General features: G+C 72.1%; 41 protein-coding genes and 1 riboswitch. Of the genes, 12 read left to right on the top strand and 29 right to left on the bottom strand.

The features are described 5' to 3' along the window. Positions 1-316 precede the first annotated feature (316 nt). Positions 317-1,489, bottom strand: a complete 1,173-nt coding sequence (locus tag ACZ49J_RS40825) for an acyl-CoA dehydrogenase family protein (RefSeq protein WP_467456212.1) — start codon at positions 1,487-1,489, stop codon at positions 317-319. 371 nt (positions 1,490-1,860) lie between these two features. Here ACZ49J_RS40825 and ACZ49J_RS40820 point away from each other — a divergent pair, with 371 nt between their 5' ends. After that, the gene (locus ACZ49J_RS40820) at positions 1,861-3,108 is read left to right on the top strand and encodes a glycoside hydrolase family 18 protein (protein WP_467456213.1); all 1,248 of its coding nucleotides are present in this window, start codon (positions 1,861-1,863) and stop codon (positions 3,106-3,108) included. Positions 3,109-3,166: 58 nt separating this feature from the next. Here ACZ49J_RS40820 and ACZ49J_RS40815 read toward each other — a convergent pair whose 3' ends face one another. The 3 genes from ACZ49J_RS40815 to ACZ49J_RS40805 form a co-directional block, all read right to left on the bottom strand. Continuing rightward, positions 3,167-3,826: a TetR/AcrR family transcriptional regulator gene (locus ACZ49J_RS40815; RefSeq protein WP_467456214.1), complete on the bottom strand. Its 660-nt coding sequence runs from the start codon at positions 3,824-3,826 to the stop codon at positions 3,167-3,169. A 110-nt stretch (positions 3,827-3,936) separates the two neighbouring features. Continuing rightward, positions 3,937-4,077, bottom strand: a complete 141-nt coding sequence (locus ACZ49J_RS40810) for an SCO1431 family membrane protein (RefSeq protein WP_467456215.1) — start codon at positions 4,075-4,077, stop codon at positions 3,937-3,939. Positions 4,078-4,230: 153 nt separating this feature from the next. After that, on the bottom strand, positions 4,231-5,625 hold the full coding sequence (locus ACZ49J_RS40805; RefSeq protein ID WP_467456216.1) for a peptidase C39 family protein: 1,395 nt from the start codon (positions 5,623-5,625) through the stop codon (positions 4,231-4,233). 274 nt (positions 5,626-5,899) lie between these two features. Between ACZ49J_RS40805 and ACZ49J_RS40800 the strand changes: the two genes are divergently transcribed. Further along, on the top strand, positions 5,900-6,520 hold the full coding sequence (locus tag ACZ49J_RS40800) for a uridine kinase family protein (protein WP_467456268.1): 621 nt from the start codon (positions 5,900-5,902) through the stop codon (positions 6,518-6,520). 432 nt (positions 6,521-6,952) lie between these two features. Further along, on the top strand, positions 6,953-8,815 hold the full coding sequence (locus ACZ49J_RS40795) for an AAA family ATPase (protein WP_467456217.1): 1,863 nt from the start codon (positions 6,953-6,955) through the stop codon (positions 8,813-8,815). Positions 8,816-9,052: 237 nt separating this feature from the next. Here the strand turns inward: ACZ49J_RS40795 and ACZ49J_RS40790 are convergent, their stop codons facing one another. The 9 genes from ACZ49J_RS40790 to ACZ49J_RS40750 all read right to left on the bottom strand — a co-directional run bounded on the left by ACZ49J_RS40790 (position 9,053) and on the right by ACZ49J_RS40750 (position 16,594). After that, positions 9,053-10,141, bottom strand: a complete 1,089-nt coding sequence (locus tag ACZ49J_RS40790) for a hemolysin family protein (RefSeq protein ID WP_467456218.1) — start codon at positions 10,139-10,141, stop codon at positions 9,053-9,055. Next, positions 10,138-11,601 (bottom strand): hemolysin family protein, encoded by a 1,464-nt coding sequence (locus ACZ49J_RS40785; protein WP_467456219.1) that lies wholly within the window; start codon positions 11,599-11,601, stop codon positions 10,138-10,140. Before ACZ49J_RS40785 ends, ACZ49J_RS40790 begins: the two co-directional genes overlap by 4 nt. Positions 11,602-11,851: 250 nt before the next feature. Beyond that, positions 11,852-12,316 (bottom strand): PH domain-containing protein, encoded by a 465-nt coding sequence (locus ACZ49J_RS40780; protein ID WP_467456221.1) that lies wholly within the window; start codon positions 12,314-12,316, stop codon positions 11,852-11,854. Positions 12,317-12,336: 20 nt separating this feature from the next. Next, positions 12,337-13,185 carry an ATP phosphoribosyltransferase gene (gene hisG, locus ACZ49J_RS40775; protein WP_467456223.1) on the bottom strand — a complete coding sequence of 283 codons (849 nt, stop codon included), beginning with the start codon at positions 13,183-13,185 and terminating at the stop codon, positions 12,337-12,339. 59 nt (positions 13,186-13,244) lie between these two features. Further along, entirely contained in the window at positions 13,245-13,517 is a 273-nt protein-coding gene (locus tag ACZ49J_RS40770; RefSeq protein WP_007491392.1) for a phosphoribosyl-ATP diphosphatase, read from the bottom strand. 33 nt (positions 13,518-13,550) lie between these two features. Beyond that, on the bottom strand, positions 13,551-14,036 hold the full coding sequence (gene ribH / locus ACZ49J_RS40765) for a 6,7-dimethyl-8-ribityllumazine synthase (RefSeq protein ID WP_031116695.1): 486 nt from the start codon (positions 14,034-14,036) through the stop codon (positions 13,551-13,553). Positions 14,037-14,061: 25 nt separating this feature from the next. Then, positions 14,062-15,351: a bifunctional 3,4-dihydroxy-2-butanone-4-phosphate synthase/GTP cyclohydrolase II gene (locus tag ACZ49J_RS40760; RefSeq protein ID WP_467456224.1), complete on the bottom strand. Its 1,290-nt coding sequence runs from the start codon at positions 15,349-15,351 to the stop codon at positions 14,062-14,064. Continuing rightward, a complete protein-coding gene (locus tag ACZ49J_RS40755; RefSeq protein WP_467456225.1) occupies positions 15,348-15,983 on the bottom strand; it encodes a nicotinamide mononucleotide transporter family protein in 636 nt (211 codons plus the stop codon). The genes ACZ49J_RS40760 and ACZ49J_RS40755 overlap by 4 nt, the downstream gene beginning before the upstream one ends. Continuing rightward, positions 15,980-16,594, bottom strand: a complete 615-nt coding sequence (locus tag ACZ49J_RS40750) for a riboflavin synthase (protein WP_467456227.1) — start codon at positions 16,592-16,594, stop codon at positions 15,980-15,982. The genes ACZ49J_RS40755 and ACZ49J_RS40750 overlap by 4 nt, the downstream gene beginning before the upstream one ends. Before the next feature lie 152 nt (positions 16,595-16,746). Continuing rightward, a riboswitch (FMN riboswitch) is annotated at positions 16,747-16,877 on the bottom strand. Between the two features lie 287 nt (positions 16,878-17,164). On the opposite strand from ACZ49J_RS40750, the gene ACZ49J_RS40745 reads away from it, so the two are divergent. Together ACZ49J_RS40745 and ACZ49J_RS40740 are read left to right on the top strand one after the other, a co-directional pair. Then, positions 17,165-18,055, top strand: a complete 891-nt coding sequence (locus ACZ49J_RS40745; RefSeq protein ID WP_467456229.1) for an RNA polymerase sigma-70 factor — start codon at positions 17,165-17,167, stop codon at positions 18,053-18,055. Positions 18,056-18,168: 113 nt separating this feature from the next. Continuing rightward, positions 18,169-18,924: an SDR family oxidoreductase gene (locus ACZ49J_RS40740; RefSeq protein WP_467456230.1), complete on the top strand. Its 756-nt coding sequence runs from the start codon at positions 18,169-18,171 to the stop codon at positions 18,922-18,924. Between the two features lie 216 nt (positions 18,925-19,140). On the opposite strand, the gene ACZ49J_RS40735 is transcribed toward ACZ49J_RS40740, so the two are convergent. Further along, on the bottom strand, positions 19,141-20,328 hold the full coding sequence (locus tag ACZ49J_RS40735; RefSeq protein WP_467456232.1) for an ROK family transcriptional regulator: 1,188 nt from the start codon (positions 20,326-20,328) through the stop codon (positions 19,141-19,143). Positions 20,329-20,500: 172 nt separating this feature from the next. Between ACZ49J_RS40735 and ACZ49J_RS40730 the strand changes: the two genes are divergently transcribed. Then, positions 20,501-21,718 (top strand): MFS transporter, encoded by a 1,218-nt coding sequence (locus ACZ49J_RS40730; protein WP_467456233.1) that lies wholly within the window; start codon positions 20,501-20,503, stop codon positions 21,716-21,718. Here ACZ49J_RS40730 and ACZ49J_RS40725 read toward each other — a convergent pair. Continuing rightward, entirely contained in the window at positions 21,700-22,830 is a 1,131-nt protein-coding gene (locus ACZ49J_RS40725) for a glycoside hydrolase family 6 protein (RefSeq protein ID WP_467456269.1), read from the bottom strand. The genes ACZ49J_RS40730 and ACZ49J_RS40725 overlap by 19 nt on opposite strands. A gap of 171 nt (positions 22,831-23,001) precedes the next feature. On the opposite strand from ACZ49J_RS40725, the gene ACZ49J_RS40720 reads away from it, so the two are divergent. Beyond that, a complete protein-coding gene (locus ACZ49J_RS40720) occupies positions 23,002-23,676 on the top strand; it encodes a DUF5995 family protein (RefSeq protein ID WP_467456235.1) in 675 nt (224 codons plus the stop codon). A gap of 99 nt (positions 23,677-23,775) precedes the next feature. Further along, positions 23,776-24,705: an LLM class F420-dependent oxidoreductase gene (locus ACZ49J_RS40715; protein WP_467456237.1), complete on the top strand. Its 930-nt coding sequence runs from the start codon at positions 23,776-23,778 to the stop codon at positions 24,703-24,705. A 7-nt stretch (positions 24,706-24,712) separates the two neighbouring features. Here the strand turns inward: ACZ49J_RS40715 and ACZ49J_RS40710 are convergent, their stop codons facing one another. From ACZ49J_RS40710 to rpe, 9 genes are all read right to left on the bottom strand, one after another. Further along, positions 24,713-26,440 (bottom strand): flavin monoamine oxidase family protein, encoded by a 1,728-nt coding sequence (locus tag ACZ49J_RS40710; RefSeq protein ID WP_467456238.1) that lies wholly within the window; start codon positions 26,438-26,440, stop codon positions 24,713-24,715. 49 nt (positions 26,441-26,489) lie between these two features. Beyond that, positions 26,490-27,278 carry a carbon-nitrogen hydrolase family protein gene (locus ACZ49J_RS40705; RefSeq protein ID WP_467456239.1) on the bottom strand — a complete coding sequence of 263 codons (789 nt, stop codon included), beginning with the start codon at positions 27,276-27,278 and terminating at the stop codon, positions 26,490-26,492. A 185-nt stretch (positions 27,279-27,463) separates the two neighbouring features. Beyond that, entirely contained in the window at positions 27,464-28,663 is a 1,200-nt protein-coding gene (locus ACZ49J_RS40700) for an MFS transporter (protein ID WP_467456240.1), read from the bottom strand. A gap of 196 nt (positions 28,664-28,859) precedes the next feature. Further along, positions 28,860-29,339 carry an Lrp/AsnC family transcriptional regulator gene (locus ACZ49J_RS40695; protein ID WP_467456242.1) on the bottom strand — a complete coding sequence of 160 codons (480 nt, stop codon included), beginning with the start codon at positions 29,337-29,339 and terminating at the stop codon, positions 28,860-28,862. Positions 29,340-29,349: 10 nt separating this feature from the next. Next, the gene (locus ACZ49J_RS40690; RefSeq protein ID WP_467456243.1) at positions 29,350-30,816 is read right to left on the bottom strand and encodes an amino acid permease; all 1,467 of its coding nucleotides are present in this window, start codon (positions 30,814-30,816) and stop codon (positions 29,350-29,352) included. A 242-nt stretch (positions 30,817-31,058) separates the two neighbouring features. Beyond that, positions 31,059-32,501, bottom strand: a complete 1,443-nt coding sequence (locus ACZ49J_RS40685) for a GuaB1 family IMP dehydrogenase-related protein (protein WP_467456244.1) — start codon at positions 32,499-32,501, stop codon at positions 31,059-31,061. Positions 32,502-32,631: 130 nt separating this feature from the next. Then, on the bottom strand, positions 32,632-32,958 hold the full coding sequence (locus tag ACZ49J_RS40680; RefSeq protein WP_467456245.1) for a barstar family protein: 327 nt from the start codon (positions 32,956-32,958) through the stop codon (positions 32,632-32,634). A 224-nt stretch (positions 32,959-33,182) separates the two neighbouring features. Next, positions 33,183-34,223, bottom strand: a complete 1,041-nt coding sequence (locus ACZ49J_RS40675; protein WP_467456247.1) for a sugar-binding transcriptional regulator — start codon at positions 34,221-34,223, stop codon at positions 33,183-33,185. A gap of 232 nt (positions 34,224-34,455) precedes the next feature. Beyond that, on the bottom strand, positions 34,456-35,142 hold the full coding sequence (rpe, locus tag ACZ49J_RS40670; protein WP_467456249.1) for a ribulose-phosphate 3-epimerase: 687 nt from the start codon (positions 35,140-35,142) through the stop codon (positions 34,456-34,458). 356 nt (positions 35,143-35,498) lie between these two features. Here rpe and ACZ49J_RS40665 point away from each other — a divergent pair, with 356 nt between their 5' ends. Then, complete coding sequence (locus ACZ49J_RS40665; RefSeq protein ID WP_467456250.1) at positions 35,499-37,670, top strand: MMPL family transporter; 2,172 nt, start codon at positions 35,499-35,501, stop codon at positions 37,668-37,670. A 19-nt stretch (positions 37,671-37,689) separates the two neighbouring features. On the opposite strand, the gene ACZ49J_RS40660 is transcribed toward ACZ49J_RS40665, so the two are convergent. Further along, entirely contained in the window at positions 37,690-47,205 is a 9,516-nt protein-coding gene (locus tag ACZ49J_RS40660; protein ID WP_467456251.1) for a hypothetical protein, read from the bottom strand. 133 nt (positions 47,206-47,338) lie between these two features. Beyond that, complete coding sequence (locus tag ACZ49J_RS40655) at positions 47,339-50,056, bottom strand: CHAT domain-containing protein (protein WP_467456252.1); 2,718 nt, start codon at positions 50,054-50,056, stop codon at positions 47,339-47,341. 409 nt (positions 50,057-50,465) lie between these two features. Here ACZ49J_RS40655 and ACZ49J_RS40650 point away from each other — a divergent pair, with 409 nt between their 5' ends. Together ACZ49J_RS40650 and ACZ49J_RS40645 are read left to right on the top strand one after the other, a co-directional pair. Then, on the top strand, positions 50,466-50,858 hold the full coding sequence (locus ACZ49J_RS40650; RefSeq protein WP_467456253.1) for a hypothetical protein: 393 nt from the start codon (positions 50,466-50,468) through the stop codon (positions 50,856-50,858). Continuing rightward, positions 50,855-51,841 carry a hypothetical protein gene (locus tag ACZ49J_RS40645; protein WP_467456254.1) on the top strand — a complete coding sequence of 329 codons (987 nt, stop codon included), beginning with the start codon at positions 50,855-50,857 and terminating at the stop codon, positions 51,839-51,841. The genes ACZ49J_RS40650 and ACZ49J_RS40645 overlap by 4 nt, the downstream gene beginning before the upstream one ends. A gap of 181 nt (positions 51,842-52,022) precedes the next feature. On the opposite strand, the gene ACZ49J_RS40640 is transcribed toward ACZ49J_RS40645, so the two are convergent. Beyond that, on the bottom strand, positions 52,023-53,462 hold the full coding sequence (locus tag ACZ49J_RS40640; protein WP_467456256.1) for an RsmB/NOP family class I SAM-dependent RNA methyltransferase: 1,440 nt from the start codon (positions 53,460-53,462) through the stop codon (positions 52,023-52,025). Between the two features lie 77 nt (positions 53,463-53,539). Then, positions 53,540-54,472 carry a methionyl-tRNA formyltransferase gene (gene fmt / locus ACZ49J_RS40635; protein WP_467456257.1) on the bottom strand — a complete coding sequence of 311 codons (933 nt, stop codon included), beginning with the start codon at positions 54,470-54,472 and terminating at the stop codon, positions 53,540-53,542. Positions 54,473-54,759: 287 nt separating this feature from the next. Here fmt and ACZ49J_RS40630 point away from each other — a divergent pair, with 287 nt between their 5' ends. Further along, complete coding sequence (locus ACZ49J_RS40630) at positions 54,760-55,302, top strand: hypothetical protein (protein WP_467456258.1); 543 nt, start codon at positions 54,760-54,762, stop codon at positions 55,300-55,302. Between the two features lie 97 nt (positions 55,303-55,399). Here ACZ49J_RS40630 and ACZ49J_RS40625 read toward each other — a convergent pair whose 3' ends face one another. After that, complete coding sequence (locus tag ACZ49J_RS40625) at positions 55,400-57,556, bottom strand: primosomal protein N' (RefSeq protein ID WP_467456260.1); 2,157 nt, start codon at positions 57,554-57,556, stop codon at positions 55,400-55,402. Positions 57,557-57,671 lie beyond the last annotated feature (115 nt).

Here is a 57,671-nt window from a genome sequence, read left to right as displayed (position 1 = left end):
CCGGCCCGCCCGCATCCGCGTTGCCCGGGTATGACCCCCTCCTCTTCCACGACCGGGCGTCACCGTCACCTCTTCGTCCCACCGCAGGGAGAATCGGTTCCCCGGCGTCTCCCCCAGCCCCAGGACCCGCCCATCTACAGCGCCCTCCTGCGCATCTGGGCGGAACGGGGCCGCACACTGCCGGGGCGCCGCGACCCGGAGTGGGTCCGGCTGGCGACGCCCTCGGGCGGACTCGGCCAGTTCTCCCGGCTCGCGGACCCGTTCGGCACCCGAGCGCCGGGCGGAGGCGACCCGTTCGGCGCTCCGCGTGATCCGCTCAGCGCGACTCCGGACCCGCGAGGTGACGGGCGATGACGATCCGCTGGATCTGATTGGTGCCCTCGACGATCTGGAGCACCTTGGCCTCGCGCATGTACCGCTCGGCCGGGAAGTCCGCCGTGTAGCCGTACCCGCCGAGGACCTGGACGGCGTCCGTGGTGACCTTCATGGCGGTGTCGGTGCAGTGCAGCTTGGCCATGGCCGCCTGCTTCGAGAACGGCAGGCCGGCGTCGCGCAGCCGGGCCGCCGCCAGATAGAGCGCCCGGCCCGCCTCGATCTGCGTCGCCATGTCCGCCAGCATGAAGCGCAGCCCCTGGAAGTCCGCGATCGGCCGGCCGAACTGCTGCCGCCCGGTGGCGTACACGACCGCCTCGTCGAGCGCCGCCTGGGCGAGGCCGATCGCGCAGGCGGCGATGCCGAGCCGTCCGGAGTCGAGCGCGGACAGGGCGATGGCGAAACCCTGGCCCTCGTCGCCGATGCGGCGGGCGTCGGAGATCCTCACCCCGTCGAAGTGGACCTGCGCGGTGGGTGAGCCCTTCATGCCCATCTTCTTCTCGGGCGCGGCGGCGCTGAGCCCCTCGGCGTCGCCGGGAACCAGGAAGGCCGTGATGCCACGGGCGCCCTCGGCGCCGGTGCGCGCCATGACCGTGTAGAAGTCGGCGATCCCGCCGTGCGTGGTCCAGGCCTTGGTGCCGGTGATCACCCAGTTGTCACCGTCGCGCACGGCCCTCGTCCGCAGGGACGCCGCGTCCGAGCCCGAGGACGGCTCGGAGAGACCGTACGCGCCGAGCAGACCGCCGCCGAGCATCGCGGGCAGGTACTCGACCTGCTGTTCCTTGGTGCCGAAGTGGGCGAGCGCGTGACAGGCCAGAGAGTGGACGCTGACGCCCAGGCCCACCGTGAGCCGGACCGCGGCGAGTTCTTCGAGGACCTGGAGGTACACCTCGTAGGGCTGGTCGCCACCGCCGTGCTCGGAGTCGTACGGCAGGCCGAGCAGACCCGACTCCGAGAGCAGGGTGAAGAGTGCACGCGGGAACCGGCCGGCGTCCTCCTCCTCGGCCGCGTGCGGAGCGATCTCCCGCTGGGCGATCTCGCGGACGAGCGAGATCAGGTCCCGGGCCTCGTCCGTGGGCAGTTGACGGTCCACCGGCTGCGGGGCGCGGTCGGGCATGGCGACGCTCTCCTCCCTGTCGGGCACTGCGGCGGACGCACCGGGGTGGGGTGACGCCACCGGGTCTCACTGGCCACAGCCGAGGGTCCTCTCCCGGGTCACGGAAGCCGCTGACCAGCGGCTGCGGCGCTTGGAGTATGCCCGATCCGGCAGAGCAAGTCACTTGTTAACGGTCGTTCATTACAACACAGTCGAGTGATCGCCTCCCGCACCGCGCGCGATGCTCCCCGCGATCAAAATTGGTCCGAACCATTGACCTCAGTGGTCTAGTCCTCCTACCGTTCCCCCACAACGCGTCTCCGCGTTCATGCCAATCGGCACAGCAGGTCAAGGCACGACCCTTTCTCAGCTCCCGTCTCCACGGAGTAACGATGCACAGACCGCACCGCTCCCGTGTCCGCTTCCGGACGCCGCTCGCCGTCGCTTCCTGCGCCGCCCTCGGCGCCGGACTCCTCGTCGCCGCGGGCACCGCGACCGCCACCCCCGCGAAGCCCTCTCCCACGACCGCCACGGCAGGCGCCGCCGGCTCGAAGGTCGTCGGCTACTTCACCGACTGGGGTATCTACGGCCGCCAGTACTACGTCAAGAACATCGAGACGTCCGGGTCCGCGGACAAGCTCACGCACATCAACTACGCCTTCGGCAACGTCGTGGACGGCAAGTGCGTGCTCGGCGACTCCTGGGCGGACACCGACAAGCCGTTCAGCGCCGACGAGTCCGTGGACGGCGTGGCCGACACCGCCGACCAGTCCCTGAGCGGCAACTTCAACCAGCTGCGCAAGCTCAAGAAGCTCCACCCGGACCTCAAGGTCATCTGGTCGTTCGGCGGCTGGACCTGGTCCGGCGGTTTCGGCGAGGCGGCCAAGGACCCCGGGGCCTTCGCGAAGTCCTGCTACGACCTCGTCGAGAACCCCAAGTGGGCGGACGTCTTCGACGGCATCGACATCGACTGGGAGTACCCCAACGCCTGCGGTCTGACCTGTGACACCAGCGGACCGGACACGTTCAGGGACCTGATGGCGGCGCTGCGCGGCCGGTTCGGCCAGAACAACCTGGTCACCGCGGCGATCACGGCCGACGCCTCCAGCGGCGGAAAGATCGACGCCGCGGACTACGCGGGCGCCGCGAAGTTCGTCGACTGGTACAACCCGATGACGTACGACTACTTCGGCGCCTGGGACGCGACCACGGCCCCGCACTCGCCGCTGACCGCATACCCCGGCATCCCCAACAAGAAGTTCAACGCCGCGGCGACCATAGCGAAACTGAAGAGCCTCGGCATACCGTCGTCCAAGCTGCTGCTCGGCATCGGCTTCTACGGGCGCGGCTGGACCGGTGTCACCCAGTCGGAGCCCGGCGGCACCGCGACCGGCCCGGCGCCAGCCACGTGGGAGGCCGGCAACGAGGACTACAAGGTGCTCAAGAACAGGTGCCCGGCGACGGGCACGGTGGGCGGCACCGCCTACGCCAAGTGCGGGGACGAGTGGTGGAGCTACGACACCCCCGAGACGATCAAGGGGAAGATGAAGTTCAAGGACGCCCAGGGCCTGGGCGGCACCTTCTTCTGGGAGCTCAGCGGTGACACCTCGGACGGTGAGCTGATCAACGCGATCGACTGACCGCAGGGGTACGGCACTCGGGGTGGGACCACTCGGCGGGTCCCGCCCCGGGGCCGCTTCAGAGGGCGTGGCGGGCCGGCTCGGGGGCCAGGTACGCGGGGTCCAGCTCCTCGATGGCGCGCAGGGTGCCGCCCAGCGTCTTCACCAGCAGTTCGCGCATGGCGTCCCTGGGCAGGCCCGGGCGGTCGATCCAGTCGAGGGTGGCGCCCTCCACGCCGCACACCCAGCCGAGCAGGCCCATCCGGGCCAGCGGCGCGATCTCGCGCCTGCCGTACGCCCCCTCGGCGATGGTGGCGACGATCGCCTCGCGGACGCCGTCCCTGATGGCGTGCACCTGCGCGTCGAAGCCGACGCCGCCGCTGACGATCGTGCGGTACGCGGCCTGGTTGTCCTCGGCGTAGCGGAGATAACCGTCAAGGGTGCGGTGCACCCTCTCCTCCGGCGGGAGTTCGAGACCGCTCGCCGCGAAGGCCACCAGATCGGTCACCGAGTCCTCGACGATCGCGAGGTAGTAGCCGCGCTTGGACTTGAAGTAGTAGTAGATCAGCCCCTTGGCGACATGCGCCTGGCGCGCTATGTCGTCCATCGACAGCGCGTCGTAGGAGATGTCGGCGAACAACTTCCGTCCGATGGCTATGAGTTCGGCGCGGCGGGCGAGGGAGCGTTCGGTGCCGCGCGTCCTCGTGCGCCCGACCGCGCTTGTGTGGCTGCTACTCAATTTCTGCCCAAGTCTCCAGCTGCCAGCGGGACATGGGGCAGTATTGCAGACTGACGCCACCTGCCTGTTCGACAACGATTCGACAGGGGCGGGGGCCGGAACGGACCGGTTCAGAGCAGGCCGAGCCTGGTGACCAGCATCGCCAGGACGATGACGAGGACCCATCCCGCGATGTGCTCGACGATCTTCGGGCCGTCGTCCCCGGGGCCGCCGGTACGCGCGCCGGTCGTGGTCGCTGATGTGGCTGTCATGGCTTCTCGCTGGTGTCGGCGTGATCGGTGGACTTCCCCCGCCCTGGTGTCCACCACCTTGCCAGCGGACGCGACGCCCGCCGCCGAGACGTTGCTCACACACCTCGGCCCCCGGCGGACCGGAGGCCGAGGCTACCCGCTGCGGCGATTGCCTCAGCGCACCCCCACCGCGGCCAGCGCCTTGCGCTGCCGGGCGGTCGGGTGGGCGGGGAAGTACAGGTAGCAGACGCCGCCGGTGCCGGAGACGACCTTGCCGGAGGCGTTGTACCGCTTGGTCCGGAGCCAGATGTTCTCCCACTCGCGCCGCTTGTAGACCCGCCGTACCGCGTCGTTGGTCGGGGAGTTCGGGTCGTTGGCGATCACGTCGCCCTCGGCCGTGAAGCCGATCACGGTCATCAGATGGCCGGCCGTGCCGTAACCCGCCCCGGTCAGCTCGGTCTCGAGGAACGACTGTGAGGTTATGGCCGGGATGCCCGCCGCGATCAGCGTCTCCAGGTCGGTGAGCGATCCGAGCCGGGTCACCACGCCCTGGAGGTCCTTGTAGGTGGCGGCGTACGCGGCGTTGAACGGCCAGTTGCCGCAGCCCTCGTACTGGTAGTCGTACGTGAACCGGGCCGCGTGGCACACCTGCGGGTCGGCGTAGTCGGGGTTGACCCAGGAGAGGTCCTCGGCGGTGGGCTTCCGGCCCCAGTACTCGATGATCATCTGCGAGGAGGTGGGGCTGCACCAGGCCTCGCCGCCGTTGTCGTACTCGGGGTACTGGCCCTTGTGGGTCTCCTGCGAGTAGCGCGGGACGACCAGTTCCTTCACGAGTCCGGGGGTGGACTCGGGGACGGTGAAGCGGTCCGGGACGTCGGAGCCCATGGCACCGAGCCGCCACACGGTGGGGGTGAGCTTGGTGCCGGGCTTGCGGTAGAGGGTGAGCCGCAGGCGGTAGGAGGCCAGGCGCAGGCCCGAGGCGGGATCGTCCACGGCGAAAGTGTCCGTCCAGACGCTGCTCCTGCCGTCGCTCTGGTCGTCGACGGAGGTGCGCCGGATGTCCTGGTCGCCGGCCGCCCACCGCCCCATCACGTACCAGGGTGAGTCCGTGCCGTCGGAGTAGGTGCCCTTCAGCTCGACCTGGAGCCAGGTGCCGGCCGGGGTGCGGGCGTTCCAGGAGGCGATGGCCTCGGTCGACGGGACCGCGAGCCTGTGGACGGGGGACGTCCAGGTCGCGTACTCCCAGGTGGAGGTCTTCCCGGTGTGCGGGTCGGCGTAGTCGGTCGTGCCGGCCGGCGCGGCGATCACCAGGCCGGGCCGCTTCCCCGCCACCGCGCGCGTGCCCTTCGCGCTGCCGCCGCGCCAGTCGTGGTACGAGGTCCAGGCGCGGTTGTCCACGAGGGATGCCGGTGCTTTCGCGGGGAGGTCGGAGGGCTTCGCGGGGTGGGCGCTGCCCTGCTCGGGCCGGGCCGCGGCGGCCGCGGCCGGGCCGGCGGCTCCCACCGCGGCCGCGGCGACGGCGGCGGCGGCCAGGACGGTTCGGCGGGACGGCTGTGAGGCTCTGGTCATGAGCGGGTGACCCCCAGTGGTCCGAAGCACGGTTGAGACGACGGCTGTGGGCCAACTATGGACGCGGGAAGCCGACTTCTGCCAGCACCACGCGCCCCGCCGTACCCGTCAATATTGGTCAGGACCACTGACATCACCCGCGCGGCGGCAGACATCCTGGAGCGGCCTCGCCACCCGTCCGCAGCGGAGCAGTAGAGTCGGCGACCGCGGCGGGCGCGCCACGCCGCCCTCGCACCCACGTCACGCCGTCCGCGCACCACACCAGGGACTCGCCATTCACGCCCTCGCCGAACGCCTGCGCGCACTGCCTCCCTCCTGCGGGCCGGTCCGCCTGATCGGGATCGACGGGCACGCGGGCTCCGGGAAGACGACCTTCGCCGGGCGGCTGGCCGCCGCACTCGGTGACGCTCCCGTGCTGCATCTGGACGACATCGCCACGCACGAGGAACTGTTCGCCTGGACCGGGCGGCTGCTGAGCCAGGTGATCGAACCGCTCGGCCGCGGCGAGACGGCGCACTATCTCCCCTACGACTGGCGCGCGCGGAGCTTCGGCGCGCCCCGCCCGCTGCCGCCCGCACCGGTCGTCCTGGTGGAAGGGGTGGGCGCGGGCCGCCGCGCACTCCGGCCCCACCTGGCGCGGCTGCTGTGGCTGGAGATGTCGAACGAGGAGGCATGGGCGAGAGGGCGCGTCCGGGACGGGGAGGAGCAGCGGGAGTTCTGGGCCGGGTGGGTCGCCGCGGAGCACCGCCATTTCGCCACGGATCCGTCCCGGCCCCATGCCGATCTTCTGGTGCGGCAGTGGCCAGAGGGGTATGCGGTACTGCCGGGACCTGCCGGGACTGCAGAATCGACCCTGTTCCTCACGGACGGTAACGGCCCCTCCGCTGTGTGCTGAACTCGTGAAGAGCCCCACGGAGGAACTTCTCCGAGTGCCTCAACTCCGCTTGACCCGGGGCCCGTACAGGACTTACGTTCTCAATGTGCGGTCATGCGCGACCGCCTCATACGCGAAGCCCCCGGTTGTTCCCCCGTGATCGGGGGCTTCGTTCTGCCCGCACTCCCTCCCTTCGGGGGTCGCGGAACACAATTCGTTCACCCTCGGTCACCGAGCGCAGTGGGCCCCGTCCGCCCCCACCTCGTAAGACGGGCCGTGCGGCACCCTTCGATGGGCGACCGACCCGCAGGTACGATGCCATCGGTGCGACCTTCGGACGGCTGCAGAAACGCACCGATGCAACTCCCGTCCGCGGCACAGCGGTTCGACGAAGGCTGCCACGGGCACCGGTCCGGCGGCATACCGACGGGGGCACGGTTTGTGGGGGACGTGATGGATTTCGGCACGCGGGGCCCCGAGGCCCCGGCCGACCTCGCCTGGCTGCGAGGCGTGGACGCCTACACGATGGGCGCCTATCCGCAGGCCGAGGAGGAGTTCCGCGCCGCGGTGCGGATGGATCCCGGAATGGCCGACGGCTGGCTGGGGCTCCACGCACTGCGGGTCGACACGACGACCGCGCTGCTCAGGATGTTCCGGCACCGGGAGCGCTTCGGCGAACAGCGCGCCCGCCACCGGCGCACTCTCAACTCCTGGTACTGGCTGGGCTGGTGGGTACAGCCGGTCCTGGAGAGCCCGCGTGACCTGCTGCTGGCCCACGCCTCGCACTGGCTGGACGGCCGCCACGTCCCGGAGCTCGACCGGGCACTGGCCGGGCTGCCGCCCGTGGACACCGACCCCCAGGTCCGCTTCCTGCACGCGTGCCGCGCCTATCTCGTCAAGGACTGGGAGCAGTTGGTCCGGCACACGGACCCCTTGATCAACGACGCCATGCTGGGCATCGAGGCGGGCCTCTTCGGTGGCATGGCCCGGGTCCGTCTGGAGATGTACGGCCAGGCGGAGCCGCTGTTGTCCACGGCTCTCATGCGCTGCCGCAGTGAACAGCCGCAGCGCAAGGAACTGCGGTACTGGCTGGCACGGGCGCACGAGGGGACGGGCCGGTCCGCCGCCGCGCTCCCCCTGTACCGGGCCGTGCACCGGGTGGACCCCGCTTTCATGGACACCTCCGCGCGGCTCGCGGCGATCGCGGAGGGGGACGGGTACGACGACGCGGCGGACTTCGCGGCGATGGCGCTGACCGGGGTCTCGGACGTGCTGGACGGCCCGGACGGGGTGGATCCGCTGTTCGGTGCCGAGGGCCGGGACGTGAAACTCTCGGAGCCTGATCCGCCGCCGGGTGGGCTGCCGCCCGAGACGGCCGACACGGTGGTGCGGGAGAAGACCGTGGTGCCCGTGCAGCCGCTGCCGGCCGGGCCGACCGATCCCGCGCTGCTGGAGGAGGCGCTCGCCGAGCTGGAGCGCATGGTGGGACTGGAGCCGGTGAAGCGCCAGGTCAAGGCTCTCTCGGCGCAGCTGAACATGGCGCGGCTACGGGCGGGGCAGGGCTTACCCGTCCAGCCTCCCAAGCGCCACTTCGTCTTCTCCGGCCCTTCTGGCACGGGCAAGACGACGGTCGCGCGCATCCTGGGCCGGGTCTTCTACGCCCTCGGTCTGCTCGGCGGCGACCACCTGGTGGAGGCCCAGCGCGCCGATCTGGTGGGCGAGTACCTGGGTCAGACCGCGGTGAAGGCCAACGAGCTGATCGACTCGGCGATCGGTGGCGTGCTGTTCGTGGACGAGGCGTACTCGCTGTCCAACTCCGGGTACGGCAAGGGTGACGCGTACGGGGACGAGGCGTTGCAGGTGCTGCTGAAGCGCGCCGAGGACAACCGCGACCACCTCGTCGTGATCCTCGCGGGGTATCCGGAGGGCATGGACCGGCTGCTCGCCGCCAACCCCGGTCTGTCGTCCCGCTTCACGACCCGGGTCGACTTCCCGTCGTACCGGCCTCTGGAACTCACGTCGATCGGTGAGGTACTGGCCGCGGAGAACGGTGACGTGTGGGACGAGGAGGCACTCGAGGAGCTGCGTTCCATCAGCGGGCACGTCGTGGAGCAGGGGTGGATCGACGAGCTCGGCAACGGGCGGTTCCTGCGCACGCTGTACGAGAAGAGCTGTGCGTACAGGGATCTGCGTCTGTCCGGGTATCCGAGCACGCCGACCCGTGACGACTTGTCGACACTTCGGCTGCCGGATCTGATGCAGGCGTACGGGGAGGTTCTTTCGGGGCGGGGGCCTCAGGATCCGTCGGCGATGTGAGTGCGGCGGGGTGGGGGCGCCGGGTTTCCCGCCCCCGCCGCCCCTACCCGTCCCATCCCCGGGGGCTCCGCCCCGGACCGCGCTCCTCAAATCGCCGGAGGGGCTGAATATCAGCCCCTCCGGCGATTTGAGGACGAGGCCGAAGGCCGACAGCGGGGGTCTGGGGGCGCAGCCCCCAGGGGACGGGAATGGGTAGGGGCGGCGGGGACGAGGAAAACCCCCGGCCACCCGCGCCCATTACGCCGTCAGGGCCCCCTCCGGAGCATCGCTGGGGAGGGGTTCCGTCACGCGGGGCGGGTTCGGGTTCCGGTGGGCCGGATCGCGGACCTCGCCCACCAGCAGCTCCAGCACGTCCTCCAGAGCGACCAGCCCCATGATCCTCCCCGACGGATCGGCCACCTGAGCCAGATGAGTGGCGGCACGGCGCATGACCGTGAGGGCGTCGTCCAGGCGGAGCTCGGAGCCGAGCGTGGTCATGGGGCGCCACATCTGCTGCGGAACCGCCCGGTCGGAGTCCTCCAGGTCGAGGACGTCCTTGACGTGCAGGTAGCGGCCCATGAAGGCACCGTTCTCCGCCACCACCGGGAAACGCGAGTAACCCGTACGAGCCGTCAGCGCCACGATCTGGGCGGCTGTCACCGACGGCCCCACCGTCACCAGGGCCTCGCGGTTCAGCAGGACGTCCGTGACCGGACGGGAGCCCAGTTCAAGGGCGTCCTCCAGGCGCTCCTGCTCCTCGGGGTCCAGCAGCCCCGCCTGCCCGGAGTCCTCCACCAGGCGGTTGAGCTGCTCGCTGGTGAAGACCGCCTCCACCTCGTCCTTGGGCTCGACCCGGAAGAGCCTCAGGACGACCCGCGCACAGGCACCGAGCGCCACCGTCACCGGCCTGCACAGACGCGCGAAGGCGACGAGTCCCGGGCTCAGCCACAGCGCCGTCTTCTCGGGCGCCGCCATCGCCAGGTTCTTCGGCACCATCTCACCGATGACGAGGTGCAGGAAGACGACCACGGCGAGCGCGATCACATAGCCCAGCGGGTGGATCATGCCGTGGGGGAGGTGGACCGCCTCGAAGACCGGTTCCAGCAGCCGCGCCACCGTCGGCTCGGCCACCGCGCCCAGCGTCAGCGAGCACACGGTGATGCCGAACTGCGCGGCGGCCATCATCTGCGGCAGCCGCTCCAGGCCGTACAGCACCTGCCGCGCCCGCGCGGTACCCAGCGGTTCGATCTGGCTGCGGCGGACGGAGACCAGGGCGAACTCCGCGCCGACGAAGAATCCGTTGGCGAGCACGAGCAGCAGGGCGAAGAGAAGTTGGAGCACGCTCATCGGGCCGCCTCCGCGACAGGAGCGGGGGCGGGAGCGATGCCCGATACGGGTTCTGTGGTCGTGACCGGAGTCGTGTCCTGCGCTGACGTCGTCCTCGGGGCGGAGGCCTTCTCCGTCAGAGGCGCACCCTTCACGGCCCTGCCCTCCTCCGTGGCCGAAACCGTACGCACGAGCCGTACGCGCTCCGCCCGGTAGTGATCGACCTGCCGGACCGACAACCGCCAGCCGGGAAGTTCGGCCCTGTCACCGGGGGCCGGGATGCGGCCGAGCAGATCGGCCACGAGGCCCGCAACCGTCTCGTAGGGGCCCTCGGGGACATCGAGGCCTATGCGCTGGAGCACGTCGACACGGCAGCTGCCGTCGGCGTCCCACGCGGGGCGCCCGTCCTCGGGCGGGGCCGCGGCGAGCTCGGGCAGGTCGTGGCCGTCGTGCTCGTCGCGCACCTCGCCCACCAGTTCCTCGACGATGTCCTCCAGCGTCACGACGCCGGCCGTGCCGCCGTACTCGTCGACGACGACGGCGATGGGCTGTTCGCTGCGGAGCCGGGCCAGGAGCGGCTGCACGGGCAGCGTCTCGGGGACCAGCAGGGGCGCTTGCGCGATGCGCCCGACCGGGGTGCGCAAACGGTCCTGCGCGGGGATCGCGAGCGCGTCCTTCAGGTGCGCCATGCCGACGATCTCGTCGATGCGGTCCCGGTAGACCGGGAAGCGGGACAGGCCCGTGGCCCGGGTGAGGTTGACGACGTCCTCAGCGGTGGCGGAGGACTGGAGCGCGCTCACCTTCACGCGCGGCGTCATCACGTTCTCCGCGGTCAGCCCGGCCAGGGACAGCGTCCGTACGAAGAGATCCGCCGTGTCCTGTTCCAGCGCGCCGGCCTGGGCCGAGTGCCGGGCCAGCGAGACGAGCTCGCCCGGTGTGCGGGCGGAGGCCAGCTCCTCGGCGGGCTCGACGCCGAGGGCGCGCACGAGCCGGTTGGCGACCGCGTTGAGGCCGGCGATCACCGGGCGGAAGAGGCGGGCGAAGGCGTTCTGGGGTCCCGCGACGAAGCGCGCGACCTGCATCGGCCGGGACACCGCCCAGTTCTTGGGCACGAGCTCGCCGATCACCATCTGCACGGCCGAGGCCAGCAGCATGCCGACCACCACGGTGACACCGGAGACGGCGCCCTCGGGTATGCCGACCGCGGTGAACGGGCCGTGGAGCACCGCCGCGAGCGCCGGTTCGGCGAGCATGCCGACGACGAGCGAGGTGATGGTGATGCCGAGCTGGGTGCCGGAGAGCTGGAAGGACAGCTCCTTGAGCGCGCCCACGACCTTGTGGGCCCGCCGGTCGCCCTCGGCCGCCGCCTGCTCCGCGTCCGGCCGCTCGACCGTCACGAGGCCGAACTCGGCCGCCACGAAGAAGCCGTTGGCGAGAATCAGCAGGAACGCCGCTCCGAGGAGCAGCAGGGGGATGGTCATGATGCCGCCGCCTCCGCACAGCCGGAACGGACGCGGTCCGTGCTATGTCGGGAAGGGGCGGCGCAGGTACTGCAGGACGATCCGTCCATCGCCGGAGGGAGTCACTCCTCGGGTAGCAGGAACCCCTGCGCACCGGGCGGTGCTACAGGGGCGGTGGCGCAAAGGACACGCCTCCGCCACCAGATTAATCAAGACATGGGGTTGTACGGCAGGGGCGAATCCCCCCAGGCGGCTCTGAACGTGCTGTGAATTACCCCTGACGTGTCTCGCGGTCCCCCATCGAGCGGGTCTCCGCGAGCGTCCGCAGCGTCCGGGCGTCCTCGATCGCGCGCTTCTTGGCGATGCCCGGCTGGATGCCGAGCGCGGGCAGGCTGGTGCCGTCGCTGAGGTCGAGGAACACCCAGGGGTCTCCGGGGCGCAGGTTCACCTGGAGGATCTCCGCCCACGCCAGGCGCCGCCTGCTCGCGATGTTCACCACGGTGACCCCGGAGTCGTCGGCGACGACCTTGGGCCGGGACAGCAGGACCAGCACGCCGCAGAGCAGTGCGCCCGTGAAGACGAAACTCACCCGCTCCCCCGGGCTCAGCTTCTCGAGGAGCATCGCGATCACCGTGATGACGACGAAGATCGCGACGCCCGCGGTGAGCAGGACGGCGCGGGTGCGGCCCGGCCGGAAGGTGACGGGGAGGGAGGGAAGATCTGGCTGATCCGGCATCGTGGAACGGTCCTCGGGGGTCACAGACGGCAGGCGTGGATGGCCGTGGTCAGGATGGCCCGTGCGCCGAGGTCGTACAGGTCGTCCATGATCCGCTGGGCCTCCTTGGCGGGGACCATCGCGCGGACGGCGACCCAGCCCTCGTTGTGCAGCGGCGAGACGGTCGGCGACTCCAGGCCGGGGGTGAGCGCGACGGCCTTCTCCAGCTGCTCGACGCGGCAGTCGTAGTCCATCATCACGTACGTCCGGGCCACCAGGACGCCCTGGAGGCGGCGCAGGAACTGCTGCACCTTGGGCTCCTCGGCGTCCGCCCCGGTACGGCGGATCACGACGGCCTCGGACTTCATGATCGGCTCGCCGAAGACCTCCAGGCCGGCGTTACGCAGTGAGGTGCCGGTCTCGACGACGTCAGCGATGACCTCGGCGACACCGAGCTCGATGGCGGTCTCGACGGCGCCGTCGAGGTGGACCACAGAAGCGTCGATGCCGTTGTCGGCGAGGTACTTGGCGACGATGCCCTCGTACGAGGTGGCGACCGTCTTGCCCGTCAGTTCCTCGAGGTCACCGACCGCGCCGGGCTTGGAGGCGAAGCGGAACGTGGAGCGGGCGAAACCGAGCGGGAGGATCTCCTCCGCGTTGGCGCCGGAGTCGATCAGCAGGTCTCGGCCTGTGATGCCGATGTCGAGCTGGCCGGAGGAGACGTAGATCGCGATGTCGCGGGGCCGGAGGTAGAAGAACTCCACCTCGTTCTCCGGGTCGACGATGCGCAGTTCCTTGGACTCGCGGCGCTGCTGGTAGCCCGCCTCATGCAGCATCTCCGCCGCAGGGCCTGACAGGGAACCCTTGTTGGGGACGGCGATGCGCAGCATGAGCTTCCTTTGCTTGTTCGTACGGCGGGCGGGTGCGGGTCGGTCTCAGAGTGGGTGTATCAGAGGTGGGCGTAGACGTCGTCGAGGGAGATCCCGCGCGCGACCATCATCACCTGGACGTGGTACAGCAGCTGCGAGATCTCCTCGGCGGCGGCTTCCTTGCCCTCGTACTCGGCGGCCATCCAGACCTCGGCGGCCTCTTCGACGACCTTCTTGCCGATGGCGTGAACGCCCTTGCCGACCAGTTCGGCGGTGCGCGAGGTGGCGGGATCGCCGTGGGCGGCCTTGTGCTGGAGCTCGGTGAAGAGCTCCTCGAACGTCTTCTTGGACATGGTGGCGCCCACTTTACGCGTGTGCCGCCGGACCTAACGCCAGGGTTCGGATACTGAGCGGAGCGTGGCGGCGGTCGCCACGGCCGCCGTCACCGCCTCGTGCCCCTTGTCCTCGCTGGAGCCCTCGATACCGGCGCGGTCCAGGGCCTGCTCCTCGGTGTCGCAGGTCAGCACGCCGAAGCCGACGGGGACGCCGGTGTCGACGGAGACCTGGGTGAGGCCCTGGGTGACGCCCTGGCACACGTAGTCGAAGTGGGGGGTGCCGCCCCGGATGACGACGCCGAGGGCGACGATCGCGTCGTAGCCGCGGCCCGCGAGCACCTTGGCGACGACCGGGAGCTCCCAGCTGCCGGGGACCCGGAGCAGGGTCGGCTCGTCGATCCCCAGGTCGTGCAGCGCGCGCAGGGCGCCGTCCACCAGACCGTCCATCACCTTCTCGTGCCACTGCGCCGCGATGACGGCGACCCGCAGGTCACCCACATTGCGTACGGACAGTTCGGGTGCGCCCTTGCCGCTCACGTTCTCTTGTCTCCTCGGTGTGCTCTTACTGGTTGCCGCAGGTGGACACGGCGGGCGTGTCCAGCCAGGGCAGGTCGTGGCCCATCCGGTCCCGCTTGGTGCGCAGGTAGCGGAGGTTGTGCTCGCCCGCCTTCACGGGCATCGGCTCGCGGCCGGTGATCTTGAGTCCGTGGCGGGTGAGCGCGTCGGTCTTCTCGGGGTTGTTGGTCATCAGCCGCACGCCGCGGACGCCGAGGTCCTGAAGGATCTGGGCGCCCGCGCCGTAGTCCCGCGCGTCGGCCGGCAGGCCGAGTTCCAGGTTGGCGTCGAGGGTGTCGTGGCCGCGCTCCTGGAGTTCGTACGCGCGCAGCTTGGACATCAGGCCGATGCCGCGGCCCTCGTGGCCGCGCAGGTAGACGACCACGCCGCGGCCCTCGGCCGCGATGCGCTCCAGCGACGTCTGCAGCTGGGGGCCGCAGTCGCAGCGGAGGGAGTGCAGGACGTCACCGGTGAGGCATTCGGAGTGGACGCGGACGAGGACGTCCTCCCCGTCGCCGATGTCGCCGTGGACGAGGGCGACGTGCTCGACGCCGTCGACGGTGGAGCGGTAGCCGTAGGCCGTGAACTCGCCGAACGCGGTGGGCAGGTGGGTCCTCGCCTCGCGGCGGACGGTGGGCTCGGAGGAGCGGCGGTAGGCGATCAGGTCCTCGATGGAGATGATCGACAGGCCGTGCTTGCGGGCGAACGGGATGAGTTCGGGCAGGCGCAGCATGCGGCCGTCCTCGCCGGCGATCTCGACGATGGCACCCGCGGGGCGCAGTCCGGCGAGCCGGGCCAGGTCGACGGCGGCCTCGGTGTGGCCGTCGCGCTCGAGGACGCCGCCGGGCCGGGCGCGCAGCGGGAAGATGTGGCCGGGGCGGACGAAGTCACCCACTTGCGCCGTGCCACTCGCGAGCAGTTGGAGGGTCGTGGCGCGGTCTGCGGCGGAGATGCCCGTGGTGACGCCGTGCTCGGGTGTGGCGTCGACGGTGACCGTGAAGGCGGTGCGCATCGACTCGGTGTTGTGCTGCACCATCTGGGGCAGTTCGAGCCGGTCGAGTTCGTCGCCCTCCATGGGCGCGCAGATCATGCCCCGGCACTCGCTCATCATGAAGGCGATGATCTCGGGGGTGACCTTCTCGGCGGCGATGACGAGGTCGCCCTCGTTCTCGCGGTCCTCGTCGTCGACGACCACGACCGGGCGGCCCGCCGCGATGTCGGCGATGGCCTGTTCGACCGGGTCGAGCGCGAAGTCCTCGATGCTGTCGGTGCTGTAGAGGATCGGCGCCGTAGTCATGCGGGTGCTCCTTCCAGGGCGGGCTGCCGGGAGCGCAGCCACCAGTCGCGCATGCCCCACAGGACGAGCGCGCCGTAGATGACGTAGACGAAACCGGAGAAGGCGAAGCCGTTGGCGAAGTTCAGCGGCACGCCGACGAGGTCGACGAGCAGCCAGGCGAACCAGAACTCGACCATCCCGCGCGCCTGGGCGTACATGGCGACGATCGTGCCGACGAAGATGTACGCGTCCGGCCAGGGGTCCCAGGACAGGGTCGGGTAGGCGGTGAACAGGCCACCGACGGCGAGCGTGCCGAGGGCGGCGGCGGCCACCAGGCAGCCGCGCTCGCGCCAGGTGGCGAACCGTACGGCGATGTGGCCGTCCTGTGCCTGGTCACGGCCGCGGTTCCACTGCCAGAAGCCGTAGACCGCGACGAGCATGACGACCACCTGCTTGCCGGCGCTGCCGGAGAGGTGAGCGGTGGCGAAGGCCGCGAAGAGGATGACACCGGACAGGAACTGCGCCGGCCAGGTCCACAGGGAGCGGCGCCAGCCGAGCGCGAGGGCGATCAGGCCGATCACGTTGCCGATCATGTCCGACCACTTGATGTGCTGGCCGAACAGCGTGAACGCCTCGGAGTTGAGCCAGTTCACTGCCCGGCCCCCTGACTCGCCCCGCGATCGCCGAGCAGCCGCTCGACGTACTTGGCGATGACGTCGACCTCGAGGTTGACCGGGTCGCCGGCCTGCTTGTGGCCGAGGGTCGTGAGGGCGAGGGTGGTCGGGATGAGGCTGACCGTGAAGTAGTCGGGGCCGGCGTCGACGACGGTGAGGCTGATGCCGTCGACGGTGATGGAGCCCTTCTCCACGACGTACCGGGAGAGGTCGGCGGGGAGTGAGACCTTCACGATCTCCCAGTTCTCGGACGGCTTGCGTTCGAGGACCGTACCGGTGCCGTCGACGTGGCCCTGCACGATGTGGCCGCCGAGGCGGGCGCCCACCGCCATGGGGCGTTCGAGGTTGACGCGGGAGCCGACGGCCAGAGCACCGAGGCTGGAGCGTTCGAGCGTCTCGGCCATGACGTCGGCGGTGAACCAGTCGTCCCCGTACTCGACGACCGTGAGACAGACGCCGTTGACGGCGATGGAGTCGCCGTGCCGCGCGCCCTGCGTGACGACGGGGCCTCGCAGGCGGAAGCGGGAGGAGTCGCCGAGGTTCTCGACGGCGGTGACCTCACCCAGCTCTTCGACGATTCCGGTGAACACTTCCCGGGTCCTCCTGCCTCATGGGGCACGGACTCCGGGGCTGTCGAGGACGACAGACTGAGCGGACTGCGGCACGGAGAGCGACGCCGCGTGGGACCCGTCCGGTGAGGACGGACCACAAACAGACGGCGGCGCGCACGTATGCCCGCCCGCCGCGCACTGCCTCCCATCCGGACTTTAACCGTCGGTCCAGGAATTTCACCTGGTCAACCGATCACTGGAAGCGATCGGGTCGCGGACTGTAACCGCCGGTTCGGACTTTCACCGACCCCGGAGTGCGCTGCTTCTGGTACAGGGCCAGTGTGCCACGCCTGATCGTCACTCATGCGGCCGAATCCTGTGGGGTGCCTCACAGGCGCTCGCACTGGACTTCTCGGACCGCCACGGAGGGCTCAACCGCCGTACTTCAACACTCCGTTGAATGGTACAGACCTATTGACCGTCTGATCCGGTCCTCCTAGGGTCTGCGGTCACGGCGTCCGTCCGAAGAGCCCGGCGTCCGCCCCTCAGTGCCACCCGGCGGCGGTGACGACGGCCCTTGCCCGCCGCCGGGTCTGCCAGGGTGGAGGCGTGACGACCAGCGCGAGCGCCGACGAGTTCGAGAGCCACCGCCCACGCCTGTTCGGCCTGGCCTACCGCATGCTCGGCTCGGCCGCGGACGCCGAGGACACCGTGCAGGACGCCTACCTGCGGTTCAGCGGCGCCGACCGTACGGCCATCGAGCAGCCCGCGGCCTGGCTGGCCAAGGTGGTCACGAACCTCTGCCTCAACCGCCTCACCTCGGCCCCCGCCCGGCGCGAGCGGTACCAGGGCCCCTGGCTGCCGGAGCCGGTCGCCACCGCCGACGGCACGCTCGGCCCCCTGGAGTCGGCGGAGCAGCGCGACGCCGTGTCCCTGGCGCTGCTGGTCCTGCTGGAGCGGCTCACGCCGGCCGAGAGGGCCGTGTACGTGCTGCGGGAGGCGTTCGCGTACGGCCACAGGGAGATCGCCGGCGTGCTGGACCTGAGCGAGGCCAACTGCCGCCAGCTGTACCGGCGGGCGGTACGGCGGGTGGCCGCCCCCGAGACCCGTTTCGAGGCCACGCCCGAACGGCGGGACGAACTGGTGGCGTCGTTCCTCACGGCGGCCCGTGACGGCGACCTGGCCGGCCTGGAGAAGGTGCTCGCGGCCGATGTGACCTGGTGGAGCGACGGTGGCGGCAAGGTCAGCGCGGCCCTGCGGCCGATCGAGGGACGCGAGAAGGTCGTGCGCTTCCTCGTGGGTGTGCTGGAGCGGTTCGCGGCGGGGACGGACTTCACGGTGGCCGAGGTCAACGGCGCGACCGCACTGGCGGTCTGGAGGGGAGACACCCTGGCCGGCGTCGTCGGATTCGAGGTGCGCGGCGGGCTGGTCGTCACCCTGCGAGCCGTGGTGAACCCGGACAAGCTGGAGTTCATCGGCCGCCAGCTCGGCCGCCCGTAGCGCCCGGCAGCACGTCGCTGGTCCCCGCTGTCACATTTCCGGGAGCTGTCCGGTCCCAGCTGACGGAGGGTGTTCCACGAGGGGGCGCCCGCCATCCGAAGGGACCGAACAGCATGACCAGCATCCTGGTGACCGGCGGAACCGGAACGCTCGGCAGGCTCGTCACCGAGCGGCTGCGCGGGGACGGACACGAGGCGCGCGTGCTCAGCCGGCACACCCAGCCCTACGCCGTCGACCTGCGCGAGGGCGGCCTGGGACTCGACGCGGCCGTGTCGGGTGTGGAGACGGTTGTGCACTGCGCGAGCTCACCGCGCGGGGGCGACGAGAAGGCGGCGGCGAACCTGATCCGGGCCGCGCGCGAGGCGGGCGTGCCCCATCTGGTCTACATCTCGATCGCCGGCATCGACCGGGTGCCGTTCGGCTACTACACGACCAAGCTGGCCGTGGAGCGGCAGGTCGAGCGGTCGGGGCTCGGCTGGACGATCCTGCGCGCCACCCAGTTCCACGACCTGCTCGTGACGCTCTTCCAGGCAATGTCCAGGCCGCCGGTCATGCTCCTGCCGGCCGGAGTGAGCGACCAGCCGGTCGCCGTGGCCGAGGTCGCCGACCGCCTGACCGAGCTGGCCGGGGGCGCCCCCGCCGGGCGGGTCGAGGACATGGGCGGGCCCGAGGTCCGTACCTTGCCGGAGCTGGCCCGCGCCTACATGGCCGCCACCGGTCGCCGCCGGCCGGTCCTGGAAGTGCCCCTCGCCGGCAAGGCGTACCGCGCCTTCCGGGCAGGCGGCCACCTCGCGCCGGAACAGGCCGTGGGAAAGGGCACGTTCGAGGAGTACCTGGCCGAACGGTTCGGCACGGGACGGGCGCGCTGAGGGGTCCTTTCACTATGAGCGTCCGATCAGGTCGCGTGGTCTGGTGCCGTGCATCGCAAGGCGCCGGAAGGTCCTCGATGGGGGTCCCCCCGCTTGAGCGAAGCCGAGAGCGGGGGGGAGGAGCTACTAGGGCCTTTCGGCAACGCGGCGAGGTGCGGTGCCAGGCCGCGCGACCCGGACGGGCATAGTGAAAGGACCCCTGAGCCCGTGGCCGGCCTACCGCGAGGACAGCGGCCCGAACAGTTCGTCCTGAGCGGCCTCCCGCGCCATCAGCAGCGCCCCGCGCACCACGGCAGCACCGCCGAGCACGCTCGCCCGCGCCTCGGTCGGCAGCGGCGACATCCGCCCGAGCCGCTCGCCGACCCGGGCCGCGAGCACGGCCCCGCCGGCCTGACCGATCTCGCCACCGAGCACCACACACCCGGGGTCGAGGACGGCGACGACGGAGGCCACGCCTATGGTGAGCCGGTCGGCCAGGGCGTCGAGGAAACGGGAGGCCGCGCCGGTCTCCTCCTCCACGGCGCGCCGTACGAGGGTCGCCGCGCGCACACCGCCGTCCGGCCCCTCCGCCGCCAGGCCGTGCTCATGGGCCAGCGCCACCACGGCAGCGTCGCCGACGAGCGAGTGGAAGCCTCCCGCGCAGTCCGTGGCCGAGGGGAGCGCGGCCGGGCCGGGCACCGGGAGGAAGCCGATCTCGCCCGTGCCGCCGGAGGCGCCGCGGCGCAGGCGGCCGTCGAGGACGACGGCGGCACCGGTGCCGAGGCCGAGCCACAGCAGGACGAAGGTGTCGCGGTCACGGGCGGCGCCGTCGCGCTGTTCGGCGAGCGCGGCGAGGTTCGTCTCGTTCTCGACGATCACCCGGGCCGGGAGGCGTTCGCCGAGGGCCCCGACCAGTCGGCGGTGCCACTCGGGCAGTCCGGACGAGTCGCGCAGCTCGCCCGTGGCGGGGTCGATGAGGCCCGGTGCCCCGATGGCCACGGTGTGCAGCGGGTCCACCCCCGCCTCCTTGGCCGCGCGCTCCACCAGCGCGACCGCCTGCTCCACCGCGGGCCCGGTTCCGGTGTCGTCCGCGATCGGCACGGACGCCCGGCTGAGTTCTGTACCGACCAGGTCGGCGACGACGACGGTCACTCCCTCGGTGCGCACATCGAGGGCGGCCAGGTGGGCGCGGTCGGCGACGATTCCGTACAGGCGCGCGTTCGGCCCGCGGCGCTGCTCCCCCGACTCGCCCACGACGTCGATGAGGCCGGCCGCGGTGAGGCGCTCCACGAGGTCGGCGACCGTGGGCCGGGACAGTCCGGTGAGCTGCTTGAGCCGCCCTGCCGTCAGCGGGCCCTCCTGCTGCAGCAGCCGCAGGGCGAGCCGGTCGTTGATGGCCCGGGCGGTGCTCGGTGATGCGGGCATGCCGGGATCCTCCCAGATCACTGGCGGCGCGCGGCGGTGGCCTCCGAGCGTCCTGTGAACGCCTATCTATCAGGCAGGGTTCCTGATAGTTTACGGCGGCGCGCTACGTGGTTCGGTGGGAGAAGGCCGGTGAGGGCGGGTCGGTGCACGCCGGTCCGGGAAGGGGACGAGGATGGGCGAGGTGGTCTACGACCAGCGCGAGGTGCGGCGGGCGCGGTACGCCGTGGCCGCCGTGTTCGCGGTGCACGGCGCGGTCACCGGGTCCTTCGCGACCCGTGTGCCGTGGATCCAGGACCACGCCGGCCTCAGCACGGGGCAGCTCGGGCTCGCCCTCGCCTTCACGGCGTTCGGAGCGTCGTGTTCCATGCCGCTGGCCGGCCGGATCAGTCACCGCTTCGGCAGCCGTGCGGCCCTGCGCGGCCTGATGGTGCTGTGGACCCTGTCGCTGGTCCTGCCCTCACTCGCGCCGAACCTGTACACGCTGTGCCTGGCGATGTTCGCGTACGGCGCCACCGCGGGCATGGCCGACGTCGCCATGAACGCCCTCGGCGTGGAGGTCGAGCACCGGCTCGGAAAGTCGATCATGTCGGGGCTGCACGGCATGTGGAGCGCCGGCGCCCTGGTCGGCTCGGGGGCGGGCACGCTCGCCGCGCACCTCGGCTCGGACGCGCGCCTGCACTTCGCGCTGGCGGCAGCGTGCCTCACCGTCATCGCGGTCCTGGTCTGCCACTGGGTGCTGGACGTCCAGCCCGCCGAGGACGAGGAGCCGCCGCCGAGGTTCGCGCTGCCGCCCAGGTCGGCGCTGCTCATCGGGGCGGTCGGGTTCTGCGCGGTGTTCGCGGAGGGGGCGAGCCTCGACTGGTCGGCGGTCTATCTGCGCGACCAGCTGGGCACGTCGGACGGGCTCGCGGCGGCGTCGACGACCGGGTTCATGCTGACCATGGCGATCGCCCGGATCGCGGGCGACGCGGTGGTGAACCGCTTCGGCGCGGTGCGCACCGTCCGCACCGGGGGCGTGTTCGCCGCCCTCGGCGGCCTGCTGGTCGTCCTCTCCGGCCCTCCGGCCGTGGCCATGACGGGGTTCGCGCTGCTCGGCCTCGGCATCGCGGTCGTCGTGCCGCTGTGCTTCGCGGCGGCGGGCCACAGCGGCCCGAACCCGAGCCAGGCCATCGCGGGCGTCGCCACCATCACGTACACCTCGGGGCTGATCGCACCGAGCGTGCTCGGCGGAATCGCGCAGGCCACCAGTCTGGTGGTGTCGTTCGGACTGGTGACGGTGCTGGCGTGCGGACTCGTGGCCTTCGCGAACGTCCTGCGCGCCGGCGACCGCGACCGGCCGAAGGTCACCGCACCGACCGGTGACCCGGCGGCTCAGCGTGCCAGGTCGTAGGCGTACCCGGGGGAGAACGTCCCCGCCGGGCCCTTGCAGCCGTCCGACTCGCCGGGCAGCTTGACCCACAGGTAGGCGTCGATCCGTGCCTGACCGGTGCTGAGAGTCGGCGTCCGCCCGAGCTTGCGGCCGGCCGGGTCGCACCACTCGCCGTCGGCCGGGGCGCCGTTGCCGTTGCGGCTGGTGTCGATGACGGAGCCCAGGCTGCCGGGGCCGCCGAGGGCGTCCAGGACGGCCCGGGTGTAGGCGACCTCGGCGCTCGTGCGGTTGAAGTTGGACACGTTGCTGAAGATCCCGTCGGAGGACGCGGCCGAGGCGGCGCCCGCCTTGCCGAGCAGCGCGGCCTGTTCGGCCGGCGCGTGCCACTGGGAGTGGCCGGCGTCGTAGTACACCCGGGCCTTCGGGTTCGCCGCCTTCAGGACGCGGCCCGCACGGGCCAGCGAGGCGAACCGGTCGGCTCGCTGTCCGGACGAGAGGCAGTCGGACTGGGCGATCGAGTCGGGCTCCAGGATCACGACGACCTCGCCGGAGCCGAGGCCGGCGGCGAACCTGTCGATCCACGCGTCGTAGGCGTCGAGGTCGGGTGCCCCGCCCTGCGAGGCCCCGCCGCAGTCCCGGTCCGGGATGGCGTACGGCACGACGACCGGCACCCGCCCCCGCGCCGCCCCGCCCGAGGTGACCGCCCTGACCCGGGCGGTGATGTTGGACGGCGTGTGGTCGGCGAACCAGACGGCGGCCGGATGGTCGGCGATCCGGGACTTGATGACGGCGAGGCGGGGGTCCGTCGGATGGGCGGCGACCCAGTCGAGGATCTGGGAGTCGGGGTACCGGTAGAGACGGGTCGGCGCGGCCAGGGCTTGTGGCGTCACCTTCTCGCTGGGCTTCGGGCTCGGCGCCGCGGACGCCCGCGGCGCGGACGGCGAGGCCGACGAGGGCGACGAGGGCGACGGGGAGGTCGCCGGCGCACTGGGCACGGCGGGGTGCGGCCGGAGGCTGGGCGAGCGGGTCACCAGGGGGCGCGCCTCGTCCGGCCCGCGGTCGTCGTCGTTCAGCGCCGAGACCATCCCGGTGACGGTTCCGACGGCGGCCACGACCGAGGCCGCGGCGGCCATGGCGCCGCGCCGGGCGGCGCGCTCGCGCTCGGCCCTGCGTGCGGCCAGGCGCTGGGCGCGTATGCCTGACACGTGGTGCTCCCCCCTCTTCCGCCGTGGGCGTTCCCCCGTTCCGGGGACACGCCCGGCCCGGCGGTCCTGGCGTCAGCGTAGGGCTGGGACCCTGCCGCTATGGCGCAGTTGGAACATTTCACCACTCCCGTCGACGGTGTCGTCGCCCGTATGCGCGCCCTGGACATGACCTTGCCGCGGCACGACGGGGTCGCCGTCTTCAACCGCGTCTACCTCGCCGTCACGGAGGCGATCGACCGGTGTGTCGACTCCGGCGGGTTCCCGGACGTCCGGGCCGCGATCACGCTGGACGTGCGGTTCGCCGAGCGGTATCTGGGGGTGGCCGAGGGAGGAGACCGGCCCGCCTGCTGGCGGCCGCTGCTGCTGTTCCGGCGTCATCCCGGCGTACGTCCGCTGCAGTTCGCGCTGGCGGGCATCAACGCGCACATCGGGCACGATCTCGCGCTCGCCGTCGTCGACACCTGTCGTACGCTCGGCTGCGCACCGGCCGAGCTGGAGGACGAGTTCGAGCGCGTGGGTGCTCTCCTCGTCTCGCTGGAGGAACGCATCCGCGAAGAGCTGATGCCGGGCCCCGACCTCCTTCAGCTCGCCGATCCGCTCACCCATCTGTTCGGTTCGTGGAGCCTGGAGCGGGCCCGTGACGCCGCCTGGTCGGCGGCCCGCGCGCTGTGGGCGCTGCGCGGAGTGCCGGATGTCGCCGAGGAGTTCACCGAGCGGCTCGACGCCGCGGTGGGGTTCGCGGGACGCATGCTGCTAACGCCGCTGCCCGACTGATCCGGCCAACCCGGCCCCGGGTCCACCGAACTCCCCTTGCGACGCGTTAGGTTGACGGTTGAACCTTTTGAGGCGAACCGAACGCGAAGGAGCGTACGCATGGTCACTCGGCTTGGTCTGGCTCTTCCCCAATCACGGCAGTACGACCTCGGACGCGACGTACCGGACGTGGCCCGCGCGGCCGAGCGGATCGGTTACGAGGGCCTGTGGGTGTACGAGCGGGCGCTGTTCCCGGAACCCACGACCCAGGGCCTGTACGGCATACCGGGGCTGGCCTGGCCCGACCACTACCGCGGCGTCGCGGAACCCCTGGTGACGCTCACCCTGGCCGCCGGGGCGACCGAGCGGGCCCGGCTCGGCACGGGTGTGCTGGTGGCCCCGCTGCACGGCCCGCTCCAGCTGGCCAAGGCCCTTGCCACACTGGACGCGGCGAGCGGCGGCCGGGTCGTCGCGGGCCTCGGTACGGGCTGGTCGCTGGACGAGTACGCCGCCGCGGGCATCGCGCCGTTCGAGGAGCGAGGGCGGGTCCTGGACGAGGTCCTGGACGTGTGCCACGCGGTCTGGGGACCGGACCCGGTGACGTACGAGGGCCGCCTGACCAGCATCGCGTCGGCTGTCATCGGGCCCAAGCCCGCCCGGCCGATACCCGTCCTGCTGCCCGCCAACAGCAAGAAGGCGGCGACCCGGCTCGTCGAGCGCGCCGACGGCTGGCTGCCCGTGGCCATGGGCGTCGAGCAGCTCGCCGCGCAGTGGCAGCAGGTGCGGGACATCGCGGCCGAACGCGGCCGTACCGCGCCGATCCAGTCGGTGGCGCGGGTGAACGTGCGGCACACGCCCAAGGCGTACGACGGCGCGGACCGCGCCCCGTTCCAGGGCAGCGTCGACCAGATCGTCGAGGATCTGGCAGCCCACGCCGAGGTCGGCCTCGACGAGTTCTTCCTGGACCTGGAGAGCGGCGCGCGGAACGCCGAGGAACTCAAGGACGTGGCCGCCGAGGTGTACGAGAAAGCGCGGGCCGCCGGGGTGTGAGAGCCCGTCAGTCCTCGGGGAGTTCGACGGGGGCGATCTCGTCGAACACGTCGCCGGGCCCGGGGTTCGCCGGGTCCGTCGCCCCGCCGAAGTGGTGCATGACGCCCCAGACCGCGTTGAGCGCGGTCTGGACGGCGCCCTCGGCCCAGCCCGCCGTCCAGGAGATGTCGTCGCCCGCGAGGAAGACACCCCGCTTGTCCTCGGGCAGCCGGTCCTGCACGAAGTGGGTGAACAGACGCCGCTGGTAGCGGTAGTGGCCGGGCAGGTTCGCCTTGAAGGCGCCCATGAAGTACGGCTCGTTCTCCCAGGACACGGTCACCGGGCTGCCGATGATGTGCTTCCTGATGTCGACCTTCGGGTAGATCTCGCCGAGTGACTTCAGCATGACCTCCATCCGCTCGCCCGCCGACAGCGGCAGCCACTTCAGGCTGTCGTCGCACCAGGTGTAGGAGAGGCAGATCACGGCGGGCCGGTCCGGGCCGTCGTCGAGGAGGTAGGTACCGCGTGTCATGCGGTCGGTGAGGGTCATCGACATGACGTCACGGCCCGTCGGGTTCCCCCTGTCGTCGACGGCCTTGTCCAGCCAGAAGGGCCGGTCGACGGGCACGAAGAGCTTGCTGGACTCCATGTAGTGGGTGCGCTCGATGGCGGTCCAGTGGTCGATCGGGAAGAGCGAGTCGTCGCAGTCGATCTTCGACAGCAGCATCCAGGACTGGGCGGTGAAGATCGCCGCCTTGTAGGTGCGGATGTCGCCGGTCGCGTCGGTCACGGTGATCCGGTCGCCCGCGGTGCGCCGCAGCCGGGTCACGGCCGGGCGCGGCTCGCCGTGCACGTGCAGGGACTTCAGGGACGTCCCGTACGGCCAGTGCACGATCTTCTCCGGCTCCCGCTCCCACAGCCTGAGCGGCAGTTGCTGGGAGCCGCCGACGATGCCCCGGTGGTGGTCGTCGGCCTCGGTGTAGACGACACGCAGGATCTCCAGGATGGAGTTCGGGAAGTCGGTGTCCCAGCCGCCCGTCCCGAAGCCGACCTGGCCGAAGATCTCCCGGTGCCGGAAGGACCTGAAGGCCTCGGAGTCGCAGAGGAAGCCGTAGAAGGTCTGGTTGTCGAGCTTCTCGACGAGCCTCGCCCAGATCTCGCGGATGCGCGGGACGTCCCGCTCCCGGATGGCCCGGTTCATGTCGGAGAACTCGGCGCCCTCTTCGAGGCACTTGTTCCACGCCGCGGCGACGTCACGGTAGACCTGCGGAAGGTCGTCGATCGTCTCGGCGTAGTGGGACTCGCCCTTGAGGTCGACGACGGTGGAAGGGGTGGCGTCCGCGAGGGGGTTGGGGAAGGGGCGGGTCTCCAGGCCGACGAGGTCGATGTAGTGCTGGAGGGCCGTGGAGGACGGCGGGAACCGCATCGCGCCCATCTCGGCGGTGAGGCCCTGCGTGTCAGGCCCCTCGAAGCCGACCGTCCGCAGCCGCCCGCCGATCCGGTCGGCCTCGTACACGACGGGCTTGAGGCCCATCTTCATCAGCTCGTACGCCGCGACGATGCCGGACAGACCGCCGCCGATCACCGCGACCTCGGTGCCGTGCTCGGTCGCGGGGACCTGGCCCAGGCCGGCCGGGTGGGCGAGGAAGTCGTCGTACGCGTACGGGAAGTCCGGTCCGAACATGGTGACCGGGGGCTGCGGCTCACCTGCGTGCTCGTCGGCGTGCTCGACGGCGTTGGGCACGGTGGACGTCATGGGGTACGGACTCCTTGCAACGGAAGAACTCGGGGGAGGCTCAGGGGGTTCAGACCAGGGACCCGTAGAGGCCGGGGCGGCGGTCCCGCAGATACGGGTTCGCCTGGCGGGAGGCGGCGAGGAGGGCGGGGTCGGCGTCGGCGATGAGGAGTTCCTCACCGCGGCCGGCACGGGCGCGCGCGACCCCGTCGGGGCCGGCCAGCGTGGAGAGCCCGACGAAGTCGAACTCGCCTTCGTGGCCGACCCGGTTGACGTACGCCACGTACATCTGGTTCTCGAAGGCGCGCACCGGGACCAGCGACTCGGCGACGAACTGGAACGGGTGCATCTGCGCCGTGGGCACCAGGAGGAGGTCGATACCGGCGAGGGCGTGGGCGCGGACGTTCTCCGGGAACTCCACGTCGTAGCAGATCATGACGCCGACGCGGACACCGCCCAGTTCGGCCTGCACCACCGGCTGTTCCCCGGGCGTGAAGTGGTCGCGCTCGAAGCAGCCGAAGAGGTGCGTCTTGCGGTAGTTCGCCAGCCGGACGCCGTCGGCGGAGATGAGCTGGGCCGAGTTGAAGACCTTCTCTCCGGCGCGCTCGGGGTAGCCGTACACGACCGCGACACCGTGCCTTCCGGCGGTCTCCGCGATCGCGTCGGCGGAGTCACCGTCGGCGGGCTCCGCCAGCCGCGCGATGTCGTCGCCGATCGCGTAACCGGTCAGGAACATCTCCGGCACCACCAGCAGCCCGGCTCCCGCGGCCGCCGCGCGCTCCGCGGCCTCGTCGAGCACCTTGAGGTTCCCGGCGACCGAGCCGGGGCGGCCGGAGCTCTGGAGCAGGGCGGTGCGCATGCGTGTTCCTCACCGGGACGAAGGGGGTTGGGGGCCGACTGCCGGGCCACTTAGACGGTACGGTCGGCCGGCTCGGCCGGACAAGCGGGAGCCGTTGCGCGCTGGTGAGCGAACCGTTGCGTGCTGCACGGGTCCGGTGGCGATTCGTTGCGCGTCCTCGCGGGAAGAGGTGCTCCACCTTCGGTTCAGGCAGCTGTGCGGGGGCCGAGGGCCGCGAGCAGCAGCGCGGTCACCAGGTACGGCGCGGCCAGCACGGCGAAGACCGTGCCGTGCGCGTGGGCCGCGCCGAGCGTCGCGTACGCGCCGTACACGGTGATGGTGGCGAGTTCGGTACCCACTCCGGCGACCGAGGTCAGGGTGGCCCGGCCCGAGCTGTCGATGCGCTGCTGGAGCCGGGCGTCGGCCAGCACCGTCGACAGCTGGAAGCCGCCGAAGGCGAGGGCGACCAGGGCGATGCCGGCGGGGGTCCGCGCCGCAGCGCCCGCGGCGAGGGCGAGCGCAGAGGCGGCGAGCAGCCCGGCGAGCCCGGCCGTGCCCAGGCGTTCGCCGGCCCCGGCCAGCAGGCTCCCGGCCGTGGCTCCCATCCAGACCACAAGAAGCAGCCAGGGAACCGTCTCCTCGGCCACACCGGTGTCCCGCACCAACAGCGGTGTGTACTCGTCGAGCGCGCCCCACACGGCGCCGACAGCGGGAACGAGCAGCAGCGCGCCCCGCACGGATCGATCGCGGCGGGCTTCCGCGAGCCCCTTCCGGAGGGTGGTGAAGGTCGTGGACCGGGTTCCGCCCCCGGCGACGGCCGTCCGGTGCTCCGGGAACCGGCGCGCCACCACCGCGGACAGCAGACAGGCCAGGACGGTGGCGAGCCCCACGGCCGGGTACCCGCCGAACTCGAGCACCGGACCGGCCAGCGCCATGGAGGCCACGACCCCGGCCATCCCGGCGGCCTGGGCCCGGCCCATGACGCGCGCGTAGCGGTCGGCCGCGCCGAGCCGGTCGAGTTCCTCGTACACGAGCGCCTCCAGGGCACCGGAGCCGAGGGCTCCCCGGACACCCCAGAGCACGAAGCCGACGGCGAACGCCTCGTACGAGGGCGAGAGCACCCACACGGCGAAGCCGACGGCGCCGAGAAGCGGTCCGAGCCACAGCAGCGTCCGCCGCGAGACGGCGTCGGCCCAGGCGCCGGACGGGATCTCGACGAGGACGCCCGTCAGCGACCACAGCACGAACAGGGAGGAGATCTGAGCGACCGAGAGACCGGTGTCGGCGAACAGCAGCGCGTACACCGGGTAGAGCAGGACGAGATCGTCGAGGAACGAGTAGCCGTACAGCGTGACCGTGAGCCGCCGGACACCGGTGGCGGACACACGTGCAGGTGAGAGTGTCATGAGGCCTTCCCGCAGGGACAGTTCGGACGCCGGATGAACGGCGCCCGGGGCGGCCCTCGGGAGGCACGGCTACGGGATCAATGTCGCCAGGTCATGACACAGATGCTAGACGGCCGGGGGCTCCCCGTTAAGGGGTCCTTTCACTATGAGCGTCCGATCAGGCCACGCGACCCGGGCGGGCATAGTGAAAGGGCCCCTAAGGGGTGCGGGCTGCCCCGGGCTCCTGGGCGGGCGCCCCGGAGGAAAACCTCCGCAGCAAGGGCGACAGCACCAGCACCGACTTCGTCCGCTCCACGAACGGCTCCCCCGCGATCCGCTCCAGCACCCTCTCGAAGTGCCGCATGTCGGAGGCGAAGACCTGCACCACGGCGTCGGCCTCACCGGTGACCGTGGACGCCGCCACTACCTCCTGGTACCGCTCAAGACCCCGCTGGATCGTCTCCGGCGAGGTGTTGCGGCGGCAGTAGATCTCGACGAACCCCTCGGTCTGCCAGCCGAGCGCCGCGGGATCGACCCGCACCGTGAAGCCGGTGATCGCTCCGGTGGCACGCAACCGGTCCACGCGCCGTTTGACGGCGGGCGCGGACAGGCCGACCAGCTGGCCTATGTCGGCGTAGGAGCGGCGGGCGTCCTCGGCGAGGGCGTGCACGATGCGTTCGTCGAGATCGTTCAGCACTGCGGGTGGATCACTTCTCCGGGGTCGCGAGACGGGAACGGCGGTAGCCGTAACTGAAGTAGAACACGAGCCCGGCGGCCATCCAGACCCCGAAGACCACCCACGTGACGGCGTCGAGGCTGCCCATCATCCACAGGCAGAAGAGGAAGCCGAGCGCGGGCAGCACCGGCGACAGCGGCACCCGGAAGGTGCGCGGCATCTCCGGGCGGGTCCACCGCAGCACCACGACCGCCACGTTGACCAGCGCGAAGGCGAACAGCGTGCCGATGCTGGTGGCGTCGGCGAGCTGGCCGAGCGGGATCGCGGCGGCGAGGACGCCGCAGAAGAGGGACACGAGGACCGTGTTGGCGCGAGGCGTGCCCGTCCTCGGGTGGACGCGGGAGAACACCTTGGGCACGAGCCCGTCGCGGGACATGGCGAACAGGATGCGGGTCTGACCGTACAGCACGGTCAGGACGACGCTGGCGATGGCGATGACGGCTCCCGCCGCGAGCACGGTGCCCCAGAAGGCGTCGCCGGTGGTGTCCTTCATGATCCCGGCGAGCGCGGCCTCCGAGCCGTCGAACTTCTGCCAGGGGCGCGCCCCGACGGCGACCGCGGCGACGAGGACGTACAGCGCGGTGACGATGACCAGCGAGAGCATGATGGCGCGCGGCAGGTCGCGCTGGGCGTTCTTCGCCTCCTCGCCCGCAGTGGAGGCCGCGTCGAAGCCGATGTACGAGAAGAAGAGCGTGGCCCCGGCCGCGCTGACGCCGGCCATTCCGAGCGGCATGAAGTTGTCGTAGTTGCCGGAGCGGAAGCCCTGGACGCCGATCACGCAGAACAGCAGCAGGGCCGCGATCTTCACCGCGACCATGATCGTGTTGGCGCGGGCGGACTCCCGGGCGCCGCCGAGCAGGAACACCATCGCGAGCAGGACGACGACCAGCGCGGGCAGGTTGAAGATCCCGCCGTCGCCGGGCGGGGCGGACAGCGCGTCGGGGATGGTGACGCCGATCGTGCCGTCGAGCAGCTCGTTGAGGTACTCGCCCCAGCCGACCGCGACCGCGGCCACCGACACGCCGTACTCCAGGACCAGGCACCAGCCGCACACCCAGGCGACCAGTTCACCCATCGTTGCGTACGCGTACGAGTAGGAGGAGCCGGAGACCGGGATGGTGCCGGCGAGTTCGGCGTACGAGAGGGCCGAGAAGAGCGCGGTGAGGCCGGCGATCACGAAGGCGAGGGTGACGGCGGGGCCCGCGTCGGGGACGGCCTCGCCGAGCACGACGAAGATGCCGGTGCCGAGCGTGGCACCGATGCTGATCATGGTCAGCTGCCACATCCCGAGAGAGCGCCGCAGCGTGCCGCCTTCACCCTGGCCTGCCTCTTCGACCAGCCGTTCCACGGGCTTGCGGCGCATCGGCCCGGCGGCTGTGCCGGAGGCAGGAGGTGCGGGGCGGGCGGGGGACGGTGGGGGTGCGCCGTGGTCGAGCACGCGTCGGCTCCTTCATCGCTGCCGGTCAGGGCGGGTGAGGACCGGGGCATCCCACAGCAGGGACCCACCGAGCAGGAGGTCCCCGCCACGCCACGTACAGGGCACGAGCCTACTGATCTTTTCTTCGCGGGCGTAACGCAGCAACCTTGCACAGGGCCGCAAGATCGTTGCGTGCGTCGGGGCCGCGTGCACGTTCGTTGCGCGACGGCTCGCGACCGTTGCGCGACCCCCGTCCGGCCCGCTCAGTTCCAGCTGGCGTGCAGCGGCTGGCCCTCGGCGTATCCGGCGGCGCTCTGGATGCCGACGACGGCCCGCTCGGCGAACTCCTCCAGGGTGGAGGCGCCCGCGTAGGTGCAGGAGGAGCGGACGCCCGCGATGATCGAGTCGATGAGGTCCTCGACTCCCGGGCGGGCCGGGTCGAGGAACATGCGCGAGGTGGAGATGCCCTCCTCGAACAGGGCCTTGCGGGCGCGGTCGTACGCCGACTCGTCGGAGGTGCGGTTACGGACGGCCCGCGCGGAGGCCATGCCGAACGACTCCTTGTAGAGGCGGCCGCCCGCGTCCTGCTGGAGGTCGCCCGGCGACTCGTACGTCCCCGCGAACCAGGAGCCGATCATGACATTCGACGCGCCGGCCGCGAGGGCCATCGCGACGTCGCGCGGGTGCCGGACGCCGCCGTCGGCCCACACGTGCTTGCCGTACTTCCGCGCCTCGGCCGCGCACTCCAGGACGGCCGAGAACTGGGGGCGGCCCACACCGGTCATCATGCGGGTGGTGCACATGGCGCCGGGCCCCACGCCGACCTTGACGATGTCCGCTCCGGCCTCGACGAGGTCGCGCACGCCCTCGGCGGCGACGATGTTGCCCGCGACGATCGGCACCCCCGGGTCGAGCGCCCGGACCGTCCCGATGGCGCTGATCATCGACTCCTGGTGGCCGTGCGCCGTGTCGATGACGAGAGTGTCGACGCCCGCGTCGAGGAGCTGCTTGGCCTTGCCCGAGACGTCGCCGTTGATGCCTACGGCGGCGGCTATGCGCAGCCTGCCGTTCGCGTCCGTGGCCGGCGTGTAGAGCGTGGCACGCAGGGCGCCCTTGCGGGTCAGGATTCCGGCCAGCCTGCCGTCGGCCTCGACGGCGGGGGCGTAGCGGCGGTTGGCGGCGTCGAGGGTGTGGAAGGCCTCGCGCGGGTCGATGGTGGCGTCGAGCAGCAGCAGGTCCCTGGACATGACCTCGGCGAGCTGCGTGAAGCGGTCGACACCGGACAGGTCGGTGTCGGTGACGACGCCGACGGGCCTCTTGTCCTCGTCCACGACCACGCCCGCGTTGTGCGCCCGCTTCGGCAGCAGGGAGAGGGCGTCGGCGACGGTCTGGTGGGGGCTCAGCACGATCGGGGTGTCCAGGACGTGGTGGCGGCCCTTCACCCAGGAGATGACCTCGGTGACGACCTCGATCGGGATGTCCTGCGGGATGACGACGAGCCCACCGCGCCGGGCGACGGTCTCGGCCATGCGACGGCCCGCGATGGCGGTCATGTTGGCCACGACGATCGGGATGGTCGTGCCCGACCCGTCCGGGGAGGTCAGGTCCACGCCCTGGCGGGATCCGACCGCGGAACGGCTCGGCACCATGAAGACGTCGTCGTACGTCAGGTCGTACGCGGGCTGGATGTCATTGAGGAAACGCACGTGCTGCACATCCCAGTCGATCAGAGGCGGCCCCCCGACAGGTCAGCCAGGGGGAAGAGCACGTACTTCATTTTCCCATGGCGGCGGCCGCACACGGCCCGGACGGATCGTCCAGAGTGACCAGGGTGCCCTAGGAGGATCCTCCGAGCGCGAGCACCACCTGCAGCGGGGCCTCGGCGAACACCTCCTGCGCGATACCCCAGTCGTGCGGCACCGCCAGCGCGAACTCCTGCCAGCCGGTGACCACGACCAGCCGCCCCCGCGCGGGCGGGGCCCACGACAGGTCACCGAGGCAGTCGGCGAGGGCGTCCCAGGTCCGCCCGAAGGAGTCGGGCAGCCCCAGAGCACGGGCACAGCTGTCCATGAAGGCGGGCTTGTCGGTGACCCCCGCGAGGTCCAGCTCGGCGTACCACCAGCCGACGGCCCCGAGCGCCTGAGCCAGCGTCTCGTCACTCATCGGAGCACCGTCCCGATCGAGTCGTACTGATCATGGTCGCACCCCTCGGAGGGGGCGCGCCCTGTAAGGGGCGCGGGGCTGTGCTGATCATGCGGCTCCGCCGCGTGGACGCGACCAGCCACATCGAACCCGCACCCTCCCACGTACCCCAACCAGGCAGACGAGACCCACCGGCCACACGCAGAGCACCGTCGCAGACGAGACGACTGGCCCCACCAGTGGAGCTAGTGGTCGGGATCCGCCCGATGGAGCGCGGACCGCGGCGCCGGCCCCGCCACCAGCAGGGAGTCCGCCGCCGCCGTGTCCGTGACGAGGCTGGTCACCAGCCCCGACCGGAGCACCGCGTCAATGGCGGCAGCCTTCCGCTGCCCGCCCGCGATCGCGACGACCTCCGGGATACGGCGCAGCTGGTCGGCCTTGACGGTGATGCACCGCTCCCCCAGGTCCCGGCCCACCCGGCGGCCCTCGGCGTCGAAGAGGTGCGCGGACATCTCGGCCGCGACACCGAGGGAGGAGTAGTGGGAGCGCTCCTCTTCGGTGAGCATGTCGTGCACCGTCGAGATGCCCGGCTCCCAGGAGCCGATGGAGACGCAGGCGACCGTGACCTTGTCGAAGTACTCGAAGGCACGGGCGATCCCGGTCTGGTGGCGCAGCGCCTGCGCGGTCGCCGCGTCCGGCAGCAGCATCGGCGCGTAGATGGGGTGGGCGTCCCCGCCGGAGACCTGGGCGGCCCGGCGGACGGCCTCCACCGAGCCGCGCTCGGCGGTACCGGCGTCGTACACGCCCGTCAGCTGCACGACTGTGCACGGTGGCAGCCGGTCGAGGGCGGCCGCCATGTGGATCGTGGAGCGGCCCCAGGCGAGTCCGAGGACGTCGCCCTCGGTCACCAGTTCGCCGAGAAGATCCGCGGCGACCTCACCGAGGTTCTCCGGGTCGGGCGACTCCTCCGCCTCGGCGGGCGACTCGACCACCACGGCGTGCCGGAGGCCGTAGCGAGCGCGCAGCGCGTCGGAGCGCTCGGCGTCCAGCTCTGCGGGGACGCGGATCTCGATGCGCACGAGATCCCGTTCGAGAGCGGTTTCCAGGACCCGGGCCACCTTGAAGCGGCTGACACCGAACTCCTCGGCGATCTGGATCTTGGATTTGCCCTCGAGATAGAAGCGGCGGGCCATCGCCGCCGCCTGCACCAGCTCAGCGGGTCCCATCCGCATGGCTGACCGGCCCGCCGACATACCCGACACGGCCATCTCCTCACTGCTGTTCACACTCTGGATACGCCGTTCATCCTTGCAGATCCGGCGTATGCGATCAGCCCGGATGGGTGGCGTTCACGTTGTCTTGGCCCAGTGGTCGCACGTCACGGGCTTTCTGGGCCCACTGGTCGGACGTCCCCGCGGCTCCGTGGGGTTCCCGATCAACGCTCGGGAGGCCCTGTGAGGTTCCTGAACCAGGCCGTGAACCCCGGTTCGCCCCCCGATTCCCGGTTCCGGCGGGTGTTCAGTGGGCGCAGGCCCAGGCCGCCGTGGCCGTCGCCGCCTCGGCCTGCGCGCGCAGGGCCCGTACCGCCTCGGCGGGGTCCTCGGCCCCGTACACCGCCGAGCCGGCGACGAAGACGTCCGCGCCCGCCTCGGCGCAGCGCTCGACGGTGGACGCCGAGACGCCGCCGTCGACCTGGAGCCAGAGGTCGAGGCCGTGCTTGGAGATCAACTCGCGGGTGCGGCGGATCTTGGGGAGCATGATGTCGAGGAACGCCTGGCCTCCGAAGCCCGGCTCGACCGTCATGATCAGCACCATGTCGAGCTCGGGAAGCAGGTCCTCGTACGGCTCGATCGGTGTCGCGGGCTTAAGTGCCATGGAGGCCCGGGCGCCCTTGGCACGGATCTCACGGGCGAGCCGCACGGGCGCGGCGGCCGCCTCGACATGGAAGGTGACGGACCCGGCACCCGCCTCGACGTACTGGGGTGCCCACCGATCGGCGTCCTCGATCATCAGGTGGCAGTCCAGCGGGGTCTCCGTCGCGCGGGCGAGCGACTCCACGACCGGCACACCGAGTGTGAGGTTCGGGACGAAATGGTTGTCCATCACGTCTACATGGAGCCAGTCGGCCCCTTCGACGGCCTTCGCCTCCTCGGCGAGGCGGGCGAAGTCGGCGGACAGGATGCTGGGGTTGATCTGCGCGGCCATGCCCCAAGCCTCCCATGCCCGGCTCCGCCTGTTCTCCCCGGTCCGCCTGTTCCTCCCGAGCCGCCCGTCATGTGCGGCCCGTCTGTTCCTCCCGAGCCGCCCGTCATGTGCGGCCTGTCTGTTCCTCCCGAGCCGCCCGCTCTGTGCCGTCCCCCTGTTCCTCCCGAGCCGCCCGCTCTCTGCGGTCCGTCTGTTCCTCCCGGGCCGCCTGTTCTCTGCGGTCCGCCTGCTGTTCCCGGGCCGAACCTGGTCCTTTCCGCGTATGCCGCGGGGCGGGAGGCCGTGCCATGCTGGGCCGGCCACCGGCACCGCACCGGCCCGGTGGTCTCGCTCCGGACGCGGGTACGGGGGTGGCCATGACGGAGGTCCACGACCCGCGGAAGGCCCCGCGGCGCAAGGGCGTCGCGCATCTGGTCTGCGGCCGCCGCGCCAAGTGGCTGGTGCTGGCGCTGTGGCTGGTGGTGCTCTTCCTGACGGCACCGTTCGCGCAGAAGCTCAGCGACGCCCAGGACAACGACGCGGCGTCCTGGCTGCCGGGCTCCGCCGAGTCCACCCAGGTCCTGGAGATCTCCGAGGACTTCAGGCCCGAGCAGATCCCCGCGGTCGTCGTCTACGCCCGCGACAGCGGCCTCACCGCCGCGGACCGGACGACGATCGAGGAGGACGTACGGCAGATCAAGGAGTTGCGCGACCACGGCATCCGCGGCGAGGAGACCCGGGGGCCGGTCTACGACCGCGCCACCGATCCACGGGCCGCCGAGCTCATCGTCCCGATCACGGTGACCGAGGAGGGCTGGGAGCGCATCGGGCCCGCGGTCGACTCGATCCGCGACGAGACCGGTGAGAGCCGGGGCGGACTGGCCGTCCACATCACAGGCCCAGGCGGTACGTCGGCCGACTTCGCGGAGGCGTTCGAGGGCATCGACTCCACGCTGCTGTTCGCGGCGATGGGCGTCGTCATCGTGATGCTCCTGTTCACCTACCGCAGTCCGACCCTGCTGCTGGTGCCGCTGGTCTCGGTGATCGCCGCCCTGTTCACCGCCCAGGCACTGATCTACTTCCTGGCGGAGTACGGGGGCCTGACCGTCAACGGCCAGAGCGCGGGCATCCTCACCGTCCTCGTCTTCGGCGCCGGCACCGACTACGCGCTGCTGCTGGTCGCCCGCTACCGCGAGGAACTGCGCCGGCACGAGGACCGGCACGAGGCGATGGCCCTCGCCCTGCACCGCGCGGGCCCGGCCGTGATCGCGTCCGGCGCGACCGTCGTCCTCAGCATGCTCGTCCTGCTGGCGGCCGAGATGAACTCGACGAGGGGCCTCGGCCCGGTCGCCGCCATCGGCGTCGCCGTCGCCCTGATCGCGATGATGAGTCTCTTCCCGGCCCTCCTGGTGATCTTCGGCCGCTGGATCTTCTGGCCGGTGATCCCGCACCTGGGCTCGGCCGACCCGACCGCCCGCGGCTTCTGGGCCCGGACCGGGCGCGGCATCGCCGGCCGCCCGCGCATGATCTGGGGCATCACGGCGGCGGTCCTCGCCCTGTGCTCACTGGGGCTGATCCAACTGCGCGCCGAGGGCATCAGCAACGCGGACGCCTTCACGGGCAAGCCCGACTCGATCGTCGGCCAGGAGGTGTCCGAACGGTACTTCCCGGCGGGCAGCGGCGACCCCCTCGTGATCATCAGCAACCGGGCGCAGGCCGAGGAGGTGGGCCGTACGGTCGCCGGGACGCGCGGCGTCGTGCCGGACTCGCTCGGTCTGCCGCCGGGCACGAGACCCGAGTCCGACGGAAAGGTCCTGTTCGAGGCGACCATGAGCGACCCCGCCGACAGTGAGGCCGCGAAGCAGACCGTGGAGCGCGTCCGCGACAACGTGCACGCGGTACCCGACGCCGACGCCCAGGTCGGCGGCGGTACGGCGGCCCTGCTCGACATGGACAGGGCGACGACCCACGACAACATCCTGATCATTCCACTGGTCCTGGTCGTGGTGCTGCTGATCCTGGGTGTCCTGCTCCGGGCCGTGGTCGCGCCACTCCTGCTGATCGGGACGGTGGTGCTGTCGTTCACCGCCGCGCTGGGCATCAGCGCGCTCGCGTTCCGCTACGCCTTCGACTACGCGGGGGAGACGACGGACTTCCCCCTGTTCGTCTTCGTGTTCCTGGTCGCCCTGGGCATCGACTACAACATCTTCCTGACCACCCGTGTCCGCGAGGAGGCGGCCCGCCAGGGCACGCGTCCCGGTGTGCTGACGGGCCTGGCGGCGACGGGCGCGGTCATCACGTCCGCCGGCCTGGTCCTGGCCGGTACCTTCGCCGCCCTCGGCACGCTCCCCATGGTCGCCTTCGCCGAGATCGGCTTCGCGGTCGCCCTGGGCGTGCTGCTGGACACGTTCGTCGTACGGTCCGTCCTGGTCACCGCGCTGTTCCTGGACGTCGGGGCGAAGGTGTGGTGGCCGCACCGGCTGGCCCGCGAGGACGGGGCCTCCGCGCGGGGATCCGCCGGGGTCGACGCCCCGCGGCCGGGCGGGTGAGCCCTGCGTCGTCCCGGCGCTACCCGGGCTGAGCGCTCGTCTGCCGCAGGACCTCCCGTGCCAGCTGTTCGGCGGGATGCGGAAGCTTCCCGGGCACCGGAAGGAGAGGCAGGGGTCCCTCGCTGACGACCCGCGTCAGAACACCCCCGAGCAGATCCGTCTGCGGTGCGAGCAACGCGGACTGGGCGACGGCCTCCTCGTGCGGAGGATGCAGGGCCCTGCCGAGGTCGGCCACCAGGGCAAGCGTCGCGGCGTCCGCGCGCAGGTCCATGCCGGCGGAGAGTTGGCCCACGGACGCGAGAACCGCCCTCGCCGTCCCGTCGAGCCGGTGTACCAGGGCGTCGGCGTCGACCCGGCCGAGTACGCCGTGCCCGAAGCGCAGGATGCTCTCCAGCCCGGCAGGATCCACCGTCGCGGGCAGGCTCAGAGCCGCCAGCCGTGCGTCCGGCGGACTCGCGGACGCGTCCGCGGTGGCGCCGTTCACCCACCGGTGCGCCGTGGCGGCCGCCGTCCAGGTTCGGACCACGGGTTCGACGTGCAGGGAGCGCCCCGCGCGCAGGCCGGTCCGGTGTGCGAGAAGTACGGCTCCGCGGGCGAGGACCGGGTTCTCGGCCCCTTCGTGCGCCATCAGCAGGCAGGCCGCCAAGGTCGGCGCCAGCTCCAGCTCTTCCTCCTGCCGCAGGCCGAACGCGTCAGCGCCGTGAACCCCCAGCCACTGACGGAGAGCTTCGAAGGAGCGGCGCGTTCCCGCTGGTCGAGGCGCCTGGCCGGTCTGCCCCTGTCGACCCGGCCGGGACTCCGTCACGGCGCTCGGCCATGCACGGAGAACTGCCGCGTCGGCGTTTTCGTCCGGCTCCGCGGCCGCTGTGACCGGGCCGGCAGTCCAGCCCTCGGCGAGCCACTGGCGGTGGCTCTCCGCGGTGTTGTGGTGTGCCGTGGCGGCGTGCTTGGCGCTTTGGGCGGCGACCTCCCTGGGCAGGTCCAGCCTGACCCGCCGCGCACCGGAGGGCACGACCCGCACACCGAACGCGCCGCCCTGCCCCAGTGCGTCCACTTCCGTGGCCTGCGCTCGGTCACGGGACCGGCCCGTGGGAGCCGCGGCGAGCCGTACGAGCATTCCGTACGGCTGAGCGACGGCCAGCTGCCCTCCGGGACTCGGCGCGGTGTCGGCCGCCGGGGCGCCCGGCGACGGGAACGGCTCGACCCGCAGTTTGGTGCCGAGAGCCATGTCCTGGCGGGCACGCCACACCCGTCTGACCCCGACGGCGGACACCGCCCCGCCGTGCTGCTCACGCACGTGCAGGGGCGTGCCCGGCGCCACGAACGCCGCGGAGATCTCGTCTGCGGTCAACGCGCCCGCCCAGGAGAGCAGTTCCGCCGGCAGCCAGTGGTACCCCTGGTCGTGCGGCGTATGCACCAGTACTCCCGCGGGCGCGGTGTCCGGTCCGACCGCGGCGAAGGGCACCGCGTCGAACTCGTCCCCGTACGGGCGCGGTTCGGGAACCCTCAGGTACGCGTCGGTCCGCGGAGGGCGGCCGGACCTGCCGGTCACCCGGAGCCACACGAGCCGTCGGGTGGCAGCGAGGGCTCTCGCCGCCTCTGACGCGTGCGCGTCCGGGACACCGCGCACAATGTCGCGCACGGCCAGGAGATGGAGCGCCGGCCCCGCGCGGAGAACCACGGCGGACCCGAGAGCGGCCACGGCCTCCAGCCGCAACAGGCCGTTCCGGCACAGGGCGCTCGTCGGCTGCAACCGACGCGACACGACGAGGGTGCCGTTCTCGTCGGGGTCTTCCACCGTGACCGGAAGCGCCCCGCCGAGGGCCTCGACCGCCTCGGCCTGCTCCGGGCCGGTGAGGGCGTCGTACAGCCATCCCGCTCCCGGCCAGAGCTCGTCCGTGCGGTCAGCCGGCCGCGCCGCGGTACCGGGGAGTCCGAGGACGCGCAGGTGACCGTCGGCCCACCCGAGCAGGGCCGTGTCCCCCGCGGTAGGCGGCTTCCTGGTGTCGTACCGGGCCAGATGGTTGGAACGGTGCAGTATCACGGCCTGCCCGCTGCGGTACCGCTCGGCGTCCGGGCCCGCGGGGTACGTCAGCGTGTAGTCGCCGCGCCCCAGGTGGAGTGCGCCGCGGCGCGTGTCGACCCGGTGGACCGGCAGCAGCGTCCGTCCGCTGCCCCCCGCGGCCTCGGCCCCGGACGGCAGCAGGGCGGAACGGGGACCCGGCTGCCACTTCACCAGGCGCAGCCGCCGGGGAGCCGTGAGCTCGCCCCGGACGATCTCCAGGTGCACCTGGTCCCCCGGGCCGAACAGGGACCAGTCCAGCCGCTCCAGTCCCTGCCTGCCAGGGCCCATCAGCAGCCGGCCGCTCACCTCCACCACACGGCCGGGGCTCAACTCCAGCCACAGGCCCCGCGCTTCACCGCCCCGCTCGGGTACGGACGGGCAGGCCACCGTGTGGACGCTGGGGTAGTACAGCTGCTCGGGGTCGCGGGGTTGCTCGGTCAGAACGGTCGCCGGCATGCCGTACCACCGGATGCGTTCCGGGTGGTAGCGCAGGGTCCACGCACCCGCGTCCTCGTCGAAGAGCACCGGTTCGACCGCCAGCGACCGTTCACTGATGTCGTCCAGTGGCGTCTTGACGGTTCCGTCCTTCAGCGTGTGCGACGTCGTCGTGTCGTGGTAGGCCCACGTGATCGTCCGACAGGTGTGGCGCAGCACCTCCACGTCGGTGTCCCGGAAGGACAGCAGAGCCCACGGCAGCATGAACGAGGGCAGCGCCGGCTTCCCGTCGCGTCTCCTCGGCGAGCCCTCGTGGAGGACGACCTCGGCCTGTGGGCGGTCCCCGGCCGTACGCACGCGTGCCGCGCGGACCGGCTCACCGACAGGGCGCGTCAGAGTGACCCTGCCGCCCGAACGCCGCAGCAGGGCGAGCTTCGGGTGCGGGACGGCGAGGAGAGGCACGCCGTGGCCTTCCTCGGCCGTCACCGACATTCCCTGCAGTCCGGCCGCGGTGAACTGGCCCCGGTCATCGGGGTGCCACTTGCCCGACGCGCCGAGCAGCGTGTCCTTCGGCAGCACCACGGCAGGGCGGGCGGTGCCATCCGGTACGAACGACCGGTCGGCGTCCTGGGCCAGGTCCAGCCGCAGACCGCCGGGCACGTCGGAGACGACGACCAGTGCTCCCCGCCCTGCTTTGCGGGCGACGGGAGGGCCCTGGGTCTTCTTCGGCAGTTCGTAGACGACGCCGGGACGCACCTCGACCTTGTCCCGGTCTCCGGTCAGCACGGCGAGCAGTCGCCCACCCGCATGCTGTACGGCTCCGGTGAGCGCCGCCGCGTCGCGTGCGGGCGCGCTCATCAGATCACCGGACCACTGCCTCGTCTTCGGATCCTGCCGCAGGCTCACCAGCATCACCGCCGTGTCCTGGTAGTAGCCTGTGCGCTTCTCCGCCACCAGTTGCGGCAGCAGGTACTCCCTCGCCGAGAACAGGCGTCTGCGGACCCGCACAGTCAGGGGGCGTCTCTGTCCGGGGGGAACCAGGGGCGTGCCGGGCAGACGGAACTCGATGAACGCGTCGTTGCCGGTGCTCTGCACGGCGCCCGCCACCATGAAGACGTGCTCGCCGTCGACGACACCCCCCGCACGCACCGCCGACAGCCGCGCCTGGACGTAGGTGAAGCGCCGGCACCGCTGGTCCTTCTCGTAGGCCTCCCGGTCGAGGCGTGCCAGGATCTGCAGCCGAGCCAGGTCCTCCGCGGTGTGCGGGGTCGCCTGCACGGCGGCCAGCACCTCGTCCCGGCTGGTGGTGTCCAGTTCGGCCGCGATGGGGTACGTGCGCGAGTAATCGGACGCCTCGCCACTGATCGTGGTGCCGCGCAGGCGCACCTTACGGACGACGACGGAGCGGGTCCTGGGGTCGACCGCGAGTTCGAGCTGATGGACGACCTCGTATCCCGCCTCCACGTAGGCCTGGCGGCCGACCTGGATCTCGACGTCCTCCGGCCTGATGTCGACGACGACGCCGTCCGCCTTCACGGCGACCTTCAGAGCTGCCAGGCGGTCGCCGTGGTGGAGCGGGAAGGCCTGTTCGTCGCCGCATGGCCGGCCGTTGACGGTGAGCCGGTCGGGGCCCAGTTCCGCGGTGAGCCCGTTGCCCCACTCGAACCGGCGGACGGGGCCGCCCTCTCGCTGCTCCGCCCCGACGTAGTAGACGTCCCGCACGAGGTTGCGGCGGGGCACAGGCGTGCCCTCGGGTGCGCCGGTGACCGCGGCGGCGAAGCGTGCCGCGTCCCGCGCCGGGGCGTCTCTGGTGGAGGCGAGGAGCGTGTTGCCCGACTGCACCAGCAGGGCTTCGGCGTCGTCGCCGTAGGAGGAGCCCACGACGTGCGGGGCGTCCCCGGGAACCAGGGGCAGGGTGACGCCGGACGCGAGGAAGTGGCCGTTGCCCAGCAACCGGCCGCGCAGCGTCACGATCTCACCGTTGTCCAGTTGCTCTCGCCACTCCTCCTGCGGTGTGCGTGCCTGCTTCCCGGCATGGACGTCCGGGGAGACCGTGGCACGGGCACGCACCGTCAGTCCCCGGTGGAGAGCGACCAGGCCGCCCTCACGTCGCCATGCGCGCAGCGTGACGTCCGTGACGACCCCATCCGCCCCTCCGTGCTCGGGCGCGTCGCCCACCACCTCCAGGCCTCGGTCGCGCACCAGCAGCCGGCGCCGGGGAGTGTTGTCCAGAGGCTGTCCGGTCCCCAGATCCGCGACGACCGTTCCGCCCTGCCCGACGGGGGTCGCCGATGCGTCACCCGACGGAACGGAGACGAGGGGGCCGCCCTCGGGGTGCGCGTAGTAGGCGCGGGTACCCGCCCGGCCGAGGAACCGCAGGCCGCCCCCAGGGGGCCGCTCGGCGTCCTCGCAGCTGTGGAGGGCCTGGCCGAACACCTTGTGGAGGCGGGGCACGAAGGCCCAGGCGCCTCCGGGCACAGCGGAGCGCACAGCGGTGAAGGTCTCGCCGTTGCGCCGGTGGCGGCGGGTGAAGGAGGTCGCCGGCAGGCTCGCCGGGACGAGCCTGCCGTCCAGGTCGAGCCAGACCATGTAGCCGTGGCTCGTGCCGTCCTCGCGTCGGAGGACGCCCGTGACGACGCCACGCACCGCACGGTCGACGGGCAGCGCGCCGAGTGGTGCCGAGGAGCCCGGACGAGGCGCCGCGTCACCGGACAGGCGTGCGAGGAAGTCGTCATCGGACAAGGGCGCGGCGGGCCGGGCGGGCTCGCCGTCGCGCGCTCTGACCCGCGTGATCTCCACGAGCGGCATGCCACGGCGCGACGGCACCCGACCGAAGGGAAGCGAACTGCGGTCCACCTGGACGGTCATCCCGTCCGGAACCAGCGCGTCCACCGTGCTCCACTTCACCTGCCGTCCGCCGAAGAAGCGTTCCACCGGCAGTACGGTGCGCTCGGCCACGTTCCAGAACCACTCGAACCTGCCGCGGCTCGGGTTGTCGTGGTCGCTGAGCGGTTCCCCGGACAGCGCCTCTCCCGACACCACCGCGACAGCCGCGTCCTCGACGGTGTTCTCCCAGGGCTCGGGGTGGAAGGCGCACCGGGTGCCGGGAGTGCCCTCGAGGCCCCGTACCGCGATACGGGAGGGGAACCCGGCACCGTGCGGGAAGTTCCGCGCGCGGCTGACGTCGACGGTCCACTGACCGTCGGTCAGCTCCGCCTCCCACTCCTCGCCCTCTGTCTCGGAGAAGAGCTTCAGCCAGGCGGTGTTGCGCAGGTCGCAGCCGCCGCCCCGTGCGAGGGACGGCCAGCGCTTCTCCGCTCCCGCCGGCGGGTTGTCCAGCAACTCCAGCCGGGCCCCCGGCCCGAGGCCGACGTACACGAGCGTGCCCGGCCCGTGCCGGAGCACCCTGCCGAGCTCCTCGGGTGAGGTCCCCCAGTCCTGGGCGCGCAGCAGATAGGCGCGTCCGGCGGTGGTCACGAAGTAGCGGCCGCCGGGCAGACCCGCCGCCGGAGGGAGAACGGAGCCCGTGTAGACGAGTACCGCGGCCCGGCATCCGTCGTCGCCCCGGTACGGCAGATCGTCCGCGATCAGTTCCACGAGAGTCCGGTCGGCGGGGAGCCAGCAGTTCAGTGTGGAGTCCCAGCGGGCCACCGTCTCGGTGGTGCCGTACTGCTCCGCCCACCTCCCCGAGAGGTCGGGCTGCCAGCGCAACCAGGCCGTGTGGAGGGATTCGGCCGCCGCCGCGAAAGGGGGACCCGACTCGCCGTCGACCGAGAGCATGACCGGCACCCTGTCCCTCACCCCCGCGGGAGAGAGCCGTGCGGCGCGGGTCTCTCCCGGAAGGGGAGCCCGCCGGGGCAGGACGTCGAGCCGGCGAGCGGCGGCCTGTTCCCAGCGGTGAGTGACGCCGTTCCAGCGCACCTCCACCCGGCACAGGTCACCGGTGCGCCACCAGCGTGTGCCGCCGCCCCGCGCCGGCAGAGGCTCCGGGCCGCCCCAGTTGACCAGCACCAGGTCGTCGGCTTCCGTGTTCTGCTCAGCCGCGCTTCCCGCCGAGTTCGCGCAGACGACGCCCACGGCCCAGTGGGCTTTAGCGCGTTGCCGCCACCGCTGCAGCAGCCGTGCGCGGTCGGCGGCGGGCATGTCCACCAGGTCCACCGCGTCGCGCCCGCGCTCCCCGCCCAGTCGGTGGGGGAGCACGAGGAACTGGTCCTGACCCCGGAAGTGATCCAGGACGCGGGCGACGACCAGCCGGCCGTCCGGAGCGGGCTGCTCGGCCCGGGCGTTGAAAGCGGCGGACGGTCTGGTCACCAGCGACGTGGAGGGCGTGATGACGGTGTCGCGCCAGCCGTCGGAAACGATCAACCCGAGAGTCCGCCGGCCGTCCCAGGCGAGCCGTGTACCGGACAGCGCCTGAACCAGCAACCGCAGTTCAGTCTCGATGTCCTGGCGGGCCTTCCGCGTGCCCAGCTCACCCCAGGGGCCGCCGCGGACGGGCAGCAGCCGGTCCGGGTCGTGCCGTCGCCGCACGGCGTCCACCGTTCGGGCCCGCAGCCGGTTCATCGTCTCCGGCGACAGGCGGCCTCCCGCGCGGGCCACCCGGTCCAGCAGGAGCTGGTAGTAGCGGGGCGCGTACGGGCTGAACTCGACGATGCTGTCCACCACGACCTCCAGCACACGGCGCAGCTCGTCCTGAGCGGCGGCCGACGGGTCGTACCGGCCGTCCGGGGGCCCGAACAGCCCGACCGCGGCGGCCCGGATCGAACGGGCCCACTGGTCGGGGGCGTTGATGGCGGCCATCGCGTCGAGCCACTCCTGGACCCATGCCGGATCGCCGGGCGCGGCGCCCGGAACGGCCTGGTCGAGGAGCGCGGCGAGCCGGACGGTCCGCATGGCCAGCAGCGCGGGCCCCTCGCTGGTCAGCTCCTCGATGCGCGTGGTGTGGAGCGCCCAGGCGTCGAGGGGGTACGGATCGGCGGAGAGCAGCGCCTCGTACCCGATCGAGGTACGAGGCTTGCCGCTCCGGAGCGGCGTGTCGAGCTGCGACAACCAGTCGGGGCGTGGCACGTCGACGCCCTCGAAGTCCCTCAGCAGCATGGAGTGAAAGGGAAGTTGTGACGAGGGTTCGACGGCCGGCTCCCGGTCCAGGTCCAGTTCCGTCATTCGTTGGGCGCCGATGGCCAGCACCCGGCGCGCCCAGGGGTTCTCGCCGTCGTACCAGCCGTGCGGTTCGGAGCCGCTCACCGGGCTGCGGCGTACTCCCGCCGCAGCTTCGTTGATCCACAGCCTGGCGACGTTCCACGCCGGGCGGACGAACAATCTGCGCCACTCCGGTCCACGGGGGCAGGCGGCGTCGGTGGGGCGGACGGTGCCTGGCCCGTCGATGAGGAAGTCGGCGAACATGCGGGGCCGGATCTCCGGGAGGAGTCCCCTTCCCGCACTGTCCACGGTGGTTCGGGCGTGCCATATCAACGCCGCCATGGAGGGGGTCACATAGGTGGGCAGGACGGTGGGCACGGCGGTGCCCCGGCTCAGTTCTCCGAGAAAGGGCAGGAACCGCGGGTCGCAGAACACGTCGGCGGCGTGGAACAGGATGCCGACCAGATGGTCATGGGCGCGCTGCGCCTCCGGTCCCCCGTGGGCGCCGGTCATGCGCAGCAGATGCACGGAGATGACGGACACCGCCGTCAGCTGGAGGAGGAGCACGGGGCGGTCCGCCGTATCGAAACGGCTCTTCCTGGCAGCCTCTCTGGGGGACAGCTTGTCATCGAGCCGGAACAAGTCGCTCTTCCGCTCGATCCAGGGTGAGCAGGCCGCGAACGGGTCGCGTCCCGGTTCGCCGGGAGCGGCCACCCGCTGCTCGGGGGCGCGTTGGTGTGGCGAGCCCGGAGACCAGTGCAGGGCCGCGGCCCGGGTCAGCCACCATTCCGCCCGCCGGTCGTCCTCCTCCGACAGCCTCGCCCAGGGCACCGACAGTCCTGTGGTCGCGGGGTCGGGGAAGCGTCCGCCGGTCGGTGGGGCCCACCATCGGGCGGTGCGCCGCGCCGCTTCCAGGGGATCGTGCGAGGCCGCGAGATCCCACAGGGTCAGCTGCCACAGCGCGATGCCCAGCGACATGTTCGGGCCCCTCCCCACCACCCCGAGCCGGTCCCGTACGGCCGCCTGCGCGTCGGCAGCACCCTTCTCCCAGCCCGGCCAGCCCTGATACAGCCCGCCGCGTGCGATCTCGGCCTCCAGCAGCTCGAGGTCGGGCCCATCCTGCTCGCCGGCGTGCCCGAACCAGGAGGACGCCAGGGTGGCGAGGACGTCCGGCTCCAGGTAGCCGGCCCCCTGCCCTTCGGCGGCGAGGGCCACGCGGACCTCACTGCTTGTCTCCGCGTCCTTCAGCCGGGTGAGCGCCGAGGCGGCGAGCAGCAGAGGCCACCGCCCCGACTCGCCGCGCAGTGCGGCACGCGCCACGGACAGTCGCTGTGTGCGCCGCCAGGCCGCGGCCACGACGTCCGGGCGCTGTTCCGCGGCCCTGTCCAGGAGGACCAGGGCCACGGTCTGCGCGGCGTGCTCGTGCAGGTCGTGGTAGGGCGGCGGCGGAACGCGCTGGTGCCGGTCCGTGGCGTCCTCGGGAGCGGACTGCATCTCCAGGGCGGCACACACCCGCTCGGCGAAGTCCTCCGGCAACGGGAAGAGGGCCTCGCCGAGCAGATCCACCAGCGTGTGCTGGAACGCGGCCTCCTCCAGGCCCCGTTCCGTGGCCGTGTGCCCTTCCTCGTCGTCCTCTCCTGCGAGCAGCCCGGCCCAGACCGCGGCGGCAGCGTCGGCGAGGGAGGGGTCGTCCCTCAGCGCCGGCGCGCACCCCAGCACGTACCGCAGGGCGTGCAGACGGACGGCCTCCTCCTGCTGGGCCAGGCGTTCCAGCGCCACGTGCAGTTCCAGGCTGCCGCTGCGTGGGGAGCGCAGGATCTGGGCGATGTCCAGGTACTCCTTGGTCTGGTGTGTCGTCAGTCCGAGGGCGGAGCAGAAGTACCAGTCGGCGAGCACGGGTTCTCCTCGGAGTACGGCCCTACTGGGGGCGGGGTTGCCAACGGCGCGGAGCAGGCGGTGGCCGTGGGGTGGCTTCGCTGGAAAGGGACTGGGGGTGTCGGGTCGGGTACGCGGACCGGGCGGCTTGCGATCAAGTCAGGACCGGGGTGCCGGACCGGTCGTGCGGCCTCCACTGCCACGGGCGCAGGGTCTGGTGGAGCACCGCGACCCGGTCACGCGTGAGAGGGTCGGTCTCGACCGGGTCGAGTGTGTAGCCGAGTACGCGACGCAACGCGGGAGACCAGCCGAACAGACGCTGCGCGGTGGGCGCGTCGAGAGGCCTGCGGGACAGCAGCGCCCACGCCGCCGGCAAGGGGTCCCCGGGACAGAGATCGGCCACGCTCAGCCCGGTGCCGACCCCGGCCCGCAGCGCCGCCTCGGCCACGGCCGGGTCGGTGACGCCTTCCAGGAAGGCCAGGTCCTCGGCGTTCCGCCCCGCGGGTGTCAGCCTGTCGCGGCCGGGCACGGCGAGGTGGTCCACCACGGCCTCCACGGCGGGTGGGATCAGACCGAGCCACTGGTGCGCGACGGCCCGTACCCGCCGTGGGGTCTGGGCCCTGCGAAGCTCCGCGAGGAGCACTGCCTCCCAGTCGGCCGGCGGCAGAGCGGAGGGGACCACGGGACGGTTCGCCGCCTGGGCGGCATCGAGCCAGGTGTCGAGGTCGTCGTCGTCCTCGGAGACGAGCAGGAGGGAGGCGCTGCGTGCCGGATCGGAGCGCGAGCGTGCGTGTTCGAGCAGGATGGCGCGCAGATAGGCAGGAGGTACCCTCTCGTCGTCAGCGAGGGCCAGCAGGGACTCCAGCTCCCTGCGGCGGATCTCATGGGCGGCTCGGGGTGCCTCGGTGTCGGCGTCCTGCCAGCCCTGGATGATCTGCCGGGCCTCGTCCGCTATGTGGTCCTCCTCCATCGCGCTCGCGTGTAAGCGGCCCGGCGCCGCGGCGAGTGCCACCTCCAGGGGCGAACGGGCGGCCACGGCTGCCGTGGGTTCGGGCGTGGGACGTACACGGGCGAGCAGTGACGGACGGGCCCGCATCAGGATGCTCACTCCGAGGTCCGAACCGTCCGGACGCCTCCGGGGGAGCCCGGCTGCGATCTGCACGGCTGTCCGCACGGCCCGCGGCATCCGGGAGGCACGCACATGGACGATCAGCGCGGCCTCCGGGAAGCATTCCGCGATCGCCTGCGCGTACCGGATCGCGTCGTCGGGCTGGTGACGGTGGCCGGGGAAGGGCAGGACGAGCCCGATCCGGCTGCCGTCCGGGGCGTCCGTGAGAGCCTGGCGCAGATACTCGGGGTGTACGAGCCGGTTGGCGAACTCCCCCGGGTCGCGATGTGGTTCACGCCATGACGCCCGCACGCCGAACCAGTGGCGGCGGGGAAAGGGACCACCGTACGTGGTCATCAGACGGAGTGGTCCGCACTCCACGTCGTTGAGCTGTTCGGCCAGTCCGCCGGTGTCGGCGCCCGGCTCATCGCACACCTCCACCAGCACGCCGCGCAAAGGTCCGCGGTCCAGGCACCAGAGCGTGTCGATCCGTGCGGGCCGGCTGTCACCCGGCAGGGCCATCGGCTGGTCACCGCGCCAGTCCGGCGGCACGTGGCAGGCGCGTAACGTCTCCGGCGGGGGGCTCGCGGGTGCCGGCACGGTCAGGTGCCGGGGTGCACCACCGCTCGTGTACACGACCGGCTGCCACCAGTCGTGCGCCATCGCCGCGCGGGCCTCGTCGACGGCGCGGTCGACGGAACCGCCCCAGGCGAGCGTCTCGAAGAACCGGCCGGTCATGGTGAGCGCGTGCCGGTCGCCGATCAGCCCGTCCATGCCGAGCACGTAGGGGACGCCGGCCCGCACCAGGTACTCGGCCAGGTGCGGGGACCAGGGCACGGAGCCCTGCGGCACCGGGCCGTCACCCGCCTGCACGGGGGAGGCCGTGGCACAGGCCGCCAGGACGACCACCGCGATACGCGCCTCCACCAGGAGGGCGGCCAGTTCGGAGCCCGACATCAGCTCCGCCCCACCGTCGTCTCCGGCCAGCACGATGCCGTCGCGCCGTCCGTGTCCGGCGAAGAAGAAGCCCCAGACCGGTCCCCGCAGTGCTTGGCGCAGTGCCTCCCGGGTCAGGGGCTCGGCGAGAACACGCACGTCACGGCTGCCCTGCTCGCCCAGCCGACCGGCCGCGGCCCTGGTCTCCGCGGTCGACGCCATCCCGCCTTCGAGCGCGGGAACCCGGCAGGACGTGCCGTCCGGGGCCTGAACATCACCGTGGACGGTCAGTGCGGTGCCCAGGAGCAGGGTCCCCCGCAGATCCAGCGGATGAGCGGCGCCGGGTGGGGTACTTCCTTCGATGCCCCGCACCACCGAAACGCCGTGGTGGCGAACGAGGAACTGGGGAGCACCGGTCGCGCCGTCGCGCCGCTCGGGGACCGAGGCCAGCTCCCACGGGACGGCCCCGAGCCGGTCGTCGGAGAACGTGAGCAGGACCCTGAGGCGTACCCCCCGCCGCTGCGCGCGGTCGACGGCCGCGTGATAGGGGACCAGCACGTCGCGAGGCAACAGCGCGTTGCCCGCGTTCCGGATGCTCGGCCCGTCCGCCGCCATCTCCTTGCGCATCTCGGTGTGAAGCCGCGCGGGACGGATGAGGGCGGGGTCCTTGGCCCGGAACTCGTCGCCTCTGTCGTCGACGACGCTGACCCGGCACCACAGCACATCCGGCAAGTCGGGCAGGGGCTCGGTGTGCTGATCCAGGCCGACGTGGACGACGAAGTCGGCGTTCCCCGCGCCGTCCCCCTCGTCAAGGTGTCTTCCGAGCACTTTTCCCCCCGTGCGGCTCGCGCGCTCCCTGCTCAGCCTGCGCCCGCACCGGAGACTTCACGAGACGTTCGTCTTCGCGTCGCGTCGCGACGGCAGAGCCGTCGCTCGGGTGCGGATGCGCGCATCATCACTGTAGCGCCGCAGGTTGGTGTGATCGCCCTGCTTACAGGCAATATTCTGATCCATTGCCATATGAGCGTTCAGGCCCGGTACGGTCGGCTCGGACGTCGCCAGGTCCGGTCGTCGGCGGGACCGTCCTGCCTTCGCCGACACGGCGGTTCGGCATGGGCGCCGACGAACGCCCGGGTGAAGGAGGCTTCCCATCAACACCGATCACAACGACGGCACCGACATCGCCGCGGGCAGCGCCGCGCAAGCCCCTCCCGTCCTGTCCCGGACCGACGCACTGGTGCGCGGCGCGATGCGCCACCCCGCCTGGGCCCATGTGACCGCCGAGACACGCGAGGCTCTCAACGCCCTGTACGCGAGGCTGCCCCTGCAGCCCGGCCCAGGCGAAACCGTGCGCGAACAGCCCTTGGACGAGGCGGAGTTCGGCGCCCGCCTCGACGAGCTCGTCTCCGCCGACCCGGTCCTGTCCCACCTCGTGGCGGAGGCGGCGGTCACGGACACCGAGGACCACCGCGCGGTGCTGCCGGTCCCGGGGCGGCTCCCCACCCCCGTGCGCTGGGGATGTCCCGCGGCGGGCTGCACCCAGGCGCCGGTGGCCGGTGAGTCCGACGGCCCTTACGGCAGTCGTCACTGTGCCACTCACCCCAACGTCGCCCTGCAGAGGCTGAGTTGATCGAGGGCCTGGCCAAGGCCGTCGTGGAGCCGCTGGCCGCGCGCTGGCGGAACACCGCGCTCGGCACGTCGCTCGTCCTGTGGCTCGCCGCCGTGCTGGTCCACGTGCTGTCGCGCCCGGAGGCCGCCAAGTGCACCGCGGACGCCCGGTCGCTTCCGTGCCGGATAGCCGACACCGAGGCCATCGGTCCGGCCCTGCTCCTCGTGGTCGGCTTCGGCATCGCAGTGAGCACGGCGTTCCTCGCCGCGGGGGTCGCCCCGGGACTGTTCACCCTGCTGACCGCCGACTCCTGGCGCGCCGGGCCGGTGCCGGTGGTCTGGGCCGGCAGCCTGCTGGTGCGGCTCCAGACGCGTCGTCGTACCCGGCTCAGCCAGTTCGCGGCGGGTTCCGGTGGATCGGCGCTCACGGCCGTGCGCCGCGGCGCCAGTTACGCCGAGTTGCGAGCCCGCTACCCGCTGGATGAGGCTTGGCCCGTCAGTGCAAGCGCCAGCGGCAACGCCCTGGCCGCCGTGGCGGAACGTCTCGACCGCAAACTCGGCCTGGACCTCTCCGTCGTGTGGACTCCCCTGCTGACCGTCCTCCCGGAAGGGCAGTACAGCCGTCTCGTCGCCCAGAGCAGTGTGGTTCTGGGACGGTGCCAGCAACTGCTCATCGCCGTCGGCGGCCTCGCTCTGGCCCCGCTGTTCCCCCTGCGGTGGGCCCTCGCCTGGGCCCTGGCCTGCCTGCTGTGTGCTCTGGCCTTCCGCCACGGCCTGGTGCGGGAGACCATGGCCTTCGCCGCCCAGGTGCACGGCGTGGTCGTCGCCCACCGCGTCCCCCTGTACGCCGCGTACGGCCTTCCCGCGCCCAGCGGACCACAGGACGAGATCCACTGCGGACGAACCCTCACCCAGGTTCTCCAGTCCTTCGAGCACAAGGACCCGCCCACCGGTGTCACCTACGAGTGGCCGCCGCCCCCGGTTTGCGGCCCCTCTGGCCCGTAGACCGTGTCGGCCCAACGTGAGGCCGTCGCAGGTGCCTCGCTCGGAGAACCGTGCCGGGAGGGCGTCGAGCGGGGCATCGGCGTGGCGGAGCCCCCAGGGATGACAGGGCCGTCCGCCGTCGCCGGCCCGCCCGGCGCGCCGAGGTCACGGCGGCAGCGGCCGACCGGGGAAACGCCGAGGCTCAGGCGACCCGGCGGATGAGCGCCAGATACATCGCGTCCGTCCCGTGCAGATGCGGCCACAGCTGGACGTCCGGGCCCTCACCCAGGTCCGGTACGCCCGCCAGCAGGGGCCGGGCGTCGATGAGGTCGGCCCCCGAGCCGTACTGCTTGAGCACGTCGGCGACGACCGCCCGGGTCTCGGCGAGGTGCGGCGAGCACGTGGCGTACCCGACGACGCCGCCGACGCGCACCGACTCGAGCGCGTTGTGCAGCAGGGCACGCTGGAGCGGCGCGAACCCTTCCAGGTCCTCGGGCCGCCTCCGCCACCGCGCCTCGGGACGCCTGCGCAGAGCGCCGAGTCCCGTGCACGGCACGTCCATGAGCACCCGGTCGAAGGTGCCCGGCCGCCAGGGCGGCCGCGTGCCGTCGGCGGCGATGACCTGGTACGGCCCGGGGTTGCCCTCCAGCGCGTTCGCGACGAGCCCGGCCCGGTGCGGCTGCTTCTCGGAGGCGAGCAGCACGGCACCCCGCTCGGCGGCGAGCCCGGCGAGCAGGGCGGCCTTCCCGCCCGGTCCCGCGCACCCGTCGAGCCACGCCCTGTCGGACCCCTCCAGGGGAGCGTTCGCGAGGGCGAGCGCGACGAGTTGGCTGCCCTCGTCCTGCACGCCCGCACGGCCCTCCCGTACGGCGTCGACGGCGCCCGGCTCGCCGCCCTCGCTGAGCGTCACGGCGTACGGCGACCAGCGCCCCGGCGTCCCGGCCTCGTTCCCGAGGGCGTCGAGGAGTTCCCTGGCGGTGGCCCGCCCGGGACGGGCGACGAGGGTGACTTCGGGGCGTTCGTTGTCGGCTTCGAGAAGCCGCTCGATGCCCTCGCGGCCGCCTCCGAGGGAGTCCCACAGCGCGGAGACGACCCAGCGGGGATGCGAGTGCACGACCGCGAGGTGGTCCTCCGGGTCCTTGTCGTAGGGCGGCGCGACGCGCCCCAGCCACCCGTCGAGGTCGTCCTGCGCGACCTTCCGGAGCACGGCGTTGACGAACTTGGCGCGCCCGTCGCCGAGGACGACGCGCGCGAGCTCGACGGAGGCGGAGACGGCGGCGTGGCTGGGGATCCGGGTCCCGAGCAACTGGTGCGCCCCGAGGCTCAGCACGTCCAGCACGGGCGGGTCGACCTCCCGCAACGGCCGGTCGACACAGGCCGCTATGACGGCGTCGTACGTCCCCTGCCGCCGCAGCGTCCCGTACACCAGCTCGGTGGCCAGCGCCGCGTCACGCGCGTCGAACTTGTCGGGTCCCTCGCTCTCCCGCGCCTTGCGCAACAGCGGCGGCAACACGAGGTTCGCGTACGCGTCCCGCTCGTCCACGGCCCTGAGCGCCTCGAAGGCGAGGATGCGGACGGGGTCCTTCTGGGGCCGGCGGTAGGGCTTGCCCGGCCTGCGCGGCCGACGGGACTGCTCACTCACGAAAAAGGTGCTCCGGAAATCAGGTGGGGACACGCGTCAAGCGACCCGTCAAGCCTACGTAACCGCCCGGGCGGCGGCTACGCCCCGAGGGTCTCACCGCCGGCGATGCGCACCCCGCGGGCCCAGTCCGCCGCCCGCATCGGCTTCTTGCCCTGGGCCTGCACCCACAGCAGCTCGACGGCGTAGGACCCGGTGCCCACGTACACGTTGTTCTTGCCGACGGCCAGGGCGCCCGGGGCGAGGTCGTCACGGTCCGGCACGGGCGCGGCCTGGATGATCTTGAGTCGCTCGCCCCGGAACGTCGTCCACGCGCCGGGGGCGGGCGTGCACCCGCGCACGACCCGGTCGACGCGCAGCGCGGGCGCGGACCAGTCGATCTGCGCGTCCTCGACGGTGATCTTCGGCGCGAGGGTGACCCCCTCGGCGGGCTGCGGAACGGCCTTCAGCGACCCGTCCTCGATTCCGTCCATGGTCGCGGCCAGCAGCCCGGCTCCGGCGAAGGCAAGCCGGGTGAGGAGGTCGCCGCTGGTGTCGGTGGGCCGGATCTCCTCGGTGACGGTCCCGTAGACGGGACCGGAGTCCAGACCCTCCTCGATCAGGAAGGTGGACGCCCCGGTGATCTCGTCCCCCGCCATGAGGGAGTGCTGCACGGGGGCTGCCCCGCGCCAGGCGGGCAGCAGCGAGAAGTGCAGGTTGACCCAGCCGTGCGCGGGGATGTCGAGGGCGACGCGGGGCAGCAGCGCACCGTACGCCACCACGGGGCAGCAGTCGGGCGCGATCTCCCTGAGCCGGGCCAGGAACTCCTCGTCCCTGGGCCGGCCGGGCTTCAGCACCTCGATGCCGGCCTCCTCGGCCCGCTGCGCGACGGGGCTCGCGACCAGGCGCCGCCCGCGCCCCGCCGGCGCGTCCGGGCGCGTGACGACGGCGGCCACCTCGTGCCGCGCGGAGGCGATCAGGGCGTCCAGGGCGGGAACGGCGACCTCGGGGGTACCGGCGAAGACCAGCTTCATGGGTGACTGTCGGCCTCTCGGGCGGGAGTTCGGATCGGCCCCGGCGTCCTGGGCAACGGGTGTGCGGGGCAGCACACCAGTCTATGAGGGTGCGGCGCGAGAGCCGACAGCGCACTCGCACGGGCCACCGCGTGCGGGAAACGCGGCCTCCGGGGGGCGTACGCATATGCCCTTACGCCCCCGCAGCGTGACCACAGACCCCGAGACGCGTTGGTCAAGAGAGAGTTGACCAACCAGGCCGCGATCGCGGCCCATCCTTTTTCAACGCCGGTTCGAGAGGCTTGTTCATGGCCGACCACGCAACCCACGACGCCCAGGCTCGGGCCAGCCTGCACCTGCTGGTGCGGGACATCGAGCGGGTCCGCCGGCAGGTGGACGCGCTACGCACCCTGACCGCTCAGTTGGGGAACGTCTACCGCCCGCGCCGCTCCGGCCCTTCCACGGGCTTCGTCGTCTACGGACGCGCCCCCGCCCCGACCGTTCGCCTCGCCCAGGAGCTGCGGGACAGCGTCGAGACCCTGGTCACGGCCGCCGTGGACTTCGACCGCTCGCTCGGCTTCTCGTGGGACGCCGTGGGCTCGGCGCTGGGAGTCACCAAACAGGCCGTGCACCGTCGTTACGGCGCCCGCCGCGCCGCCGCCCAGGCCGCGGCGGACGCGGAGCGCACCACGGAACCGTCCGGTACGCGCACGGTCAATGTCGCAGCCGGCATTCCCGCGGTGCCCACGGTCCCGGCCGCCCGCTCGATGCCGACCCAGCCGACGGCCGGCAGCCCGACGCTCCGTGACGAGGCGAGGCCCACGGCCTTCCCGGGCCCGCGCAACGGCTGAACCCAACTCCCGCCTGCTGCCTCCCGGTTCCGGACCGGGAGGCAGTTCCGTGTCGGGATGCCGACACCATGGCCCCCGCGTCACTTCCGGGCACCGGTCAGCCGATATCGAGCGGATCGATCCGGATCCGCACCGCTTCACTTCCGTTCCCCCCACGTGCCATCCGGGCCGCCAGCGCGCTCTTCAACGCGGCGGCCAAGGCGGCCCCGCTCCCCGGCGGGACACGGACCAGCGCCCGCTCCCACCGCTCCCCCGGCGGCGGCGCGCCTGTCCTCCGGGGCCGCCCGGCATCCGCGACGGGCAACGGAACAGGACCCAACACCTCGGCATCACGCGGCAGTTCGGCGTCGGCCAGGAGCTCGGCCACCGCCTCCGCCGTACCTGACACCGCGGCCATCCTCGACACCGGCGGAAAGCTCAGCTCGGCCCGCTCGGCGAGTTCCCGCACGGCGTGGCCGACGGGGTCCCACCGTACGAGCGCCTGCACGGGCCGCGCCGTCGCTTCGGCGACGACGACCACCGTGCCGCCCGCCCCCTGGTCCCGTACGAGCGCGGCGGCACCGATCCACCGCCGCAACGCCTCCTCCCCGGCCCGCAGATCGGGGCGGCCGAGCATGGCCCAGCCGTCCAGCAGCAGGGCGGCCGCGTATCCGCTGTCGGCGACCGGCTCGGCGCCCGGTGTGCTCACCACCAGGGCGGGCGCCGCCGACACCGTGTCCAGTACCTGCTCCCGCCCGGAGGTCCGCACCGGCACGGCGGGGAAGGCCCGCCCGAGTTCCTCCGCTGTCCGCCGCGCACCGACGACCTGAGCCCGCAGCCGGAAGCCGCCGCACTCCGCGCAGTGCCAGGCGCCCTCCCCGCGCCCGCACCACCCGCAGCGCAGAGCGCCGCCCTCCTCCTGAGCCTCCAGCGGTCCGGCACATCGCCGGCACCGGGCCGGCTCCCGGCACCGCGCACAGGCCAGCCGTGGTACGTACCCCCGCCGCGGCACCTGCACGAGTACCGGTCCGTGCCGCAGCCCGTCCCGCACGACCTGCCAGGCGAGGCTCGGCAGCCGCGCCGCCCGCGCGGCCTCGTCCCGCGCCAGCTCCGCGTCGCCCACGGTCCGCACCAGCGGCGCCGCGGCCCGCACCTGCTCACGATCGGCGACGAGCGGAGCGGCCCAGCCACTCTCGACCAGCTGCGCGGCCTCCACAGTGCAGCTCCAACTCCCCAGCAGGAACGCGCACTTGTCCCGGGATGCCCGCAGCTCCAGCACCTCGCGCACATGCGGAAACGGTGCGCGGTCCTCGCTGTGACTGGCATCGCCGTCATCCCAGACGACGACCAGCCCGAGATCGCGCACGGGCGCGAACATGGCGGCACGGGTCCCCACCACGGCCCGCACGGCCCCCCGCCGCACGGACAGCCACTCCCGGTAGCGCCGCTCCGGCCCGGCGTCGGCGGTGAGCACGGCATGGTGCCCGTCGCCCATCACCTCCCGCAGCGCCGCGTCCACCCGCGCGACGGGACGCCCAGCCGGCAGGACGACGAGCGCGCCCCTGCCCGAGGCGAGCGTGGCCTGCACGGCCCGCGCGATCTCCTCGGCCCACTGGGGCCCGGGCAGCGCGGTCCACACGGCTCGAGGCGCCCCGCCCGAGGCCAGGGCGTTCAGGAACTGCGCTCCTCTGCCGTACCGCCGCCAGGACCCCGGCTCCGGCGCCGTGGGGGGCGGAGCGGGAGCGTGCGTCTCCCGGGACTCCGCCCGTGCGTGCCGCGGTGGAACGGCCAGCTGCAGAACATCCGCCAGGCTCCCCGCATACCGGTCCGCGACCGCTCGGGCGAGCCCCAGCAGTTCGGGCCCGAGGACGGGCTCGGGCGACACGACCTGGGCCAGCGCGGCAAGCGGCCCCGCGTAGTCGGACTCGGCCACCCGCTCGACCAGGAACCCGTCGATGAGCGACCCGCCCTCTCGCCTCCCCTCGCGCACGGTGCGCCCGCCGGCCCCGAACCGCACCCGCACCCGCACACCTGGCTGGGCGACGGCATCCAGTTCCTCGGGCACGGCGTAGTCGAAGTACCGGTCGAGGTGCAGGACCCCCTTGTCCACCAACACCCGTGCGACCGGCAGCTCCTTGGCCAGCGCGGCCCCTCGCCACGTCCGTGGCTTGGCCTTCGGCGCCTTGTTCTTCCGAACGGCCTCCCGAATGAGCGCGAGCTGCTCCGGCACCGCCCCCTGGGCGCCGCCGTCCCCCTGCCCGTTCTCGCTGCTCACACCTGCATTCTTACCAAACACCACTGACATTGATATTGCTAGGCAGGTTCTGGTGGTCGTGGCTCTGCCACTGACTGACGTCCTGCTGGGCTGTCTTCCAGATGTTCTGCCCGGC

Source organism: Streptomyces sp. NPDC030840, from assembly GCF_055572015.1.
This window is presented reverse-complemented; position numbering and strand designations above follow the sequence as displayed.

What these genes read in the sequence shown, in the direction of transcription:
- ACZ49J_RS40825 (WP_467456212.1), bottom strand. Translation starts at nt 1,489, where the DNA reads ATGCCCGACCGCGCCCCGCAGCCGGTGGACCGTCAACTGCCCACGGAC.
- ACZ49J_RS40820 (WP_467456213.1), top strand. Translation starts at nt 1,861, where the DNA reads ATGCACAGACCGCACCGCTCCCGTGTCCGCTTCCGGACGCCGCTCGCC.
- ACZ49J_RS40810 (WP_467456215.1), bottom strand. Translation starts at nt 4,077, where the DNA reads ATGACAGCCACATCAGCGACCACGACCGGCGCGCGTACCGGCGGCCCC.
- ACZ49J_RS40805 (WP_467456216.1), bottom strand. Translation starts at nt 5,625, where the DNA reads ATGACCAGAGCCTCACAGCCGTCCCGCCGAACCGTCCTGGCCGCCGCC.
- ACZ49J_RS40795 (WP_467456217.1), top strand. Translation starts at nt 6,953, where the DNA reads ATGGATTTCGGCACGCGGGGCCCCGAGGCCCCGGCCGACCTCGCCTGG.
- ACZ49J_RS40790 (WP_467456218.1), bottom strand. Translation starts at nt 10,141, where the DNA reads ATGAGCGTGCTCCAACTTCTCTTCGCCCTGCTGCTCGTGCTCGCCAAC.
- ACZ49J_RS40785 (WP_467456219.1), bottom strand. Translation starts at nt 11,601, where the DNA reads ATGACCATCCCCCTGCTGCTCCTCGGAGCGGCGTTCCTGCTGATTCTC.
- ACZ49J_RS40780 (WP_467456221.1), bottom strand. Translation starts at nt 12,316, where the DNA reads ATGCCGGATCAGCCAGATCTTCCCTCCCTCCCCGTCACCTTCCGGCCG.
- hisG (WP_467456223.1), bottom strand. Translation starts at nt 13,185, where the DNA reads ATGCTGCGCATCGCCGTCCCCAACAAGGGTTCCCTGTCAGGCCCTGCG.
- ACZ49J_RS40770 (WP_007491392.1), bottom strand. Translation starts at nt 13,517, where the DNA reads ATGTCCAAGAAGACGTTCGAGGAGCTCTTCACCGAGCTCCAGCACAAG.
- ACZ49J_RS40760 (WP_467456224.1), bottom strand. Translation starts at nt 15,351, where the DNA reads ATGACTACGGCGCCGATCCTCTACAGCACCGACAGCATCGAGGACTTC.
- ACZ49J_RS40740 (WP_467456230.1), top strand. Translation starts at nt 18,169, where the DNA reads ATGACCAGCATCCTGGTGACCGGCGGAACCGGAACGCTCGGCAGGCTC.
- ACZ49J_RS40735 (WP_467456232.1), bottom strand. Translation starts at nt 20,328, where the DNA reads ATGCCCGCATCACCGAGCACCGCCCGGGCCATCAACGACCGGCTCGCC.
- ACZ49J_RS40730 (WP_467456233.1), top strand. Translation starts at nt 20,501, where the DNA reads ATGGGCGAGGTGGTCTACGACCAGCGCGAGGTGCGGCGGGCGCGGTAC.
- ACZ49J_RS40725 (WP_467456269.1), bottom strand. Translation starts at nt 22,830, where the DNA reads ATGGCCGCCGCGGCCTCGGTCGTGGCCGCCGTCGGAACCGTCACCGGG.
- ACZ49J_RS40720 (WP_467456235.1), top strand. Translation starts at nt 23,002, where the DNA reads ATGGCGCAGTTGGAACATTTCACCACTCCCGTCGACGGTGTCGTCGCC.
- ACZ49J_RS40715 (WP_467456237.1), top strand. Translation starts at nt 23,776, where the DNA reads ATGGTCACTCGGCTTGGTCTGGCTCTTCCCCAATCACGGCAGTACGAC.
- ACZ49J_RS40710 (WP_467456238.1), bottom strand. Translation starts at nt 26,440, where the DNA reads ATGACGTCCACCGTGCCCAACGCCGTCGAGCACGCCGACGAGCACGCA.
- ACZ49J_RS40705 (WP_467456239.1), bottom strand. Translation starts at nt 27,278, where the DNA reads ATGCGCACCGCCCTGCTCCAGAGCTCCGGCCGCCCCGGCTCGGTCGCC.
- ACZ49J_RS40700 (WP_467456240.1), bottom strand. Translation starts at nt 28,663, where the DNA reads ATGACACTCTCACCTGCACGTGTGTCCGCCACCGGTGTCCGGCGGCTC.
- ACZ49J_RS40680 (WP_467456245.1), bottom strand. Translation starts at nt 32,958, where the DNA reads ATGAGTGACGAGACGCTGGCTCAGGCGCTCGGGGCCGTCGGCTGGTGG.
- rpe (WP_467456249.1), bottom strand. Translation starts at nt 35,142, where the DNA reads ATGGCCGCGCAGATCAACCCCAGCATCCTGTCCGCCGACTTCGCCCGC.
- ACZ49J_RS40665 (WP_467456250.1), top strand. Translation starts at nt 35,499, where the DNA reads ATGACGGAGGTCCACGACCCGCGGAAGGCCCCGCGGCGCAAGGGCGTC.
- fmt (WP_467456257.1), bottom strand. Translation starts at nt 54,472, where the DNA reads ATGAAGCTGGTCTTCGCCGGTACCCCCGAGGTCGCCGTTCCCGCCCTG.
- ACZ49J_RS40630 (WP_467456258.1), top strand. Translation starts at nt 54,760, where the DNA reads ATGGCCGACCACGCAACCCACGACGCCCAGGCTCGGGCCAGCCTGCAC.